The sequence below is a fragment of the Eubacterium sp. genome (assembly GCF_057858645.1).
The window spans coordinates 1-46,074 of record NZ_DBLZZO010000024.1; the positions used below are offsets into that span (position 1 = coordinate 1).

General features: G+C 34.3%; 58 protein-coding genes and 1 pseudogene. 4 read left to right on the plus strand and 55 right to left on the minus strand.

Going from position 1 to position 46,074, the window contains the following annotated elements; genetic code table 11:
- The first annotated feature begins 328 nt into the window (after positions 1 to 328).
- Together ACZM4J_RS09000 and ACZM4J_RS09005 are read left to right on the plus strand one after the other, a co-directional pair.
- Positions 329 to 502, plus strand: a complete 174-nt coding sequence (locus tag ACZM4J_RS09000) for a cyclic lactone autoinducer peptide (protein ID WP_081021323.1) — start codon at positions 329 to 331, stop codon at positions 500 to 502.
- Positions 503 to 504: 2 nt separating this feature from the next.
- Positions 505 to 1,080 (plus strand): accessory gene regulator B family protein, encoded by a 576-nt coding sequence (locus ACZM4J_RS09005; RefSeq protein WP_055172418.1) that lies wholly within the window; start codon positions 505 to 507, stop codon positions 1,078 to 1,080.
- Between the two features lie 485 nt (positions 1,081 to 1,565).
- Here the strand turns inward: ACZM4J_RS09005 and istB (ACZM4J_RS09010) are convergent, their stop codons facing one another.
- From istB (ACZM4J_RS09010) to ACZM4J_RS09265, 52 genes and pseudogenes are all read right to left on the minus strand, one after another.
- On the minus strand, positions 1,566 to 2,342 hold the full coding sequence (istB, locus tag ACZM4J_RS09010) for an IS21-like element helper ATPase IstB (protein ID WP_019161580.1): 777 nt from the start codon (positions 2,340 to 2,342) through the stop codon (positions 1,566 to 1,568).
- 6 nt (positions 2,343 to 2,348) lie between these two features.
- On the minus strand, positions 2,349 to 3,887 hold the full coding sequence (gene istA / locus ACZM4J_RS09015; RefSeq protein ID WP_025579562.1) for an IS21 family transposase: 1,539 nt from the start codon (positions 3,885 to 3,887) through the stop codon (positions 2,349 to 2,351).
- 332 nt (positions 3,888 to 4,219) lie between these two features.
- Positions 4,220 to 4,996: an IS21-like element helper ATPase IstB gene (istB, locus tag ACZM4J_RS09020; RefSeq protein ID WP_055172415.1), complete on the minus strand. Its 777-nt coding sequence runs from the start codon at positions 4,994 to 4,996 to the stop codon at positions 4,220 to 4,222.
- A gap of 6 nt (positions 4,997 to 5,002) precedes the next feature.
- Positions 5,003 to 5,350 (minus strand): annotated as a pseudogene (locus ACZM4J_RS09025) (IS21 family transposase); the annotation flags it as partial.
- The gene (locus tag ACZM4J_RS09030; protein ID WP_243000379.1) at positions 5,284 to 5,538 is read right to left on the minus strand and encodes a transposase; all 255 of its coding nucleotides are present in this window, start codon (positions 5,536 to 5,538) and stop codon (positions 5,284 to 5,286) included. The pseudogene ACZM4J_RS09025 and the gene ACZM4J_RS09030, both read right to left, overlap by 67 nt.
- Before the next feature lie 550 nt (positions 5,539 to 6,088).
- Positions 6,089 to 7,705, minus strand: a complete 1,617-nt coding sequence (locus ACZM4J_RS09035) for an ATP-binding cassette domain-containing protein (RefSeq protein WP_117844175.1) — start codon at positions 7,703 to 7,705, stop codon at positions 6,089 to 6,091.
- A gap of 102 nt (positions 7,706 to 7,807) precedes the next feature.
- A complete protein-coding gene (locus ACZM4J_RS09040; RefSeq protein ID WP_178105380.1) occupies positions 7,808 to 7,984 on the minus strand; it encodes a hypothetical protein in 177 nt (58 codons plus the stop codon).
- A 60-nt stretch (positions 7,985 to 8,044) separates the two neighbouring features.
- Positions 8,045 to 9,412, minus strand: a complete 1,368-nt coding sequence (locus ACZM4J_RS09045; RefSeq protein ID WP_117844176.1) for a methyltransferase — start codon at positions 9,410 to 9,412, stop codon at positions 8,045 to 8,047.
- A 14-nt stretch (positions 9,413 to 9,426) separates the two neighbouring features.
- Complete coding sequence (locus ACZM4J_RS09050) at positions 9,427 to 9,930, minus strand: hypothetical protein (RefSeq protein ID WP_055172401.1); 504 nt, start codon at positions 9,928 to 9,930, stop codon at positions 9,427 to 9,429.
- A 1-nt stretch (position 9,931) separates the two neighbouring features.
- A complete protein-coding gene (locus ACZM4J_RS09055; protein ID WP_055172404.1) occupies positions 9,932 to 10,207 on the minus strand; it encodes a PqqD family protein in 276 nt (91 codons plus the stop codon).
- A gap of 5 nt (positions 10,208 to 10,212) precedes the next feature.
- Positions 10,213 to 11,235 carry a radical SAM protein gene (locus ACZM4J_RS09060; protein WP_055172407.1) on the minus strand — a complete coding sequence of 341 codons (1,023 nt, stop codon included), beginning with the start codon at positions 11,233 to 11,235 and terminating at the stop codon, positions 10,213 to 10,215.
- A gap of 36 nt (positions 11,236 to 11,271) precedes the next feature.
- The gene (locus ACZM4J_RS09065; RefSeq protein WP_207661334.1) at positions 11,272 to 12,570 is read right to left on the minus strand and encodes a B12-binding domain-containing radical SAM protein; all 1,299 of its coding nucleotides are present in this window, start codon (positions 12,568 to 12,570) and stop codon (positions 11,272 to 11,274) included.
- 226 nt (positions 12,571 to 12,796) lie between these two features.
- The gene (locus ACZM4J_RS09070; RefSeq protein ID WP_117854543.1) at positions 12,797 to 13,618 is read right to left on the minus strand and encodes a hypothetical protein; all 822 of its coding nucleotides are present in this window, start codon (positions 13,616 to 13,618) and stop codon (positions 12,797 to 12,799) included.
- Positions 13,619 to 13,821: 203 nt separating this feature from the next.
- Positions 13,822 to 14,169: a GntR family transcriptional regulator gene (locus ACZM4J_RS09075; RefSeq protein ID WP_117844181.1), complete on the minus strand. Its 348-nt coding sequence runs from the start codon at positions 14,167 to 14,169 to the stop codon at positions 13,822 to 13,824.
- Between the two features lie 22 nt (positions 14,170 to 14,191).
- Positions 14,192 to 14,461: a metalloregulator ArsR/SmtB family transcription factor gene (locus ACZM4J_RS09080; RefSeq protein WP_117854540.1), complete on the minus strand. Its 270-nt coding sequence runs from the start codon at positions 14,459 to 14,461 to the stop codon at positions 14,192 to 14,194.
- Positions 14,462 to 14,490: 29 nt separating this feature from the next.
- Positions 14,491 to 16,065, minus strand: coding sequence for an ABC transporter permease (locus ACZM4J_RS09085; RefSeq protein WP_117844183.1), 1,575 nt, complete (start codon positions 16,063 to 16,065; stop codon positions 14,491 to 14,493).
- Positions 16,062 to 16,772 (minus strand): ABC transporter ATP-binding protein, encoded by a 711-nt coding sequence (locus tag ACZM4J_RS09090; RefSeq protein WP_055172394.1) that lies wholly within the window; start codon positions 16,770 to 16,772, stop codon positions 16,062 to 16,064. The genes ACZM4J_RS09085 and ACZM4J_RS09090 overlap by 4 nt, the downstream gene beginning before the upstream one ends.
- A 106-nt stretch (positions 16,773 to 16,878) precedes the next feature.
- The gene (locus ACZM4J_RS09095; protein ID WP_055172391.1) at positions 16,879 to 17,175 is read right to left on the minus strand and encodes a DUF1648 domain-containing protein; all 297 of its coding nucleotides are present in this window, start codon (positions 17,173 to 17,175) and stop codon (positions 16,879 to 16,881) included.
- Positions 17,176 to 17,180: 5 nt separating this feature from the next.
- Complete coding sequence (locus ACZM4J_RS09100) at positions 17,181 to 17,789, minus strand: SdpI family protein (protein WP_064773969.1); 609 nt, start codon at positions 17,787 to 17,789, stop codon at positions 17,181 to 17,183.
- The gene (locus ACZM4J_RS09105) at positions 17,773 to 18,063 is read right to left on the minus strand and encodes an autorepressor SdpR family transcription factor (protein WP_055172388.1); all 291 of its coding nucleotides are present in this window, start codon (positions 18,061 to 18,063) and stop codon (positions 17,773 to 17,775) included. Before ACZM4J_RS09105 ends, ACZM4J_RS09100 begins: the two co-directional genes overlap by 17 nt.
- A gap of 138 nt (positions 18,064 to 18,201) precedes the next feature.
- The gene (locus ACZM4J_RS09110; protein ID WP_243009850.1) at positions 18,202 to 19,191 is read right to left on the minus strand and encodes an alpha/beta hydrolase; all 990 of its coding nucleotides are present in this window, start codon (positions 19,189 to 19,191) and stop codon (positions 18,202 to 18,204) included.
- Positions 19,175 to 19,618 carry a hypothetical protein gene (locus ACZM4J_RS09115; protein ID WP_055173349.1) on the minus strand — a complete coding sequence of 148 codons (444 nt, stop codon included), beginning with the start codon at positions 19,616 to 19,618 and terminating at the stop codon, positions 19,175 to 19,177. Before ACZM4J_RS09115 ends, ACZM4J_RS09110 begins: the two co-directional genes overlap by 17 nt.
- A gap of 3 nt (positions 19,619 to 19,621) precedes the next feature.
- A complete protein-coding gene (locus ACZM4J_RS09120) occupies positions 19,622 to 20,362 on the minus strand; it encodes a hypothetical protein (RefSeq protein WP_055173348.1) in 741 nt (246 codons plus the stop codon).
- The gene (locus ACZM4J_RS09125; protein ID WP_055173361.1) at positions 20,346 to 20,906 is read right to left on the minus strand and encodes an RNA polymerase sigma factor; all 561 of its coding nucleotides are present in this window, start codon (positions 20,904 to 20,906) and stop codon (positions 20,346 to 20,348) included. Before ACZM4J_RS09125 ends, ACZM4J_RS09120 begins: the two co-directional genes overlap by 17 nt.
- A 258-nt stretch (positions 20,907 to 21,164) precedes the next feature.
- A complete protein-coding gene (locus tag ACZM4J_RS09130; RefSeq protein WP_489485999.1) occupies positions 21,165 to 21,455 on the minus strand; it encodes a winged helix-turn-helix domain-containing protein in 291 nt (96 codons plus the stop codon).
- A 135-nt stretch (positions 21,456 to 21,590) separates the two neighbouring features.
- Positions 21,591 to 21,959: a hypothetical protein gene (locus ACZM4J_RS09135; protein WP_195380339.1), complete on the minus strand. Its 369-nt coding sequence runs from the start codon at positions 21,957 to 21,959 to the stop codon at positions 21,591 to 21,593.
- A gap of 14 nt (positions 21,960 to 21,973) precedes the next feature.
- Positions 21,974 to 22,630, minus strand: a complete 657-nt coding sequence (locus ACZM4J_RS09140) for a P-loop NTPase family protein (protein WP_195380340.1) — start codon at positions 22,628 to 22,630, stop codon at positions 21,974 to 21,976.
- Positions 22,631 to 22,724: 94 nt separating this feature from the next.
- Entirely contained in the window at positions 22,725 to 22,862 is a 138-nt protein-coding gene (locus ACZM4J_RS09145; protein ID WP_158555573.1) for a hypothetical protein, read from the minus strand.
- 8 nt (positions 22,863 to 22,870) lie between these two features.
- Positions 22,871 to 23,008 carry a hypothetical protein gene (locus tag ACZM4J_RS09150; RefSeq protein WP_158555574.1) on the minus strand — a complete coding sequence of 46 codons (138 nt, stop codon included), beginning with the start codon at positions 23,006 to 23,008 and terminating at the stop codon, positions 22,871 to 22,873.
- A 12-nt stretch (positions 23,009 to 23,020) separates the two neighbouring features.
- Positions 23,021 to 23,158 carry a hypothetical protein gene (locus tag ACZM4J_RS09155; protein ID WP_158555575.1) on the minus strand — a complete coding sequence of 46 codons (138 nt, stop codon included), beginning with the start codon at positions 23,156 to 23,158 and terminating at the stop codon, positions 23,021 to 23,023.
- 12 nt (positions 23,159 to 23,170) lie between these two features.
- Positions 23,171 to 23,308, minus strand: a complete 138-nt coding sequence (locus ACZM4J_RS09160) for a hypothetical protein (protein ID WP_158555576.1) — start codon at positions 23,306 to 23,308, stop codon at positions 23,171 to 23,173.
- A gap of 12 nt (positions 23,309 to 23,320) precedes the next feature.
- Positions 23,321 to 23,458 (minus strand): hypothetical protein, encoded by a 138-nt coding sequence (locus ACZM4J_RS09165; RefSeq protein WP_489486001.1) that lies wholly within the window; start codon positions 23,456 to 23,458, stop codon positions 23,321 to 23,323.
- Positions 23,459 to 23,659: 201 nt separating this feature from the next.
- Entirely contained in the window at positions 23,660 to 26,230 is a 2,571-nt protein-coding gene (locus ACZM4J_RS09170) for an ABC transporter permease (RefSeq protein ID WP_489486002.1), read from the minus strand.
- Between the two features lie 20 nt (positions 26,231 to 26,250).
- Positions 26,251 to 26,919 (minus strand): ABC transporter ATP-binding protein, encoded by a 669-nt coding sequence (locus tag ACZM4J_RS09175; RefSeq protein ID WP_117689869.1) that lies wholly within the window; start codon positions 26,917 to 26,919, stop codon positions 26,251 to 26,253.
- A gap of 85 nt (positions 26,920 to 27,004) precedes the next feature.
- The gene (locus ACZM4J_RS09180; protein ID WP_195380343.1) at positions 27,005 to 27,709 is read right to left on the minus strand and encodes a hypothetical protein; all 705 of its coding nucleotides are present in this window, start codon (positions 27,707 to 27,709) and stop codon (positions 27,005 to 27,007) included.
- 2 nt (positions 27,710 to 27,711) lie between these two features.
- On the minus strand, positions 27,712 to 28,917 hold the full coding sequence (locus tag ACZM4J_RS09185; RefSeq protein WP_055173333.1) for a radical SAM/SPASM domain-containing protein: 1,206 nt from the start codon (positions 28,915 to 28,917) through the stop codon (positions 27,712 to 27,714).
- 15 nt (positions 28,918 to 28,932) lie between these two features.
- A complete protein-coding gene (locus ACZM4J_RS09190) occupies positions 28,933 to 29,559 on the minus strand; it encodes an ABC transporter ATP-binding protein (protein WP_064773981.1) in 627 nt (208 codons plus the stop codon).
- 5 nt (positions 29,560 to 29,564) lie between these two features.
- Complete coding sequence (locus tag ACZM4J_RS09195; protein ID WP_081021356.1) at positions 29,565 to 30,515, minus strand: ABC transporter ATP-binding protein; 951 nt, start codon at positions 30,513 to 30,515, stop codon at positions 29,565 to 29,567.
- Positions 30,463 to 31,506, minus strand: coding sequence for a S8 family serine peptidase (locus tag ACZM4J_RS09200; protein ID WP_055173327.1), 1,044 nt, complete (start codon positions 31,504 to 31,506; stop codon positions 30,463 to 30,465). The genes ACZM4J_RS09195 and ACZM4J_RS09200 overlap by 53 nt, the downstream gene beginning before the upstream one ends.
- Positions 31,499 to 32,533, minus strand: coding sequence for a radical SAM protein (locus ACZM4J_RS09205; protein ID WP_055173325.1), 1,035 nt, complete (start codon positions 32,531 to 32,533; stop codon positions 31,499 to 31,501). The genes ACZM4J_RS09200 and ACZM4J_RS09205 overlap by 8 nt, the downstream gene beginning before the upstream one ends.
- 138 nt (positions 32,534 to 32,671) lie before the next feature.
- Positions 32,672 to 32,809, minus strand: coding sequence for a hypothetical protein (locus ACZM4J_RS09210; protein ID WP_155512149.1), 138 nt, complete (start codon positions 32,807 to 32,809; stop codon positions 32,672 to 32,674).
- Between the two features lie 13 nt (positions 32,810 to 32,822).
- Positions 32,823 to 32,957 carry a hypothetical protein gene (locus ACZM4J_RS09215; protein ID WP_278279458.1) on the minus strand — a complete coding sequence of 45 codons (135 nt, stop codon included), beginning with the start codon at positions 32,955 to 32,957 and terminating at the stop codon, positions 32,823 to 32,825.
- A 65-nt stretch (positions 32,958 to 33,022) separates the two neighbouring features.
- The gene (locus tag ACZM4J_RS09220) at positions 33,023 to 35,620 is read right to left on the minus strand and encodes an ABC transporter permease (protein WP_055173322.1); all 2,598 of its coding nucleotides are present in this window, start codon (positions 35,618 to 35,620) and stop codon (positions 33,023 to 33,025) included.
- A complete protein-coding gene (locus ACZM4J_RS09225) occupies positions 35,617 to 36,279 on the minus strand; it encodes an ABC transporter ATP-binding protein (RefSeq protein ID WP_055173318.1) in 663 nt (220 codons plus the stop codon). The genes ACZM4J_RS09220 and ACZM4J_RS09225 overlap by 4 nt, the downstream gene beginning before the upstream one ends.
- Positions 36,280 to 36,416: 137 nt before the next feature.
- Positions 36,417 to 36,554, minus strand: coding sequence for a hypothetical protein (locus ACZM4J_RS09230; RefSeq protein ID WP_155512148.1), 138 nt, complete (start codon positions 36,552 to 36,554; stop codon positions 36,417 to 36,419).
- A gap of 17 nt (positions 36,555 to 36,571) precedes the next feature.
- Complete coding sequence (locus ACZM4J_RS09235) at positions 36,572 to 36,709, minus strand: hypothetical protein (RefSeq protein WP_155512147.1); 138 nt, start codon at positions 36,707 to 36,709, stop codon at positions 36,572 to 36,574.
- A gap of 14 nt (positions 36,710 to 36,723) precedes the next feature.
- Entirely contained in the window at positions 36,724 to 36,858 is a 135-nt protein-coding gene (locus tag ACZM4J_RS09240; RefSeq protein ID WP_256280328.1) for a hypothetical protein, read from the minus strand.
- Between the two features lie 65 nt (positions 36,859 to 36,923).
- Positions 36,924 to 39,515 carry an ABC transporter permease gene (locus ACZM4J_RS09245; RefSeq protein WP_378957358.1) on the minus strand — a complete coding sequence of 864 codons (2,592 nt, stop codon included), beginning with the start codon at positions 39,513 to 39,515 and terminating at the stop codon, positions 36,924 to 36,926.
- A complete protein-coding gene (locus ACZM4J_RS09250) occupies positions 39,512 to 40,174 on the minus strand; it encodes an ABC transporter ATP-binding protein (protein ID WP_055173318.1) in 663 nt (220 codons plus the stop codon). The genes ACZM4J_RS09245 and ACZM4J_RS09250 overlap by 4 nt, the downstream gene beginning before the upstream one ends.
- 156 nt (positions 40,175 to 40,330) lie before the next feature.
- Positions 40,331 to 40,465, minus strand: coding sequence for a hypothetical protein (locus tag ACZM4J_RS09255; protein ID WP_256280327.1), 135 nt, complete (start codon positions 40,463 to 40,465; stop codon positions 40,331 to 40,333).
- A gap of 42 nt (positions 40,466 to 40,507) precedes the next feature.
- Complete coding sequence (locus tag ACZM4J_RS09260; protein ID WP_278279457.1) at positions 40,508 to 40,642, minus strand: hypothetical protein; 135 nt, start codon at positions 40,640 to 40,642, stop codon at positions 40,508 to 40,510.
- Between the two features lie 65 nt (positions 40,643 to 40,707).
- Positions 40,708 to 41,550 carry a zinc dependent phospholipase C family protein gene (locus tag ACZM4J_RS09265; protein ID WP_055173316.1) on the minus strand — a complete coding sequence of 281 codons (843 nt, stop codon included), beginning with the start codon at positions 41,548 to 41,550 and terminating at the stop codon, positions 40,708 to 40,710.
- Between the two features lie 206 nt (positions 41,551 to 41,756).
- On the opposite strand from ACZM4J_RS09265, the gene ACZM4J_RS09270 reads away from it, so the two are divergent.
- On the plus strand, positions 41,757 to 42,431 hold the full coding sequence (locus ACZM4J_RS09270) for a response regulator transcription factor (protein ID WP_055173314.1): 675 nt from the start codon (positions 41,757 to 41,759) through the stop codon (positions 42,429 to 42,431).
- Position 42,432: 1 nt separating this feature from the next.
- Positions 42,433 to 43,473 (plus strand): sensor histidine kinase, encoded by a 1,041-nt coding sequence (locus ACZM4J_RS09275; protein ID WP_055173312.1) that lies wholly within the window; start codon positions 42,433 to 42,435, stop codon positions 43,471 to 43,473.
- Positions 43,474 to 43,526: 53 nt separating this feature from the next.
- On the opposite strand, the gene ACZM4J_RS09280 is transcribed toward ACZM4J_RS09275, so the two are convergent.
- The 3 genes from ACZM4J_RS09280 to ACZM4J_RS09290 all read right to left on the minus strand — a co-directional run.
- The gene (locus tag ACZM4J_RS09280; RefSeq protein WP_055056124.1) at positions 43,527 to 43,766 is read right to left on the minus strand and encodes a hypothetical protein; all 240 of its coding nucleotides are present in this window, start codon (positions 43,764 to 43,766) and stop codon (positions 43,527 to 43,529) included.
- Between the two features lie 78 nt (positions 43,767 to 43,844).
- Positions 43,845 to 44,453: a septation protein SpoVG family protein gene (locus ACZM4J_RS09285; protein WP_055173311.1), complete on the minus strand. Its 609-nt coding sequence runs from the start codon at positions 44,451 to 44,453 to the stop codon at positions 43,845 to 43,847.
- 31 nt (positions 44,454 to 44,484) lie between these two features.
- Positions 44,485 to 46,074, minus strand: a 1,590-nt coding sequence (locus ACZM4J_RS09290) for a helicase-related protein (RefSeq protein ID WP_489486008.1), incomplete at its 5' end; no start/stop codon positions are given.

Here is a 46,074-nt window from a genome sequence, read left to right on the forward strand (position 1 = left end):
TACATAGTGTTACAAGGGTAGTGGAAAAATATAATGGTACAATAGAATTTTTGGATCTAGGTGACTCCTTTGAAGTAAGTGCTGTTCTTTATGGTATTTTATCTACTGAGAACACTCGTTCATAGAATATTATTGTTCCCTTTCCCTCTAATTTAATTCATTCTTAATTTCTTCTTGATATATCCATATCCTGTTAGATTAGATAGTCTCTTTTATTTTACTCCTAAGTGCCATTTATTACATATAACATACCTTTTATTACAGTTTCATAGGTAATTGCCATTCCTATGCTATAATCATCCAAAATAAAAAAGGAAGGTTACAAAATATGTTAAAAAAAATCAAACTTATCAAAAAAAATACAAATGTCAAATTACTATCTTCAGTAGCCAGTTTTGCACTGCTAATCACAACAATCGCTTCTAATCAGCGTTGTTGGTATGTAATGTATGAAGATACGCTACCTGAAGGGCACGAAAAATTAAAAAAATCCCATTTTTAACCATGTGCTCTATTAATAAGTATTTGACTGAAAAAATGATTGATTATCATATTATTGAACCTGAGGATATCGAAATATATACTTATGGACTAACAAATGGGTTTATAATAATTGCAAATATATTGACCACCTTATTATTTGCTTGCCTCATTGAAAAAATAGATATTGCCATAATAATGTTATTATCTTTTATTCCACTGAGATCATTTAGCGGTGGTATGCATTGCAAAAGTAAAACAGCTTGTTATATGATTTCTAACATAATAATTCTTATTTTACTTATAGCCCAAAACTATTTTTTGAAATTTCCTCTATTTCTTTTATGTATCACATTAATAAGTGGCATATACATTTTTTTCAATAAAATATCCAATAGTGATAATCGCACTCTTGATAATCAAGAGATCCTATATTACAGCAAAGTCAAAAAAAATATTCTTATTATTCTATTTTTCATAATTGCTGTATTGTTGTTATTACATAAAATTAATTATGCAATAGTAATAATGTGTTCAATAATTCTAGTAGCGTTTCTTCTTATTTTAAACGAGATGAAAAAATTTTTTTCATTTTCATAAGAAATCACATAGGATATAGATATTTCAGTTTTGGAATAGACTATATCCTTTTTTTATTTCTAGACTATACACATCTTAAACCGTATACATTACCCCATAAACTTTTCTAAAAAACATAGCATTCAAAAGGTAATAATCACTCTACCTTTACTAAACACAAAATCGTCCGTTATCATACAGTTTCTCAATACAACTCTTGAAAACAAACAATACATTATGCCTTTTACGTATATATAATCTATATATATGTATGTAAATCTATTAGCGCTCTTTCATGATGCCATGCAACACCGGCAAGAGCTTCCCTTGTCTGCAAGGTATCATCATTTCTAGCCATTCAACTAGGAATGGACCTGGAGCACATTTACCATTTATAATGAAATCTCCAATTGTAGTAAAAATCTGAATATTCTTGTGCGGTAACACCGCAAGTCCGGCAGACGGGAAACCGTCTGTCCGGGCTAGCGGGAACCGCTTATGCGAGTTTACTCACGTAATGTTTTGTCCAAGCCATAAACCTCTCGCATCGAGATATCATGTTCGGCATCAATGCTTGTAATGTTGATACGATAACTGTCATGAGCAATGCGGTCAATGATTGCATCTGCCAGAGGACTATCATCACCACCCAGTTGGTCGTACCATTCCTCGAACTCATACTGGGAGCAAAAAATCGTTGAAGATTTCTTGCGTCTCCGATGGAGTAGTTCGAAGATATCTCTTTGTTCAGATTCCGTTGGTTTCAATAGAAGCCATTCGTCCAAAATCAGGACAACGGGATTGGCATACTTAGCCATCACCTTTTTGTAGTTGCCATCTGTCCGTGCCACCTCCAGATCAATAAGCAGATCAGGCAGACGGATATATTTGGTATTGTAATACTGCTTACAGGCTTCCATGCCAAAGGCACAGGCCATGTAAGTTTTACCGCAGCCTGTAGCACCGGTAATAAAAAGATTCCGATGTTCAGATATATATTCGCAGGTAGCAAGTCTGCGAATCAGTTCCTTGTTTAGCTTGCGTCCGGAAGTATAGTTGATATCCATGATATTCGCTTCCGGCTGATCGAAACCGGCATTCTTGATCAGTCTTTTGAGACGGTTGTTTTTGCGACTGCTGTATTCGATATCCACCAGCATACCGAATTGATCCTCAAAGGGAACCTCCTTGAATTTTGGGTCATTGAGTTGATTGCGGAATGCATCTGCCATTGTGGTAAGGCGCATTTCTATTAACTTATCCATTGTACTCTGATTGGTCATATGTGTTTACCTCCGATAGTAATCGGCACCTCGTGTGATGCCATGTGCTTTATGTGTGGTCTTGGTATCGATTGCTTCCGATGCCAGCTTTTCTGAACCGGTTACAAGTAGGTTTTTAATACTCTTGTAACTGGGTGATGCTGTATAGGATAATGCCTTTTTACAGGCAGCTTCCAGTAACGCATCTGAGTACTTCTCAGCAAGCTTAAGAAGCCCCATACAGCTTCGGTAGGTTTGTTGTTCCACACTTTTGGAGGTCAATATTGCATTGACTGCAGTGTACGTATTTATGCCAATCCGCTCAGCCCATTTACGGAAGCGGTCACCGTTCCATTCCAGATACTTCTGGTGGTCTGCCGGCATATGTTCAGTAATGGTGCTGTACTGCCCAGGGCGTCCTTTTAGACGACGATGGGAAGCAATGCGGTTATGGTTGTAGAAAATTTCAATCGTGGTGTCTGTTACCCTTATATCAACTTTCTTTTTAATGTATTCGTACGGAACGGAGTATAGCATTCCGTCCACAGATATGTGATAATTGAACTGGACAGTGGCTGCTTTCCAGTCACTCAGTTCAAAACGGGTAGCAGGTAATGGTGACAGCAATGGTTTTTCTTCCCCAAGAAATAAGCTTCGCCGACTACCCTCTTTCTTCTGAAAGAGCCTTTGGTTGAACAGTTCCAGCTTATCTCTGATTGCTAGATTCAATTCGGCAAGGGAGAAGAACTGTTCATTCCGAAGAGCTGCTGTGATCCAAGTAGAAATATTTCCTACTGTCCCCTCAGCATTCGGCTTATCTTTTGGAGCCCTGACACGCGCCGGGATAATAGCGGTGCCGTAGTATTCGGCCATTTCCTGATAAGTTTCATTGACCTGCTGGTCTTTAAAGCCACCATTGTGGACAACCGCTGTTTTACAGTTATCCGGTACGAGAATTCTGGCAACACCACCAAAATATTCATACATATGAACATGGGCATTAATCCATGATTTCTGCTTCATATCCAGAAATGCTTCCACATATGCGTACTGACTATAAGTCATCACGCCGACAAATATATAGGCTTTGGTGATCTCACCGGTATCCGGATCAAGGATTGTTGCAGGATCTCCTGCCCAATCGACCTCAACCTGCTCACCAGGTTTCCGGTTGATATGCATGGTAGCACGTCGTTTCTGCTCATCCTGCTGGATGTGATAGCAGAACTGGGAATACATAAGTGGTTCTTCGCCATTTGCATGACAATCCTCCATGTATTCTGTCCACAAGAGTTTCTTACTGACTCCGTTACGGAGTAATTCTTTATGGACATAATCGTAGTTAGGCATCCGTTTATTGGATCTGACTTGCTTTGTAGAAGGAAAAAACATTTCTGCAAGAACAGCATCGGTATCGCTTTTATCAAGCGGCCAGGAAATATTTAATTCCTTTGCACGCTTCAAAACGCGATTAACCGTTTTCTTGGAGACATTGCAGCTGTCGGCAATGCTCTGCTGACTGAGTCCCAGACTTTTTAGCCTGAGAATCTCTCGATACTTGGTCATGGTCATGACCTCCTTTGAATGAATTTACACCAGCTGGTGCATGATTACATTCTAAAGGATTTATGATAAAGGTTTCCACTACCGGAAGGATGGTTTCCTAAAAAACGGATTTGCGGTTTCCTGTCACCGGACAGCAGGGACACGGGCACCGGATTATTCAAAATCTACTTTCTCTCAAAATGATGGAGTAAAAAACTATTTGCTATCATTATGAATGAAAAAGATAAATTTGTAATTACCATAAAACTAAACTGAATATTCTTGTGCGATGAAATCGCACTTCCGGAAATTTGGAAATCAGATGTCCGAAAGTGGAAATCATCTATGCGAGTTTACTCGCGCAGTGTTTTATCTAGGCCATACACCTCCCGCATGGACTTGTCATGCTCAGCATCAATACTTGTGATGTTGATCTGATAGCTGTCATGGGCAATACGGTCAATGATTGCATCAGCCAGAGGACTTGCTTCTCCTCCAAGCTGATCGTACCATTCTTCGAATACATACTGAGAGCAGAAGATGGTTGATGATTTCTTGCGTCTCCGATGAAGAAGTTCGAAGATATCTTTCTGCTCTGTATCAGTTGGTTTGAGAAGCATCCATTCATCCAGAATGAGAAGCACTGGATTGGAATATTTTGCCATAACTTTGCGGTAGTTCCCTTCAGTTCGTGCAATGTCCAAATCCATGAGTAAGTCTGGCATACGGACATACCTGGTATTGTAATACTGCTTGCAGGCTTCCATACCAAAGGCACATGCCATGTATGTTTTACCACAGCCTGTTGCACCGGTAATAAATAGATTCCGGTGTTCAGATATATATTCGCAGGTGGCGAGTCTGTTTATCAGCTCCTTGTTCAGCTTGCGTCCGGAAGTATAGTTGATATCCATGATACTTGCTTCCGGCTGGTCGAATCCGGCATTGTGGATAAGACGCTTCTGGCGGTTATTCTTGCGATTGCTGTATTCGATGTCTACCAGCATTCCAAAGCGGTCTTCAAAAGGAACTTCCTTGAATTTAGAATCGTTAAGCTGGTTACGGAATGCATCTGCCATTGTGGTTAGGCGCATTTCAATAAGTTTATCTATTATACTCTGATTTGTCATATGTGATTACCTCCGATAGTAGTCGGCACCCCTTGTGATGCCGTGTGCTTTATGTGTGGTCTTGGATCCAGATGATTCTAGTTCCGTTTTTACAGAACCCGTTACGAGGATGTTTTTGATACTCTTGTAACTGGGCGAAGCTGTATAGGATAATGCCTTTTTACAGGCGGCTTCAAGCAAAACTTCTGAATATTTATCAGTAAGCTTTAGAAGTCCCATGCAGCTTCTATAAGTCTGTTGTTCCACACGCTTGGAGGTCAGTATTGCATTGACCACAGTGTACGTATTTATGCCAATCCGCTCAGCCCATTTGCGAAAACGGTCACCATTCCATTCCAGATATTTCTGGTGGTCTTAGCAAACATAAGTCTTTGAAGTTCAGTATCCGTCATAGATTCATCAAGAGGCCAAGAAAGATTTAATTCTCTGGCACGTTTTTGAACCTTGACTACAGTTTTCTGAGCAACACCACAACTTGCCATGATGTTACGTTGAGAGAAGCCCAATCCAGTAAGACGGATGATTTCTCGATATTTGGTCATAATCGTGACCTCCTTGTAATGAATTTACACCATAGGGTGCATATCTTCATTATAAGGATTTAGTAATAAAATGATTTCCTTTTTGACGGAATCGTGATTTCCTGCAAAACGTAATGATGATTTCCAAGCATCGGACAGGTGATGGATTTCACCCCGGATTATTCAACTAAACATTTACAGATTAACGCTTTACTCTGGGAAGATAATAAATTTATCCTATGCCATAAGGTTCTAGACAATGGCAGCTTCCATTGTCCTCAGCGTGTAAATATTCCGGTCTTAGATTTCATGCTGTTCGGTACTCTAGAAGTGGGTGACAATTACATAGGATATAAGAAATACTACCAAATATAAATCCAGCTTCCCTTTTCATGGCAACCTGTTATGCCCGGCTCATAGAAAGTTAGGAATCAAACAAATACCTATAATAACGGAATATAGCAATAAAATAAAAATGGCTCCATTCCTTTATAGTTTGGAACCATTTTTTTATTCGTATTTTAACTTTTAAAATTTTCACGTGACTATTTTATTCTGTTATCTTCTGCTGTTAATGCTGAATGTTTCCAAGTCTAATAATAATATCGCTTGCTTGTATTATTTCTGAATCATGTGACACTATTAATAGTATTTTCTTTTCCATTTTCAATCGTTCAATTAATCTTAATAAAGCATTTATTCTTTTTATATCTAAATTAGAGGTCGGTTCATCAAAAATAATCATATCAGCTTCTTTTACTAAACACTTTAGAATAGAGACTATCTGTTTTTCTCCTCCTGATAAAGTATTTATATTCTTATTCCAGTTTTCTTGATATAAAGGTATTAATTGTTCCTCATTCAGATCATGTTCCTTAATCTTTCTAATAACATCTTCCAACCGAATATTAGAATTGTACTCCTGATATATTTCTTTTATAGTCCTATTTGGATAGTTTAATGCTTGAGAAATATAAAGAATACTATTTTTTCTCAGTTCCTCCATATTTAAACAATCAATATTAATTCCATTGACTAATATTGATTTTGCATGTAGAATCCCAATTAATATTTTGGTAAGTGTTGATTTTCCCTCTCCATTCTTTCCCACTACGCAATAGATTTTTCCTCTACACAACTCTAATGGTAACTCCTTTAGAATAAAGTTATTTGAATCATATCCAAATGTAATTGATGCTGAAATATTCTCTATTTTTTCCAACAGAATATTTCCTTCTTTTTCTACTTCAATATGAAAAATAGCTTCTAGTCTGTGTAGTGATGTTTTTACATTTTGAAATGAATTTCCAAGTTCAAAATAATATTTTATCAATTGAAGCATCATAGAAAAATATGTACACATAACAGTCAATTGTCCTACGGACATGTTATGATTTAAAACTTGCCAACCACCATATAAAAATGTAGCCACTTGAAATAAGGCTGATATAATTCCTTCTATTGAAATTGACTTTCCACTTATTTTTACAAACTCTAAATAATTTCTATAGTATTTTCTATAGTATTTATCAATATATAGATTATTGTATTCATAGTTTGCATTAGTTTTTATTTCCTCCATGAAAGCTAATTGATCATTCAATGTATTAAAATATAAATTATGTGCCTCTTTTGATGCATAACTTTTCGTGTATAATGGTTTTCTAAGAAATACGTACATAACATAATACACCGGAAGAAAAATCAGCATCAGTATAACAACCCCTTTACTAACTCTACTAATTATAATAAATAATCCTATAATCTGAATAGCATTCAATATAATTGCCGGATAATTTGATATAATAAAGGAAACAATATCTCCTATATCTTGTTCGGTTCTCTGATTCAAATAAGACGGGGTGAATTTCTTATATGACAATATTGGAATATCTCTAAGATGTTTAAGAATTTCTAGTTTTAATAAATAGGAGGATTCCAATTTAATTTTTGCATTCAAAATTTGCTTCACATAATATAGAGTAACATTTATCAATCCCAATAACAAAATGAAAATACACATTCTTAATATAAAACTATATCCCACTCCTGTAGCCAAATAATCTATAAATTCACCATTTAAATATGGTAATACAATCCCAATAGCTGCAAGCAATAGACTAATTACAGTAAGAATTATAAATTTATTCTTACTTTTACCAAATATACTCATAAATATTTTTTTCATGCTTTACCCATCAAAACTTTCTATTTAAAAAGAGCTACATAATGACATACAGTTTACCTCTATGTACCATGCAGCTCTTTTCATTACTTTAGTCCCTTACATTTACACATTTGCATTTACATTCGCATTTGCATTTGCATTCGCATTTGCATTCGCATTTGCGTTTGCGTTTGCATTTACCAAGACATTAACGTTTACTAAAACTAATGCTCTTGGCTGAATGCTTCCATCATCAGATACGATTTCAGGGCTATCATAACCATTAGTTAATAACTCCATAATATATTCCTCCTTTCCCATTATTTTATATATCGTAATAAATATACAATATATCAAATTTTACTTAGGAATGATAATCCCTTTGGCCTCTAAACCGTTCACTGTATTCAACAAACTCTTAATCTTCGAAATATTAATTCTGGGATTATCCTCCGTATCCAGATATTCTCGTAATTTCTTCCCTGGCATATCTTCTATTAAGTGTTTAACTTCCTCATCAAACGCAGCTCTACCTACTCCATTAACTGTAACTTCATAAAAATCCTTTTCTTTTTTTACTATTGCCACATCTGGTGCTAATTCAAATTTAGAATCTAAAGCCCATTTATTATAATTTCTGATAATATTTATTTCTAAAGGTTTTCCATTATTGATATATTCCACAACAACAGGATAAATATAAGTAGCTCCTGTTCTATTGAACATATCCATCCATGCATTATAGTAATTGTTATAATTTTCTGGATCTTTATATATCTCAATTGCAATTTTGGCAGATGCGTCTGCCTGAAATTCTATCTGCTGTCTATTGATTAATGATACATTGATACTTCCACTTTTCAAAATTTCCTTCATGCATTTTACTACATAAGGACCTTCTTCATCTCCTATACATTCCAAAACCATATATGCTTTTCCAAAAGGTTTTAAATGTTGTGTATAGCCGCTAATAATCTTTCTTACCAAATCGAGTCCGTCCTCGCCTCCATCTCCACACAATGGAAAAACAATATTTTCTGGAACTGGAACAAATGGTGGATTGCTAATAATACAGTCAAATTGTTCAGGTACCATTTGATACAGATTACTTTTCCTCACTTCGTATTTCTTTGGAGATATTCCATTGATTTTTCCATTTAATATGGCAGCATTATATGCCACATCATTCAACTCTACTTCAACCACTTTTTCAGCGTTTTCTATAATGTTTAATCCTTGAACTCCAGAACCTGCACATAAATCCAAAACACTATCATAAGAATCTCTCTTGATATATTTCATTAATTTTGTAGAATCCGATCCTATATAAATATCCGACATTCGTTTTTTGGCATTACTATAGCAGCTAGGTAAACTTACGATCAAAAACAAATCATCAACGGGTAAAATTACAAATCCTTGAGGTTCAATTAGCCCCTCCACGTCTGATGCAAATCCTGTTTCACATAAAAATTCCAGGTTCCTATCTCCTAATATTTTTTTCAACAGTTTTTTATCTTTTGCATATCCCAATAAGAAAAACTCTGTTATATGCCTATCAATTTCTGTTACATCTTTCAGCATTTCATTTATAATTTTTTCATCAATCCATGGCTCTACCGTATTGAATATTCCAGCCATAGTTTTGTAAATGAAAGCATAATTACTTTCTCTTAACCATTCTCCAAATCCTTGAGCGCTTTCATTACTGATATTCGAATTTAACATTTTTTCTCCTCACTTTACAGTTTTTTTGAATATATCCAAAAATCGCTTTTCTTGATTCCTTCTGCGCGAATAACGCATTCTCTTTCAAATCCATTCTCCTGCCATGTATGTGCAATATTTTCACTTTGATCTGTAAATTTAACTTTTACGTACTCAACAGATTGTGCTTTTAATTGTGCATTTAACTGAGCAAGTGCCACTTCCAAATATCCTTTATTCTGTAATACCATTGTAGTTATATATACTACGTAATTGTTGGGGCAAATATAAATTCCCACTACACCAATTCTTTCTTTTGTCACTTTATCAATTACATTCAGGTATACTTCTGCTTCATGGAAATGATTTGTTCTCATATTTATTGCCCGATAATACTCCGGAAAATTTTTTCCTTCGTATTGTTCTGGAAAAAATAAGTATCCATCATGACAGTGTTCTTTTTCTTCGATAATAAATTTTGATGCTTCTAAAAAATCTTTTTCTTCAAACAAAGATACAAAGCAATTCTTTTTTCCCATTTTACTTTACCTCCCTAATCATTTCTAAATTTAATAAATAAGCTATTGTATGATTTACATCATTTAATAATCTCTGTTCTGATACACCAGGATATTTATGTTTCAATATGTTTACAATCTCTTGTGCAGAACGATTATCAATAAGATCCCAAATTTCATACACAGTCTTATTCATAAAATGAGGTTTTGAATGTGCTCTGGGATAAAATAAACGTGTACCATCTGTTTCCTCACGTAACAGACCGATATAACTATTTTCAACCTTGTTAAAAATCATTTTTTTCACTTCCTTTCACTATATAATTGTATATCCTGGTTATTCCAAGGTCTATTTTTCTGTTGCTCAATATCATCTAATGAAACAATTCTTTTTGCTGCATTATTAACCTCAGGTATCTTCCATACATCTTTTAGCCCATCTTCCCACAGTTGATTTAATGTATTACTTACAGCATTGCCATATAAGAACGGTAAATATGGACTTACTACAATATCTCCATTACATCTAATTTCGTATGTAATAGTTTTTGCATCTGGATTCTGCGAAAACAAATAAATATGCTCTAAAGGATCACCATTATTAAAGGAAAAATCTGGGTATTCATAAAGTTTTTTCCGAACAAGCCATTCAAATTCCCATTTTTCTGCTACTGACATCTTTAACTGCTCTTTATTATCATATCCTCTTCCTATTGGTATAAAAGGCATGGAATTAAGAGATTTAATTCCCATTTCAATCAAAATATCAATAACCTTCCCTATCCCTTGATAAGTCTGCTTTGTTGGAATAAATGTAACCTCAGGAACGATCCCCGAATTGAGAATTATTTTTATTGCTTCCAAGGCTTTGTCATAAGCTCCATCTTTCCCTCTAAATTTGTCATGTATAGCCGGTGAATATGAGTCAAGGCTAATCTGAATACCATTTACACCACTTTCTCGTAGCATTTTTACTTTCTCTGTCGTCAGTAATAATCCATTTGTCACCATATTTACCACTATTCCTCTGCTCGACAAAACTTTTGCTGCCTTCAGAAGTAATGGATATCTCAATAATGGCTCTCCACCGCAAAAACACACTATCGGTATGCCTGCTTCTGCAATATGATGAGCAATTTTCATCATATCTTCATCATCTAAATCCTTGTAATGTGCATCTTTTCCGCTTTTGTTATAACAATGCATACAACACAAATTACATTTATTTGTCATATCCCACATAATGTTAAGAGGTCCGCTTAATTTTCCATATTCTGTTTGAATTGTTTTTTTATCAATTTTTCCTATCGTTTTTGTTTTGTTCATATACTTCCGCCTATTGGCATCCTCCCTTCTTGTAATTCATAATCTCCAGCAAATCCCAAGATTTTTGTAAATTGAATCACACCTATCAATATCCATAACATCATTAACTCCAATTTTCGGGTGTGCTTGATAAAAAATTTCTTTATTTGTTGCAAAATTATCCTGCGTAAATATACTTGTATCTTTAAAATATTTTGAAAACAAGTTTGAAGGTAGCGGCATCCACCACGCTACATTCACAGTGATTGAATAGCAATCATTTAAAAAAGCTGCAAATTCTATTGTTTTCATACATTCTTCTTTAGACTCCCATGGAAATCCAATAATAAACGATGTAAATACTCTTTTGCATAAGTCGTACTTTTCTAGTAATGAAACCGTTTTTAATACATCTTCTACTCTTATTTCCTTGTTAATCTTTTTCAATCCCTCGTCATAGCCACTTTCTATACCGATTTGTATATGCAAATTATCATAAGATTTAATCATATCAAGCAATGCCTCATCCCATAAATGTTTTGCCCGAGCTTCAATTAAAATATTATAATCTTTGTATCCTAAGTTTAACATTCCACCTAAAACATTTCTGGCCCATTGCTGATCCGTAGTAAAACAATCATCTGTAAATATAAAATCTTTGTTTTTGCATAGAGAATCCAAATATTTTTTAAATATAGACAAACGATTTAATACCGTATCTTCCGAATATTTTCTCCAACATCTTTTATAAAATATAGAGCAGAACCTACAGTTTCCTTGACATCCTCTCGATGCTTCAAATGTAAATCTGTCAAAAAAATTTTTTTCTGCCAAATCATAACGAGGCATAGGAACTATTTCATGTTCGAAATCTATTAACGGTGCTTTTGCATTCTCTATTAGTTTTTCATGTTGAACATACTTTAAATTTGGCACTTCCTCAATGCGCAATTCACCTTTAAGATATTGAATAAACTTTGGAAAGGCAATTTCTGCTTCTCCTACTAAAGCATAGTCAATTTGGGGAGTTTTCAACATAATTTCCTTATAAAAATATGATATATGAATTCCGCCAATAACAATTTTTATTTGTTTATTATTATCTTTCACTTTTTTAATCAACCGTAAAATTTCTGCCCAAGAAAACGTATTTACTGTAAATGCCAAAAGATCAGCATCTCTTATTTTTTTGAGTATTACAGTTAATATATCTTCCTGTAGATTTGCAATTCTATATTTCATAGGTTCAATAACTTCTACTTGATCAACAAATGGTGAAATAATTCCTGCAATAGTGTACATTGTTAATGGCTGCACTGTAGTATCTACATCATGCATAAAATCTGTATTAATCAAAATAACCTTCAATTTTTCACCCCCAATATACGGTTATACAACAATATATCTAGTGTATCTGCCCGTATCCTTATAGCATTAATATCCATTTCTCCGTTCAGGATTATTTGATTAAGCATAAAATATAACGTTTCTTCAATTGGAATAATTGTATCCAATTTTTTATTTATAAGAAAAAATTTTTTATTTTTCTTATATAATGCAAAAATTTCTGTAAAAAACACTTTCATAGCTGGTCTCCATTTCCATTCCTCTTTTTGAACCAGTATCTCTGTTCTTCAAGGATTTTACATAAGTCACTATCACCATGCTCTATTAAGATATCCCTCCATATTTCCTTAATAGTTTTATCAGTTGTAATTAGTCCGTATTCGTAATCAGGAAGAAAATCATACAATGCAACTGTTCCTGTCTCCGTAATACAAAAATTACCATGTCTATAATAATTTAAAGGAAGTATATCTTTTATTATTTTTTCTTTATCGTATATAGATAATTTAATATTTTTATATACTTTACATAACGATATAATTTCTAATATTGCATTATGTAATTTAGGTACATGAACCAAAAAATTTTCTTTCTTTTTATCCGGATATATATAAAAGGAAATATTGGAATTTTCATTATATATCCATTTTATTAATTCAACACTTTGATAAAAATTTTTATCCGTAATATATACTATTACGTTCAAATCTTCGATTTTTTGTAATAGGAATTTTAGTTTTGAATACATTGAGATTTCAAGATTAAAACTATCAAATTTTAAAAAATATTGAAATGTCTGATCAATATTCAATTTTTCTATTTGTTCTTCAGTTATTTCAAAAAAGTCCATTTCAATCTGAGAACACTGAACAAGTATTTGCTTCTTAATCCTATCAATAGTAGAAAAATCATCTACATCTTTAGGATTTATGTACCTTATTTTAATGGGATCTAATTCACATACTTTTTTTTCGATAATATGCTGTACAATTTTGCCATAAGATCCTGTTTTCATATCCCATTGTAATACAACTGGTTCTTTTAAATACCCTGCCATTACATCTCCCCCTAACTTCTACTTATTCATATACAAATCACTAAAATTCTCTCTCACTTGTTGACTTATTATATCATGACACTTTTTATATTCTGACAACCTGTCATAATCTGGCCTTTATCTGTAATAAATCAGACAAAATTTTTTGTATAAAAAAATCGCATTACCAACAATACAAAATAATATTAGTAATACGATTTCTTTTATCTTTTAAAAACACTTTCTTTTTTCAACTGTTTCGTTAATAAGTTTTGAACCTCTATCTTAGAATATCCCAGCAAACTCATTTTATCAAAGAAATTTTGTATTTCTTGTCTTACACATTTTTGACGAATGCAGGAAATATTATGGCATACATAAAATCTGCTTGTTCTATTTTTGCATATAATTTGCTGTTCTCTTAAAACATGTAAAGCTCGAAGAACTGTTGCAACATTAATCTCATAATTCTGTGCTAATTTTCTTGCACTTGGTAGCTTTTCATCTTCTTTGAATTTTCCATTAAATATATCCTCTTTAAGTTTCTTTGAAATTTCTATATATTTTCCCATAAGAATTCACCTCTAATACTTACTATCCACATTTAAACCAGTTCTTTATATATTCCCATTCTGGTTGATTAAGTGAATAATACACAGTAAGCCCTTGCTTCTTTCGCACCAGTATTTTACTTTTAGTCAATACCTTTAAATGATACGATATAGTAGCTCCCGTTAAATCAAAATGTTTTATTATATCTCCAGCGCACAAGCTCTCCTCTTCCAGTAAAAGAAGTATATTTCTCCTTATTCTATTAGATAATACTTTAAAATAGTAATCTAATTTTTCTTCACTGTTTCCCATCATAACACCTCATAAAATTTGAATAAAATCTAAAAGTTATTACTTATCTTCTTCATAAACTGTATTATTAAAAAGGCAAAAGCAAATAAAATACAAGCCACTATGTACGATGCGCTCCAAATACTATGTCCAAATATTTTTATAATACACCATATCATACCAACTCCAATCAGACAGCTCAAACATATTGTAGAAATAGCCGGTATGCTTTGTTTAACAATATAGATTATATTTTCCCATTCATAGTTAGGAAATAATAGGTTTATAAATAATCCCAATGCTCCGGCAAAGGCGGAGAATGAAAGTGGCAAAATAAAGCACAAAAAATATTCATAGCTATTCATATGGTAAGTAATCCCTAAAATAATCGTTGCTAAACATATCATCGGTACTGTTAAAGAAAGATGAAATAAGTATTTTGCAGTAAGTAACTCTTTTATCGATACAGGAAAGGATTTTAATACTTCTCTATTCTTTCCCTCAATAGATATATTTGCATAACTTACATTAGTTAAAATGATCATAAGGCTCATAGCGTAACTGTATAAAACCATAGGATCTTGAATTTCCAGAAGCTCACTAATTAAATTAAAATATGCAGTTACCTTTTCTGACGCTATAGATGAATATATTACAAACAGTAGAAGCAAAACATTTCCCAACATTGTATTTATCAAATAAATAGGAATTGAAAGATACCTCTTTATTTCACGTTTCCAGAGGGAATATATTTTTCTATTTTTTTTGAATGATAAATTCAGTGAACTTCCTTTCTGTTGATTTATTTGCAAATTTATATATCTTTTCTTATAGTTTTTAGAGATGTAAATAATTAGCACAGTGCCACTTATTAATGCAACCACAGATGCCAATGCAGCACCTACTTTATATGTAAAAAATACTCCTCCAACCAAATAAGTAATATCTACTTTTGTAAGGATATGCCTATAAATGCTATTCAAATCTACCTTTCCAAAGAAAAAAAACATAAAAAACATAAAAGCAAAAAGTATTACCATGTACAAAATACTACGGACAAAAACTTGTGATTTATAAATATTTACAATCTGTTTATATAAAATATATCCTGATATTACCCCTAGTAGCATTGGAATAATTGGAAAAATAAATATTTGAAGGCAATCCAAAATTCCAAATAATATACTATGTAGCAATATCGTATATCGAAGAATCGGAATAATCAAAAAAGCTAAAGATATAATGACTCCCCATAAGTATAGAAAAAAAATTTTTGCTAAAACTATACAAATAGTCTTTACGGGATAAGAAAATAATATATCACTACTTCTATCCGAATATAACATTCCACTGCCCTTCAAAAGTGAAGAAAAAAATATAATAAGAAAAGCAAGTAAACCTAATGGATTAATTAAATATTCTAGAATTTCTTGTGGCTTCTCAAATTCCATACAAACCTGATACATATTTCCAAATAAATATGTACCACATACTCCTATGCACAAAACAACTGCACAAAAAATTAATAAATATCTTTTTTTTTCTTTTTTATCTCCATAAAATAAAGTGTTGAATTTAAATATTTCTTGTGCCTGTTTAAAAATAAGAATTTTAAATATTTTCATATCCTATTCAACTCCATAAATATATCTTCCAAATCACTTGTTCCTAAAATCTCTCTTATTTCGCCACATCTAAGCAGTTGTCCATTTTGAATAATAGCAATTTTATTGCACGTCTTCTCTACAACATCAAGAATATGACTTGAAAATAAAACAGAGCCACCAGAATTGCAGAGTTCTTTCATAAGCAGCTTTAATTCAACAAATGCTTCAGGATCTAGACCTACAAATGGTTCATCTAAAATTAATAAAAGCGGTTCATGAGCCAAAGCGCCTATTAAACTAATTTTCTGTTTCATACCATGTGAATAAGAGCCTATTAAGTCATTTAACTTATCTTTCATACCTAATCGCTCCGATAATTCAATAATTTTATTCTTCCTAGTATGTGTTGATACATCATAAATATCACATACAAAATTTAAATATTGCAGACCTGTTAAGTATGTTTCCAACACAGGCGAGTCAGGAACATAGGCCATTCTTTTTTTACATTCTATCGGATTTGATTTAATTGATATTCCATTTAGAAGAATATCTCCGGAATCAAAGTCGTGAATAGTAAGACAAGCCTTTAATGTAGTTGTTTTTCCTGCACCATTTTTCCCTATAAATCCATACAAATCTCCATCTTCTATAGTTATACTTAAATTTTTCACTGCTTGTTTTCCATTTGGATATGTTTTTGTTAAATTTCTAATTTCAAGCATAAAAACTCTCCTTTAAACTCGCCCATCATTTTGAAAATTTTCAAAATGATGGGCAAAAAAATTATCATTCCATTTTCTACCATTAACATTGCTTTTTGGTACTTTTCTAAATTGCCAGTACGATTACTGCAACTGCCAAAACAACTGCAATTACAGGTATTAAATAAAACATAAATTTGCGTTTTTCCTGCTTATGAAGCAAAGAAAAACTAGCTACTCCATTAATCAATGCACAAATAACGGGAATTCCAAACACAACAATAGGTTTTGGCAATGTAGAATCCACATTACCAGCGGAATCAAAATGAATTGGTACATCCATAGGGAGTTTCCCCCAAAAAAGGCCTAAAATCAACACTGTTGCAAGACAAATTGCACTTCCAATAATCACATGTTTTTTCATTTCATTTACCTCCTTTTCATATATACTAACATTAGAGAATACACTAATGGCAGAATCCCAACCAGTATAATAACTAATGGAATGATCACTATTTTTAACGGACTAATAAAAAGTTGAAAAATACATAAAAAACCTGCTAATATCCATGTATAACCTGCTAACCGATGTGTTTTATCCCAACTTTTCTCATCATGCAATAACCAGGGGAACTTTAAACCTATATACGGATTCATTTGATTTTTAGGAAAATAGTTTCCACTTACTATAAAAACCAAGCCTACAAAAACATAAACAGCACTGTCTGTAAATAAAGAATCAGGAAAAATTCTAGAATGAATGGATATTATCACAAAAAAAAGTGATGTAAACGGCATAATCCATTTTCCTAATCTAACTAAAAATTTTGCTCCCCTTTTTTTACAAACTGTAAAATTTAATCCTATATTCAAAATAATATTAAAAATAATTATAGCTAATAAAAATAATCCAACATAAAAATCCTGAGTTAATATTCTCTCTGCTAAATAAAAATGACAAAATATCCCATAAATAATTACCGTACAGGCACATATTAAAGTAGTTATTAATAGTGTATTTTTATCTTTTTTTCTCATTATCAACATCCCCTTCATTAAATTGCATACACCAGAGCACAATATCTTCGAATACAGACACATTCAGCTTGTAATATATATACTTTTGTTGTCTATTTTCGAATATCAAATCAGCCTTTTTTAACAAAGACAGATGATATGAAATTGTCGCATTGGAAATATCAAATTCTGCTGCAATTTCTCCTGCAGACAGTTCTCCTCTTTTTTTTAACATTATCAATATGTCTCGACGTATTGGATCACTTAATGCTTTAAATACATTGGGTAAGCCCATCTTTATCACCACATTTACATTTCGATTTTTTTCTAAATGTCTTTTTCTTCATTATATGCACCTATTTTATAATTGTCAATACATTTTTAATATAAAATATATCTACCTCCATTCCCGGATTGATAGAATTTTTTTATACTACCTTGCAAATTTACATGTAAGGTCTACTATCATCTCTTTCTGCTCAAAATGCAGATAATGTCCCCCTGTTAACGTTATTAATTCACTCTCTTGATTATCGCCCATCACACTTTTATGTAGCTTTTCCCATTCTGGAAAAATTTCACAATTGTCTTTTGAAACAAAGTTTAGCACTGGCACTTCTTTCGGAAATTTCATGTTCCGCACTATCTTCAGATTATTTTCTACCTGTTTTAATTCATTCATTACAGTCTTGTTATAAGAAGTATCAAGGGAAAGTATCCGAAAAACTTCTAAGTCTTCCTGTGAATAAGAATAATTCTGGTCTGCATAGATAGCCTTTTCCGGATTTCCAATTGAAAATATCCGGCTAATTCCCAACACATTTTTTGTTTTACTTAAATAGGCCATCAGAAGATTTAATTTTGTTGTATCAAAGGGTTCATTCTCATTTTGCTTTGGTACAGAAGAATCTATCCCTATAAAACCACGAACTTCCTCTGGATAAGTATTAGCATAATACAGGGAATACAATCCGCTAATAGAATGAGCCATCAGATAATATCGGCGAACTCCAATCTTCTCTAAACAGGCATGTAATTCCTCTACGATATTCTCTATGCTTCTTTCTGTATCTGCGGGATCAGACAGTCCATAACCAAAAGGCTCCATTGTAATCACTTTACATGTCTTTCCTAATTCCTCAGCTAAAGGTCTAAACTCTAATACCGGAGAAGGAGATCCCAGTCCTGGGAGTAATACAATAACTGGAGTTTCTTCTGCTTGCAAACCAGCAATTTCCACAGTCATCTTTTTCCCATTGACTTTAACTGCCTTGCCATAAGCAGCTTGTATCTTTGGTATTTCTCTCCTTTTACAAAAATAGTTCCATGTGATCCCCATGCAGCATAGAATCAGAATTACAATAACCAACCACTTTATTATTTTAAATATTTTCCTTCTCATAATTTTAGAAACTAATTTCACCTCCCGTTACTTTCACTGTTTTAGATCCACTATTGGTTACATAGAATCTATAATATCCACTAGACGGTATTGTAAATGATGTTTTATGGGAAGTTCCTGAACCGCTATACTTTTGGGTTCTACTTCCATTCTGATTGATATACCCCATCTTTACAGAGGAAGATACATTCAAGTTTACCCGAAAAGTAACAGTAGTACCTCCACTCACATAAAACATAGAGCCATTGGAGTCATAAAAGGATACCGTTTTCCCACTTTCAATACTAATTTGCTGTAGTCCCATTCTATCCTCTATCTGATCTTTATATAAATCTTCTCTACAAATACTATAAGTTGTTATATTTCTTACATTATCGGCTGCTGAAACTGGCATAGCAACCAGGCAAATAAGCCCTAATATTCCCAAAAATATTCTTGTTTTTTTCATCTTTCACTTTCCCCTTTCTACAGTCAATATTCCTTGCGAAATCGTTACTCTGTCACTAGATACATTTTTTAAATATACACCATATTGTCCTGATTTAGGAATATCCAGGATTATCTTATTTTCTGTTTCTGATATAACCTTCTCATCTATCACCTCTCCATTAAAAATATATCCAATCTCCAATGTTCTTGCTTTACCTCTCTCATCACTATCAGACTGTATGAAATCTAATATAAAAGTATCCCCTGTTTTCATATTCCAAGTATCTCCATCAAAATCTGTAAGAACAATCATGGTTCCGTTATCCAAATAACACTCTGGCACTGATCCATTACGCTCTGTTTTGAATTCCATAATATATTTTGCAATAGGAATTCCATCTTTATATAAATTTTCTGGTAAAATCATGTCCGTTTCCACTTCCATTTGTATAGCTCCGCTGTTTTCCTTTTCATATAAAGCAAGTCCATTCTGATTTTCTAAAACCACTTCCTCATTATTTTTGATTTCACCTGCAGATTTTAAAACTTCATGTGCCCCAACAGTGATTCCTCCAATTCCCATTGCCGCTACCAAAACAGCTATATATCTCCTGCGATTTCTTTTGGCTTTGGTGTGACCTATCTCAAGAAAAACAATTTCTTTTATTCGCTTCTCACTTTCAATATTTTTATGTTGCATTTCATTTTCAAATAGTTCACAGGAATTATCAAACATTTCACTTATTTTAAATTTCACTGGCATCATATCCCTCCTCCAGAAGAATCCTTTTCAGAATTTCTCTTCCTCTCCGCAGACGGGTCTTTACTGTTTGAGGATTCATTTTTAATATTTCTGCAATCTCTTCTATTTTTTTATACCGATAATAGTACATAATAAAAATTGCTTTATCTTTCTCTTTCAGCTTTTCCAATGTTCTTCCAATAATCAACTGCTGCTCCTTTTGTAAAATCAATCTTTCTACATCACCATCGATCAAAAGAATATCATCATTAAGCTCCAAAATTCCCCCACGATATGAACGTAACCAATCTTTTGCCTTGTTTCTTGCAATCATAGCCAAATAAGATTTAATACTGCTATACTGTTTATAATTAATGCGCTCTGCTGTTAGCCATAGGGAAATAAAGGTATCAGCAACCACCTCCTCTATATCTTCCTTAGTTCCCTTTTTGTGCAGCAATTCCCAGACAATACATGTAATATAAGCACTATATAAATCAATGATTTTCCCTAATGCCCTCTCATCTTTCTTCTTTAGTTTTCTCATTAAAATAATTTCATCCATTGTCCAAATCCCATCTGCCTGTTTTTTATCAATACGTATAAAAATGGAATTTGGTTTCAAAAAGTCCCTTTAACTTTAATATTTAATTTTGAAATTCTTTTATCTATATCCTACTTGTATAAAAATTTCAAAACGGAAATAGGAGCTTAAATCTGAACTACAGATTTAAAGCTCCTAAACTTTTTATAATTCTATAATTATCATCTACTTTATTACATTTATAGGAAAGTCAAAATTGTATGCATGATATATATATACTTATAACTTCTTCAGTCTATACCCCACATTGACCAACGTTTCGATAATATCATATCCCATCTTTTTTCTTATCTTCCATATCACATATTCTACTGTTCTGTATGGTATCTGATCATCATGATAATGAATCCCCCATACAGAATGATAAATATTTGTCTTTGGCATTACCCAGTTTGGTTTTAAAGCCAGTAGGTACAAAACTTCAAATTCCCTGGGCGTCAGGTCTATCTCCTTTCCTTCGTAGATAACCTGATAGGACATTGGATTTAACTGTAATTTCCCGTTGCCCAACACTACATTCTCTTTATATTCTGGAAAAACATACTTCATGTGTATGCCTCCTCTTGATTTGTAAATTCAACTTTTCTCATTCCAGAAAGAAATACTGGACGAAAACTCCTCGCCCAGCACTTCTTCAATTATCAGTTATTTTAATGCACTCTCTATATCCTCCGCTGCTTTTTCTATAATTTGAAGATACTCCTGGAGCTTTTCAGACTGGATATTTTCCTTTTCTGCAAGTGAATTGATTAGAAAGCAACTTGTTTTTATGCAGCTTAGCGGATTTCGGATATTGCTCTGCAGTTCCGCCCGCATAGTACGATAATCATTTTCTATATTCAGTGTCCTTGTTACTGCCCTCTCACAAATATCCAGCAGTTGATTGATACACTCTGCCAACTCTTGCACCGGATCATTCAAATACCTGCACCTAACTCTTTGTTCCAAACATTGTTCAGAAAGAATACCATTCAAATCATTTAACAGCAGTCTACATTCTCTATCACATTCCATTTCTACAGCTCCATTCATGCACGATAATCAATAATAGAAAATTCCTTTTTCTCAGGTCGGTATTTGTATATAAGATCATAAGCACCATAATTTTCTTCTAAATCTTCACTTATGTAAAGAGCAGATATTCCCAAACTTTTTGCTGCATGATAAGTAAGTATTGCAAGTTCTGCCTTGCTTTGCTCTTGCATTCTTTTGAATAAATCGAATATCACAACAACCTTTCTGCCTCCAGAAAAGGCACGCGCACAGATACATCTCATTTTTTCTCTATGATTAAGATCCGAAGGATATTTTTGTAATAAGTGGCCTATGTCAAAAGCCTTAACCAATTCCTCTATATTGGATTTATCTCCATCTAACAGACTTGGCATAGAAATGTTTTCTTCAACCGTCATAAATTCAATCAGCGGAAACTCTTCTGCCGCTATTCCAAACAAGCGCCTGTTTAAAAGAGAACGACTATTTTCGTCCAAATCAAGCCAGTCTTTATTACATACAAATATCTCTCCTGTTTTCGGTTTTTTATATCCGCAAAAGATTTCAAAAAGTATCCGTCCAAAATTTTCCCCACACATAAAATAGCAAACTTCTTTGGAATTTACCTCAATGTTTAAATTTTGTATATAGGCTTCCTCATCTGCCATATTTTCAACTAGAAATGGATACATAGTTTCTCTCCCTTTGTATTAAAAAGGCACTAGATAACAGAAAATTCTTACCTAGTGCCTTTTTCTAAACTGCCTTTGTCTGTATTTGCAAGTTTTACCACCAGCTAGTTACTACTGCTGTACAGTTATTGTATCCACTCTCCATACAATCGTGTAAACAGTCATCAGGATCACAGTACTGTACTTCAATTTCAAATATTTCTTCCTGTACTGTTCTTTTTAATTTCTCCATAATAACTCCTATCTCCAACCGGTAATAATCGCATCACAGTTATTGACCCCTGAGTGTATGCAATCATGCAGACAATCATCAGGATCACAATACTGTACTTCAATTTCAAATGTTTCTTCCTGTACCATTTTTTCTAATTCCTTCATAATGACTCTCCTTTATCTCCAACCGGTAATAATCGCATCACAGTTATTGACCCCTGAGTGTATGCAATCATGCAGACAATCATTAGGATCACAATACTGTACTTCGATTTCAAATGTTTCTTCCTGTACTACTTTTTCCATTTCCTTCATAATGGCCTCCTTCTATCTCCAACCGGTAATAATCGCATCACAGTTATTAGTTCCTGAGTGTATACAATCGTGCAGACAATCATCAGGATCACAATACTGTACTTCGATTTCAAATGTTTCTTCCTGTACTACTTTTTCCATTTCCTTCATAATGGCCTCCTTCTACCTCCAACCGGTAATAATTGCATCGCAGTTATTAGTTCCTGAGTGTATACAATCATGTAGGCACTCGTCTGGATCGCAATACTGCACTTCGATGTCGAATGTTTCTTCCTGTATTACTTTTTCCATTTCCTTCATAATGGCCTCCTTCTACCTCCAACCGGTAATAATTGCATCGCAGTTATTAGTTCCTGAGTGTATACAATCATGTAGGCACTCGTCTGGATCGCAATACTGCACTTCGATGTCGAATGTTTCTTCCTGTATTACTTGCTCTAAAATCCTCATACTCTTTCGCCTCCTTTCCAAGTAATTTTATATTTAATAAACTTAAATATCCTATCCCTCAATTCTAAGTTTTTCTACAATACTGCCTTTGCTAAATACCTTATATAATAATTTAGGTAAAAATATTGTTAGTATAACAATAATTCCACCTATAAGAATAGCTGGCCATATTACCATATTAAAATGCATAAACCATGTATCTTTACAAATCGGACCAATCAATAAAAATCCCGATACTAACGAACACACTAAGCCTAAAAGAGCTGCATAAACAGAATATAGCAGGCTTTCTCCTGTTATCAAAACTTTAATCTGTTTTTTGCTCATTCCCACACTTTCCATTATGGCAAATTCTCTTCTCCGACTCAAAATATTTGCAATTGTTAAATTCAAAAAATTGATAAGACCTGAAATTCCAATAATACAACTAACAACAATTCCCACTGCATAAATTGTATTTTTCATACTTTCCATATCCTGTTTTATCAACTCAGCAGAATTAAATCCAACTTTTCCTTCAAAATTTTCAACGAATACTTCAATCTCCGATGAAATTTGTTTCATATTTTTTTCATCGACATTGAATGTATAATTCATGATTGTTGGATTTTGATATAAATCTACAAATGATTTTGAGGAAAGGTAGAACATCGGTGCATCTCCTCCAACAATATTTATACCTGTCGTCATATTAGGAGCCTCATATTCTGTCGGGCTAACATACGCATGTGCAATAACCGTATAAAGTTTTTCCTCACCATCAACAAAAGCCTTTATTTTATCACCTAAATTGCATTGAAATTTTCTCGTATCTTTTGAAGTACGTGAAACTGGCAATGCTTCTATCAAGAAATTCTCTTGCTCCATTTTATGAAAAATACTATTCTGCTCTATACCTGCAATAGAGTCTACTAAATTCATTCTCTGGTAAACATTTTCATCTATTCCATAGACATTACAAATTGGAAAATTATTATTTCCCAGTATTACACGCCCATTTTCTGTAGCTACCATCTTCACTCCATTTTCAGATATAATTTCATCTTGTATTGGTGCATTATAATCAAATGTAACGTTTAAATCATCTAATGTATTTTTATATATAATCCCTTCCGCATTAATTTTAAAGTTTGCCTTAATGCTATCTATTACTTGGGGTTCTAAACCATCACTATGTCGTGTATAACCTTTTAAATTATTAAATAGATTACCACTTCCGATTTCAATATCCGCAGCACTTTGTAATTCAACCCCTTTTTCTATACTAATACTATTTGCCAGAATAAAAACTGAATTAAAAAACACACAACATAATGCAATAGATATAACAATAAAAATACTTCTTTTTTTGTTTCTTCTAAAATTATCATTTGCCATTTTAATTATGCTAAATTTATGCGTTTTTTTCTTTTTCTTATTTTTTCTTATTCCCGTTTCCCTTATAGCTACCAATGGGGAAATTTTAGATATAGTACGTAATGGTTTACCAATACTTATTTTAACCGTTACAATCGTAAATATCGTTGCCACAACAAAAATCAACGGATTTGGTGCTATTACTATTTCTGTTTTTAAATATTCACTTGCAATAGTATTCACTGCAAACGGTAAAATAGATTTACCGATAAAATCCCCTGTAACTAAACCAACTGGTATTCCTAGCACAAGTAACCACAATGTCTGGATTTTAACAAGTAATGCAATCTGAGATTTCGTCGTACCAATAGTTTTAAGTAGTCCATAATTTTTTATATCCTGCATAGCTGAAATAGAATAAATATTATTAATAAGCAAGTAGCCTGCCAAAATAAATAAAACTATAAAGATAATCACTGCGCCAATCACAGAAAAGTCCAATTGTGGATTTGTAATTGAATTCACTGCACCAGATACAACATCTTTTCCTTTTTGCTCGTTAAAACCTTCAATGATCTTATTTATTTGTTGCTCCACGTTCTTTTTAGATTCAAAAATCACCTCTGAGAAATACGTTCCAGCATATTCCATGTCCTCATCGTATGTATAGGGAAACAAAGATTCATTTTTATTCATAAACTCCTCTGACACTAGCAATACACTAACTTGTGAATTTCTAGCTTCCCACCATCCGGAAACTGTCATTTCATAAACATAATGCTCTTCTCTTAAATCAAATTCTATCCTGACCTTTTCTCCTACTTTGGGTGTTACTCCTAAACTTTCTAATGCTTTATCTGTAGTAGCAATTTCATTAGCCTTTTTCGGTGCTTTCCCATGCGTTGGCCTATTAAAAGTTAATTCTTGCTCTATTTGATCCATATAATCAATTTCAACATTATGATTCTTTGTATTACTTGCAAATCCTATCGGTCTTCGACAACCACTAACTTTTATGTTGCTATTTTCCTGCAACTGCTCAAACTCATTTTTTGTTAAATATCTTATATCTCCGTCTGCTTTACTTCCCTTTTGCATCTGCATAGTAGTCTGTATTGATTGATATGTTCCCGTACAGATTGTTAACATAGAAGTAAATAGCATAGTGGTTAGTATAATTGCCAAAATAGTAATTATATTTCGTGTTTTACTTTTTCCAAAATTCTTTTTTGCAAGATTAAAGATACACTTTTTATTTCTAGTCAAATACACCGCATTCCCTCCCATTATGCGTCTATAATTTTCCCGTCCTGAATTCTAATAATTCTATCCGCCATTTGAGCCAAATTCATATTATGCGTAATCATAACAATAGTCTGACAAAATCGCTGACTTGTTTGTTTCAATAAGCCCATTACTTCAAGACTTGATTGTGTGTCAAGATTTCCTGTCGGTTCGTCAGCCAAGATGATAGCCGGTTTTGTAATCAAAGCTCTGGCAATTGCAACCCTCTGTTGTTGTCCACCTGAGAGATTTCCAGGAAGATTCTCCAATTTTTTATCAATGCCCAAAATTGTAACAATTTTGTTCAAAAAATCTTTATCTATATCATTTCCGTCTAATTCCACTGGAAAGACAATATTTTCATAAACATTTAATGTTGGAATTAAATTATAATTTTGAAAAACAAAGCCAATGTTCCTTCTGCGAAAAACCGTTAGTTCTTCTTCATTTAATTGTCCTATTTTTTTGCCTTTTACTAAAACACTCCCAGAAGTTGGTATGTCTAATCCACCAATCATATTTAATAATGTAGATTTTCCACTCCCTGAAGCGCCAACAATAGCAACAAATTCACCTTCTTCTATCTCTAAAGAAACCCCATCTAAAGCTTTTGTAATATATTCACCGGAATCATAATATTTTTTCAATTCCTTTGTTTCAAGTATAGTCATGCTATTACTTCCTCCATCCTAGAATTTTTAGTTTTTATAAATCCATAACCATATAGGGTTTAAGATTTCCTTTATATCCATAATCTCACCTTCCTATGCTATTGAAAAACTCCTCTATTTCTACAGAGTCAAAATAAAATTCTGTAATTTTTCCATTTGAAATTCGATATAAAGCCGGAACTCCTGCAATTAACATATCTTCGTATTTTGTAATAGAAGCATAATCAATTTCTGGTGTCTGAATATCCGTATAGATATCCCCTACCTGTGAACCAGGGAATGCCGGAATATCCTCTGGAGTAATGGTTACAAAATTGAAACGCATACGTTTTCCGTAATCATTCTTCATATTTTGATATTTTTCTTCCGATTCGCCTGGTAAAAATACCTTGTTTCCATCACTGTCCACATATCCTATCTTTTTGTTATATTTGGATCGCGTTGCCGCCCAGTTATATTTCTGTAAAGGGCGATTTTCTCTTAAAGCATAATCTACAAAATATACATTATCATTTTCTGCCGCAAAATTCAGCATTTTATCTTTTACCTGATTACAAAACGGACACTGAACCATGTAAAAGTAAACGTAGTAATCCTCCTGATTCTGGTTAAACATATCCTTCAAATTGATTTTTGTAACATTTTCGTATGGATCTTCCTCTGAAGCCACGATAGCAGGCTCTTCCCCTGTTGAATAAGCAAGAACGCTCTCTGTATTGAAAGATACTGTCATCACTGTAGCCGCTGTTAATAACCCTACTGTTTTTAAAAGTCTTTTTCTATTCTTCATAACTAATTCCCCCATAATAATTTTTCTAAATGTCCTTTTTGTTTTTCACAAAACTTCTGGAAGATTTCCTCATCACTCTGCATTCCCAGAGTAAAATTAATACAAGAATGGCAAAACAGGTTCACATCACAGTCCTTACATTTTTCCATTCTCCAAGGTCTTAACTTCTCCAATTCCTCTTTCCATGCCGGGTTCTCAATAATTTCTATAATCGGTGTTTCCAACAGATTTCCCATAAAAAGATTTTCCAAATTGCTAAGTGGAGCACAAGGATATACATCTCCGTTTTCACTGATATTTAACTCCTTTTTACCCGGCTGACATAATGAACATCTTAAATGCTGCTTTTCCAATTTCTCTATGTACTCCATTGGTGGAAGCAATTCTCTTTGGTTCTCTTCTCCTCTTCCTGAAGGAGCAAATCTTCGGATTAATGGTTTTACATCTAACTCTTCACATAATTTATAAAAATCCTGATCATGTCCATAGGTGTATTTTGTTTCCAACATGGAAACAGATACTTTTTCCATTCCAGCTTCTTTTAATTTTTTGATCCCGGCAATCACCCGGTCATAAATCCCTTCTCCTCGCACTTTTGTGCAGCTATAGGAATCAAAACCATCAAGACTGACGGAAACACCATCAACATTCTTTTTAATGATTTCCATAAGCCGGTCATTCAGCAGCAACGCATTTGTAGACAAGGTAATTGCACCTTTATAATTTCCTCTTAAATATTCCAGTATCTCACAAAAGTCAGAACGAATTAACGGTTCTCCTCCTGTTAAGTTGATTTCTTTTGGGTTTAAAATTAATACCTGATTAATTGCCTTTTTCCAGTTTTCCGTATTCATGTGGTCTACTTCTTCTATACAAGCAGACGCCACACAATGTTTACATCTTAGATTACACCTGTTGGTTAAAGAAAGATATACAATCTGATACGGATAGGTTATCTCATTTTTCATCTGTTCTTCCGAAATGTAAAAATGAATCCGGCACAGTTCCTGAAATAACTTATAGGCATTTTTCTTTACCACAGTATCTTCTTCCTTAATGGTAAACTCCCCATTGTTCTCTTCCAGATATTTTTCAAGATACTGAAAATAAGCCTCTGAGGTTTTTACAAATCCTCCGTTTCTAGTGTTACACAAAACGACTCTTTCTTCACGTACTAAAACTTTTGCATTTGGACTTCTCATGTACATACTCGGTTCCCTCCTTTACAACTCAATAATAAAGTCTGCACTTTTTTCTGCATCCGCTTCATGCGAAAATAAAATAATAATACTATTCTGTTTTAAGTGTTCTATCATATCATAAAATTCTTTTTTAGAAACACTATCCAGGTTTGATGTCGGTTCATCAAAAATATATACAGAGCGTTCCCTACATACTGTCCGGATAATACCAATTTTCTGCGCCTGCCCACCTGAAACACTTCCAGTATCAATAAGTTCCGACTCTAATGTACGCCCCATTTCTTCCAAATCTTTATAAAATGATAATAAGGAAATATACTTTTCTACTGAAATAGGATCGTTTAGAGCAATATTATTTCTTATGGTGTCACGAAAAATGGGCGGCTTTTGAAAACAAATCCCTATTGTTTCTGCAAGTGCTTCCCTGGAAAAATTAGTAATGCTTTTCCCATCTAATAGTATAGTTCCTGAAAAGTCATTCCAAATTTTTAACAGGATACCAGCCAGTGTACTTTTTCCTGAACCATTTTTCCCTTTAATCAGATAAATAGAGCCCTTCTCAAGACACATATTCAAATTTTTTTTATACACTTTTACTTCTTTATAACTGAAATTTACATCTTTTATTTCAATTTTTGATATATCCATTTGCTTCACCCTACAATCTCATTAATTCGGTCCATTGATACTTTTGCTTTTTGGAACTGTCCAATTACAAGCATGATTGAGGACAGTGGATTAAACATTCTTTGTGTGTACATAATAATCACTGTCAGCTCTCCAAACTGTACCTGTCCGTTAATCACCATAACACCACTGATCGCCAGTACAATCAAAAAAGTAGCGGTACTAATGAGCTGCGGTACTGAACGATTATAGGCCATTAACATATTTTGCTTTAGGATTTCATTTCGCAAAGAAGTTTCATTCCTGCAAAATTTATCTATATAATAATTTCTTCCATTTAAAGCCAGATACTCGTAAAGATTACTTACAAATTCCTTAATCAAACCATTCCCAATATCCATTTTTCCCATTGCTTTTCTGGACTGCCCCATAATTTTTTTGTTAAAGAAAATCTGAATAGCAATAAGAATCGGATAAATCAAAAGCATAAACCAAAAGATAACCGGATTAATCTGTATTAAAATTACCGCTGTAATAATCACAGTCACAATTTGTATCAGCAGATCAGAAAGCATACGGGAAGATAACATTTCTATGTTATTAACATCTGCATTCATGCTGGTCATAAATAGATTTGATTTCTTCTCTATTTCCTTCCCATCAACCTGAAACATTGCTTGTATCAGCAATAACTTGATTTTAACAATAAAACCATTTGACATTTTGCAAAACAGATAACTCAATGCCAATGCTACTGTAATAGATACAAGCTGGCATATAGCCATATATGCAACATTGGAAATCACAGCCCCTGGATCTTTTGCCGGAACCGCCTTATCCAGAATATTGGTAATTAACTGAGGATAAATATAGGTCACTATAGCGTCCATAGCTACCAATATAATCCCAAACAGATAACCCCATTTATACTTTCGTATCTGCTCCAAAACAACATTCTTTTTCTTCATAACACACATTCCTTCTCAAATGTTCAACCAGATTATACAGGGTACAAACATCACCTACTTTTATGGTATGATAATCCAACTTCGTAATTTTTAATTCCCTATATATCCCACTGATAAAATCGTAAAAATTAAAGAAATTCACTCCTGTAATTTGGGAAAGAAATGGATACCTGCTGATTTCGTCAAGGGAAGATGTGCAGCCAAACTCTAACAATCTCCTATGTACTTTTTCCAAAATCATCTGTCCCACTTCATCAGTCTGGAGCTTTCCTACACACTCTAAATCAATTTCTTCTAAAGGATCATCTGTCTTTTCCAGTATGTTTAATGCCTCCTGTATGCTTTTTATATTCAGTGCTGTTTGCATAGCTCTGGCCAGAAGACCTGCCACATAAGCATTTCCCTTTGAAGTTCCCTTAAAAAAATTATATCGTCCGGATTTTCCTGCAACAAATATCGGGGAAATATCCGCCAGAACCTGAACGCTTGCCGCCCTGTCTACAAGAACTTTTTTCTTTGCATCTGGTAATAATTCTCCAACACCAATCACACTTTTATAAATTGCCGGTATGGTATCCTTTGCATTATTACATTCCGAAGCACAGATAATCTTTCCCTGTTTTTCCAGGTCATTACAAATATCCCTCAATTCCTTTTCCATAGTAGGATTAAGCATTTGTGTTACGGAAAGGCTTAAACAGATAAGATCTACCGGTAGTTCCCTGCACTTTTCCAGCGCAGCAAGCAGTAAAGAACTGGTCGTTTTTCCTAATTCATTTACAATTTTTATAGGATAAAATTGTGCCTGCTCTGCAAATTGTAAGATACAATCAATGCAGTTGGTTCCATGACCAAAAACATCATCAAAATTTTCCTCTTCAATAACTCCATCTTCTTCTGCACTCTTTTGAAAAGAAAATCCCTGAATTACATGCTCCATGATTTCCTGATTTTGTGTATCTACACCGGAGTCTACAACTACCACTTTTGGACTATACATGGAATCCCTCCAATATATATTTGTACTTTTTATAAATCCGATAAACAATATCTCTTTCATTGCACTGGAAAGCAGAAACAGTATAGTAATCTCCGGTATATGCTTTATTAATCAGTTTACATACCTGACTGGAACAATTCTGTTTAAATGTACAATCTCCGCACCCTGTCACTGGAATTTCGTTAATCTTATGGAGAGCCTCCAATTTTTCCGGTTGCAATCCTTTCCAAACATCTCCCAGCCAATAATCCACTTTATCAGCAGCTAATGCACATGGGTAAATTCCACCATCCGCAGATATATGGAATGTATTTGTTCCACCGTCACAGCCAGTACGTCTTCTGAAGGTTGCCTCTTTAATATTAAATAATAAATACTGCGCTGCTTTTTTATCTTTTTCTATCATATAGTCCATGATTTTTTCGTAGTTTTCATAATATATCTGCATATCTTGTTGGTTCCATGCAGCTCCGGCATCTAATGCAAAAGTTACTACTCCCATATCCATCTGATCCAGATAAATATAATTTTCAGCCATAACTGGAAGGGTTTCCTTATTGACAGTCATTCTGACCCGAATGTATTCACCTTGCTCTTTTAAAAACTTTAAGGTTTCCACTACTTTATCAAAGGAAGACTCGCCATTTGGATAAATACGGTTTGTATCATTTGTTTTCCTATTTCCATCAATGCTTACAGAAATCTGTACCTTACCCTTTATAAAATCGTAAATATCCTTTTCAAACACTGTTCCATTTGTTGTCATTGTAAAAATGATATGACCATCATATCGCTCTTTTAAGGTTTCTACAATATACCGAATAACATCAAAATTCAGTAATGGCTCACCACCATGTAAAGCCACATTAATCCGTTTTCCTGCTGCAACAGTTTCATCAAATTTATTAGTAAAATATTTGATTGTCTGTTCTGCGGTTTCCAATGTCATTGTTTTAGGCTGCTTATGTACATAGCAGTATTTACAAGCTAAATTGCATCTTTCGGTTACCCAGAATGTAATATTCATACGGTTTCCCCCTTTCTTATGGAATTAGTATACTTACAAAATCTTACCAAATTATTACACCAGGAAAATATGTATAAAAGCAAAAGTGTCCCTGTAGGAAAATCCTACAGGGACAGCAATTAAATTTTCTTGGTATTTCTACCAATATAATGTTACCACCTCATTACAATAGTTGGGAACATTCAGCTTGCAGTCGTGATAACAGTCATCTGGATCACAATACTGGGTTTCTACATCAAATAATTCTTCCTGCATTCTGATTTCTAATTTCTCCATAAAACTTCCTCCTTTACCACAACGAAGTGACATGTGTGTTGCACCAATCCGGTGATGTTAAACAATCATGTTCACAATCTTCCGGATCACAATACTGAACCTCTACATCAAAAGGCTCTTCCTGCATTCTCTTTTCAAGTTCTAACATATTATCCGCCTCCTTTCGCTTATATTTCTGGTTTATCAGCATTTTTATGCTGTAAATCATCCTATCTACAAATTTCTGAGGCGTTCTGTAATACTTCCTTTTTCCCAAAAATAAATCCCTGCCTCAGAAGCAATAACAGCTATTATGAAATATAATACTATGACAATGGCTGCTGGAAGTAATGTAAATTGAAAAGTAAAAAGCCAAACAGAAGAACAGATCCCCCTAACTGCTGTCATGCCGATTAGTGTTGCAAGTATAAAGCCACCAACTGCAGCATAGAAAACATATCCTATACTCTCCCTTATAATCAGTTCACGCAACTGTTTCTTTGTTGCACCTATGCTTCTAAATGTTGCTAATTCTCGGTTTCGCACAATTAGATTTGTAAAAATAATATTCACAAGATTTACAATTCCAATCACACCTAAAATTCCTCCAATTAAAACACACAGTATTCTGACCAGTGCTTTATAATTTTCGATTTCGGAGTGCCTTTGCTCTGTAGTTTCAAATCCAACATCTGAAAATTCTTGTGAAATCTGGTTCAACATTCTTCGTACAGCAGGCGCATCTTTCTCATCTGCGTCAAAAGAATAATTCACTAAATTGCCTTCTCCATACAATTCTTTAAATAAATCTTCTCCTAAATAAAACCAAGGTCCTAAAATAGTTCCTGATCCTGTAGAACTTCCACCTGATATTTGTTCTGAATCTATCACTAAAATTTGAGAAAGAACTTCCACCTCTTTTAATGGCTTCCCATCTTTATAAATAGTCACAACATCACCGACTTTAGGTGATGTTTCAATACTATCTATACTCGGCTTTCCATTGTCATTTGCACTAAGACCGGATAAAATATAATCTCCACTTTTCAGTTTTTCTTTAATCTCATTAATATTTTTTTCTCCTTCCAAAATTTCCATTTTTCCAAAAAAGTTTTCTGAAATTCCACATACATTACATACTGGTCTCTTGTCCTTACCTAATGTTAATGTACCATAATTGCTTGTTGCACTATTGGTAATTACTCCATCAATTTCTATACTGGGTATTTTGACACCTATTATCTCGACCCCCCAATCAAAACTAATATCAAAATTATATACAGATGCATCTATTGCATTTTTGTATAACTTTGTTCCATTCTTAATCATGGCATTTTTTTCAAGTTCTTGAATGGCTTCTTCATTTAAGGCCGCAGAAGGTTTGACATAACCAATACTAGGGTTTAATGTATCTGTTGATGCAACTAAATAATCCCTTCTCATTTGTGCATTAACATATTTCTCTTCATCAAAACTATTAGAAATAATCCATAAGGAATTGACAAAGACAACACTTAATATAAGCGATGTAAATACTAAAACGGTTCTCTTTCTATTTCTCTGCAGATTGCTTCTTGCTATATTTTTAATAGAGCGAATATCTTTTTCTGCTGTTTTTTTCTTCACCTCTATATATTTTGCTGTTTCAATCGCAGAATACTTGGCAGCCTTTTTAGAAGGTCTTCTCATACTCAAAAATACTGTAAGCAACACAAAGAAAACTGTTAAAATAAAGATAGCTGGGTGTACAGACTGCACAATAGTAAGTTCTTCCTCACTGTATTCCCAATTTTTCAAAATGACGGGTAACAAAAGTGCCCCTAACCCATATCCAACCACTAAGCCAATCGGAATGCCAATAAGAGATAACAGGAACATCTGTCTTCTCATTAATCTCTTAATCTGTTTGCCGGTCATTCCAATCGTTTTCATTATCCCAAATTCTTGAATATCCTGCATAACACCTATATCAAAAATATTATAGATCAAAAGATATCCGCACAGAATAAATAATGCCCCGAAAAAGACTATGGCAAGACAAACTCCTGTATTCCCATCTTCTGAATATAACATGGGATTGACTGCTACATTAACATAGTTGCTTCCATCAGCGTTTTCTGTTTGCGCCCCAAGACTTTCTGCATATTCTTTAAGATTTTGTTCAATATTCCCTGTATTCTTCATACAAACACTTGCATAATAGGTTCCTAAAATCTCTTTATCAAGATCGTATGTATTCTCTGCCACTTCAGGGTTGTGTTCTAAAAATGCTTCAGATACAATCATAAAATCAACTTTAGGACCGCCTGTATACCAGCCTGACAGTCGCATGTCAAAGTTATATTTTTGACCTCTTAATGTAAAAGACACCGGGACATGACTTCCTACTTCTTTTTTTATCCCAAATTCTTCCAATCCTTGCTCTGATAAAAGCACTTCTTTTTCATCTTCCGGCATCTTCCCCTCTTCTAAGGAAAGATAATACGCTTCCATGCCAGCCTGATCCAGATAGTCTATTTCAATCGGACGCTTCGTTTCCTCTTCCATAAGCGCAATGGGAACTCTCCCTCCCACACTTTCAAATAAATCAGAGTTTTGAACCTCCTGAAATTGTTCTTTATCCAAAAATCGAAGTTCTGCGTCCGCTTTCATTCCGGATAATTTTAGCTGTGTTTCCCGAATGGATTGCATACCGCCAAATCCAATTTCCAATACTGAGGTAAACAAAATGGTCGTTAAAGTAATTGCCAATATAAGAAGAAGATTTCTCTTCTTATGTACTTTCAGATTTCCCTGAACCATTTCTTTGATTATTTTCTTTTCATTACTCATACGATTTTACCATCTCTCATTCTTATAATCCTTGATGCTGTTTCTGCAATTTCTCTACTATGGGTAATCATAATAATCGTCTGATTGTAACGCTCCCCTGACTCCCTGAGCAGTCTAAGAACCTCTTCACTGGATTCACTATCCAGGTTTCCTGTCGGCTCATCTGCTAAGACAATATCTGGTTTCGTGATCATTGCCCTGGCAATGGCAACTCTCTGCTGCTGTCCGCCCGATAAGGTGTTAGGTAAATTTTTCAACTTATTTTTAATACCCAGAATTTCTACAATCTCTTCAAAATATGCTTCATCAATTTTACTGTTTCCCAAATAAAGGGGTAACAGTATATTGCTTTTTACATTAAGCGTTTGAAGTAGATTATAATTCTGAAATACAAATCCGATATGCTTTCTTCGATACACTGTTAACTCTTCCGATTTCATTTTTGTTATATCTTTTCCATGTATCAGAACTGTTCCCTCTGTCGGATTGTCCAATCCGCCCAGCATATTTAATAATGTTGTCTTACCGCAGCCTGACGGTCCAACAACAGCAATAAACTCGCCTTCTTCAACCGAAAGATTGACCTGATCCAATGCCTTTACGCAAATCTCTCCGGTGCGATAATACTTTTTTAAATCTGATGTTTTAACCAATTCCATGTTTCTCACCTCATGTTTTATTTAATATAATCTATAATCCTTACTGAATTATTACAAGCATAAAACAAATTTAATTCTAAATTAGAAAGTGGTTCTTGCATTAAAGACAAGAACCACTTTCTGTAATTTGTCAATTTTTACCAGATTGTTGTCATATCGGCATCACAATTATTGACACCTTCATGTTTGCAATCGTGATAACAATCACTTGGATCACAATACTGAATTTCGACATCAAATGCAACTTCCTGGATTTTTTTCTCCATTTTTTCCATATAATATTCCTCCAATCTTACCAAATTTCTGTAAAATGTGCATCACAATTGTTAACACCTTCACCGTAACAGTCATGATAGCAATCACTCGGATCGCAATACTGGGTTTCTACGTCGAATCCTAATTCCTGAATTTTCTTTTCTAATTCTTTCATGGTTACGTTCCTCCTTATAACATTGAAGTAAAATGTGTGTTACAGTGTCCAGGTGCTGTTAAACAATCATGAGCGCAATCATCTGGATCACAATACTGAACCTCTACATCAAAAGGCTCTTCCTGCATTCTCTTTTCAAGTTCTAACATATTATCCGCCTCCTTTCGCTTATATTTCTGGTTTATCAGCATTTTTATGCTGTAAATCATCCTATCTACAAATTTCTGAGGCGTTCTGTAATACTTCCTTTTTCCCAAAAATAAATCCCTGCCTCAGAAGCAATAACAGCTATTATGAAATATAATACTATGACAATGGCTGCTGGAAGTAATGTAAATTGAAAAGTAAAAAGCCAAACAGAAGAACAGATCCCCCTAACTGCTGTCATGCCGATTAGTGTTGCAAGTATAAAGCCACCAACTGCAGCATAGAAAACATATCCTATACTCTCCCTTATAATCAGTTCACGCAACTGTTTCTTTGTTGCACCTATGCTTCTAAATGTTGCTAATTCTCGGTTTCGCACAATTAGATTTGTAAAAATAATATTCACAAGATTTACAATTCCAATCACACCTAAAATTCCTCCAATTAAAACACACAGTATTCTGACCAGTGCTTTATAATTTTCGATTTCGGAGTGCCTTTGCTCTGTAGTTTCAAATCCAACATCTGAAAATTCTTGTGAAATCTGGTTCAACATTCTTCGTACAGCAGGCGCATCTTTCTCATCTGCGTCAAAAGAATAATTCACTAAATTGCCTTCTCCATACAATTCTTTAAATAAATCTTCTCCTAAATAAAACCAAGGTCCTAAAATAGTATTATCACCAGTTAAACTATCTCCTGATATCTGTTCTGAATCCACTACCAAAATTTGTGATAGCACTTCTGCTTTCTTCAGTGGTTTTCCATTCTTATAAATCGTCACTATTTCACCAATATCTGGTAAATTCTCTAATGCCTGACTACTATAACCACCCTTTGTATTTTTAGAAACAGCAGCCAAAATATAGTTCCCACTTTTTAGCTTTTCTTTAATGGTGGCAATATTGCTTTCCCCATCTAAAATTTCCATTTTATCAACAAAATTCTCAGAAATACCACACACATTACATAATGCTTTTTCATCCTTTGACAATGTTACCTGTCCATAATTTGTTATTGCTTCATTTGTAATTACGCCATCAACTTCTACATTGGGCATATATTCTTTTATTTCAATTCCTTCATTGCCCCATTCAAAACTTATGTCAGAATTATCTACTGTATTTTTATATAATCTAGTACCATTTTGGACTATAGAATTTTTCTCTACTTGTTCCATGACCTCCTCGTCCAATGCCGCCGAAGATCTAATATATCCAACACTCGGATTTAAAGTGTCTGTAGATGCAATCAAATAGTCCCTCCGCATTCGTGCATTAATATATTTTTCTTCATCAAAACTATTCGAAATAATCCATAAAGAGTTAACAAAGATAATACTTAGTATAAGTGAAGTAAACACTAAAGTCGTTCTTTTCCTATTCCTTTGCAGATTACTCTTTGCTATGTTTCTAATAGAACGAATATCTTTTTCAGCGATTTTTTTCTTTATCTCTGTATATTTTGCTGTTTCAATTGCAGAATACTTAGCCGCTTTTTGAGAAGGTCTTCTCATGCTTAAGAATACTGTAATTAATACAAAAATAATTGTTAAAGCAAAAATAGCTGGATGCGCTGATTGTACAATGGTAAGTTCTTCCTCACTATATTCCCAGTTTTTAAGAATGACTGGTAGCAAAAGAACACCTAGCCCATATCCCAGAAGCAAGCCAATCGGAATACCGATAAGAGATAAAAAAAGCATCTGTCTTCGCATTAATCTCTTGATTTGTTTACCTGTCATTCCAATTGTTTTCATTATTCCAAATTGCTGAATATCCTGCATAACACCTATATCAAAAATATTATAAATCAATAGGTAGCCACATAAAATAAATAACGCTGCAAAAAAGAATATCGAAAGAATCAATCCCGTATTTCCATCTTCTGAATATAATACATAGTTCACTGCTATGTGAATATATTCTCTTCCATTAGAATCCTCAGTTTGTCCTCCAAGGCTTTTCACATATTCTTTAAGGTTTTGCTCGATATTTTTTGTGTTCTTCATGCAAACGCTTGCATAATATGTTCCGGACACTTCTTTATCATCATCATAAGTATTCTTTGTCACTTCAAGATTGTGTTCTAAAAATGTTTCTGATACAATTAAAAAATCAGCCTTAGGATTTCCTGTATACCAACCTGCCAATCGCATATCAAAATTATATTCTTGACCTCTTAATGTAAAAGACACCGGAACATAACTTCCTACTTCCTTTTTTATTCCCAGTTCTTCCAATGCTTGCTCAGATAAAAGCACTTCTTTCTCATCTTCTGGCATCTTCCCCTCTTTCAAAGAAAGATAATAAGCTTCCATACCACCTTTATCTAGATAGTCTATTTCAATAGGTCGCTTTGTTTCTCCTTCCAAAAATGCGATTGGAATCCTTCCTCCCACGCTTTCAAACAACTCCGAATTTTGAACTTCCTGAAACTGTTCTTTATTTAAGTATCGAAGTTCTGCATCTGCTTTTAATCCCGAAAGTCTTAACTGTGTTTCTTGAATGGATTGCATACCGCCAAATCCAATTTCCAATACTGAGGTAAATAAAATGGTAGTTAACGTAATCGCCAATACAAGAAGAAGATTTCTCTTTCTATTCACCTTCAGATTACCCTGAACCATTTCTTTGATTATTTTCTTTTCATTACTCATACGATTTTACCATCTCTCATTCTTATAATCCTTGATGCTGTTTCTGCGATTTCTCTACTATGGGTAATCATGATAATCGTCTGATTGTAACGTTCCCCTGACTCCCTGAGCAGCCTAAGAACCTCTTCACTGGATTCACTATCCAGGTTTCCTGTCGGCTCATCTGCTAAGACAATATCTGGTTTCGTGATCATTGCCCTGGCAATGGCAACTCTCTGCTGCTGTCCGCCCGATAAGGTGTTCGGTAAATTTTTTAACTTATTTTTAATACCCAGGATTTCTACAATTTCTTCAAAATATGCTTCATCAATTTTACTGTTCCCTAAATAAAGTGGTAACAGTATATTGCTTTTTACATTCAGTGTTTGAAGAAGATTATAATTCTGAAATACAAATCCGATATGTTTTCTTCGATACACCGTTAGTTCTTCTGATTTCATTTTTGTTATATCTTTTCCATGTATCAGAACCGTTCCCTCTGTCGGATTATCCAATCCACCCAGCATATTTAATAATGTTGTCTTTCCGCAGCCTGACGGTCCAACGACAGCAATAAACTCGCCTTCTTCAACCGAAAGATTGACCTGATCTAATGCCTTTACGCAAATCTCTCCGGTGCGATAATACTTTTTTAAATCTGATGTTTTAACCAATTCCATGTTTCTCACCTCTCCTTGTTTTAATTTATCATACCCCCTAATTCTTACCGAATTATTACCTGAACAAAAAAAATAAAAAGGGGACATTTAACTCATAATAGAGAAAATGTCCCCTTCATTTTACTGATAAAATTCAGAAACTACTTTAATTGGATTTTACCAATAAGGTGTAATATGTGTATTACAATGATCTGGTGCAATCAGACAGTCATGAGTACAATCGTCTGGATCACAATACTGTACTTCTACATCAAAATTCTCATTTTGCATTTTCTTTTCTAATTCTTTCATCTCTTGTTCCCCTTCACATATATTTAGGCTTTCAGATTGATTCTACATCAAAGTTGAAATATGCGAATTGCAATGATTTTCTGAAACCATACAATCATAGTTGCAATCATCAGGATCACAATACTGTACTTCTACATCAAAGTTTTCATTCTGCATTTTCTTTTCCAGTTCTTTCATTGCCCCGTCCTCCTTCCTTGATATTTTATGATTTTAAAGTGTGACGTCACCACAAATCATCTTATTTAGTAAATACCTACTTCCTTGCCAAATTTATAAATATATTTACTTACTGTCTTTATTGCATTTTGGACTGACTGATTTCCGGCTGAGTCATAGGTATCCTTATTCTGTGCCATTCCAGCCAGTGTTTTAGCGTCTTTTGCAGCGCTATAAAGCATATCTCCTACTGCTGTATTCTCAGCGCTGCTATAAACATCTGCACCAAAACTGTTCCCTGCTATGGTATATTCGGTACGGTGTTTGTCCACATACTTTTCAAAATCTGAATGATTACTGTTTACTGCTGTCAGATTAGACGCATGATGTGGCTCATTCAAATCTGATACATAATGTGTTCCTTTTCCTATGTATTCCATAGCCTTATCTGTATATCCATCTTTATATGCTGCAACTGCACTTTGATAATAGGTTTCTGCTCTGGTTCGTGCTGTAGGATTTTTCTGTCCCATCCAGTTTTTTCCGGTATCCGGATCATAGAAATGTCCTGCAAACGTTCCATAATCGGTTTCATTTCCTAATACATCTGGCCAATCCGTATATTCACATATCATAGCAGCTTTTGTATTTAAGATACTGGAACCTTTATCATTATTTAAAATCTTCAAGGCATTCGATACGATATACTGATGTGTATGATCTACACCGCCACTGCTAAACCGCTCATCAGGATTTTCTACATGCTCAATCGGTGCGCCTGGTCCGTAAATTTCATCTGAACCGTTGGAAATATCAAGAACCTGTTGCGGTAAATCCTGAGTTTCTGCCGCCGATACCGACCATGCCGGTGCTGCGGAAACACCTACCAAAACCATTGCCAAAAGTACCCCTAGTTTTTTACACCTCATATCTAGTACCTCCTCTTTTTTCTTATCAGTATATCCGCCGATTCTTACCAAATTATTACAATTAGTGCATTTGAAAAAATATTTTATCTGAAAAAAATCATTATTTACTTTTGTATTTTTTACAATTATAATACATCTTGAAAACCGTAAACGCTCTTTATGGTATAGAAAAACTTAGAAATTTAGAACAGAAGGAGTGGGAAACTATGCACCGTATCTTAATTATTGAAGATGATTTCTCCTTAAATAATACCCTGGCTTATAACTTGCGGACAGCGGGCTATACTGTTGACTCTGCATATAATGCAAAAGAAGCCTTTGAATATTTAAAACAGTATCATTACATTCTTCTGATTTTGGATATTAACCTTCCTGACGGAAATGGATTTGAATTATATTCAGAGTTGAAAGAAAAATCAACTGCCAGTATTATCTTTTTAACCGCAAATGATTTAGAAAATGACATAGTGAAAGGATTTGACCTGGGTGCTGATGACTATATTACAAAGCCTTTTTCACCTGTCGTCTTACAAAAGAAAATAGCTGTTTTAACAAAATATATCACAGAAAAACAAAAGGAAACCGTATATGAAGACGGTAATCTCTGCATCAATTTCTCGCAAATGACTGCGACACTGGACAAAGTTCCCCTGGAATTATCCCCTTTGGAGTACCGTATTCTGCAATATTTTATTGTGAATAAAAAGCATATTTTAAAACGGGATCAGCTTCTTGAGCATCTCTGGGATTTCTCCGAAAACTTTGTAGGTGATACTTCCCTAAATACTGCCATCAGCAGACTCCGAAAGAAAATCGAAGCCAGCGGGCATCGTTATATAAAAACAATCTATGGAACCGGATATATGTGGATAGGTGATTAATATGAAAAAAACATTTTCTTTAAAAAAAGTATATATTATAGTTTCCCTGCTATTTCTGTTGATATTTTCAGGAACCTGTATCATATTACGTACACTTACGTCAGACCCTAAAGTATTTTTGCTTTTTACCATTTTCACTTTCCTTCTGCTTATCTGTGTATTTATTCTCTTTTGTACGATTTTCCACAAGCTCACCTTGTTTACTCGTGAACTTCATAAAACATTGGACAGTATGATTGAAGGAACCTATTTTTCCCCTGATGAAAAGTATGACGAAACTTTACTATCACAGATCAACCATCATTTAGGAAGACTGTACAGTATATTGGAAAACACTAAAAATTCTGTAAATGCCGAAAAGGTACAGCTCCAGCAGCTAATTTCTGATATTTCTCATCAGTTAAAAACCCCCATGACCACGCTGCGCCTGACAGAGTCCGCTATGGAAAAAGCCATTACAAAACCGCAGGAACTACAGACCTTATTTCACACCAATACTGCACATCTGAACAAACTGGAATTTTTAATCTCTTCCCTTGTAAAAATATCCCGTTTGGAAACAGGTGTGATAAAACTATCCCCAAGTTATCAAACGATTGGTGACACCATTCTCATGGCTCTGGAAAATATCGTTTTAGCGGCTGATCAGAAGAACATTCAAATAACTTTTAATTATTCAGAAGACTTTAAGGCGTATCATGATCCCAAATGGACTTCCGAAGCGCTGTATAATATCCTGGATAATGCTGTAAAATACACGAATGAAAATGGACATATTTCCATAGAACTTTTTACCCTGGAAAACTATACCAAAATAGCAATCACTGATTCCGGTATCGGCATCAAAGAATCGGAAATCCCTAAACTTTTCCAACGCTTCTACCGCTCTCCTTCTGTCAAAAGCTTTCCGGGAGTTGGTGTTGGGCTTCATCTGGCGCAAGACATTATCAGCCGGCAATATGGCTTTATCCACGTGTTTTCTACCCTTCATGTAGGCAGTACCTTTGAAGTTTGGCTTATCAACTCAGACTCTCCTAAATAAGAAAAATGCCGCTACAGGTTTTAATATCACCCGTAACGGCATTTTCCTTTATTTTATTCCGCTTTTTCTTCATTACCGGATTTTAAATATGTCATTACCTCTTCCACCGTTTTTCCGGAAGCAAGTAAGGCGCTAAAGATTTCATCTTTTTGTTTATCTTCAATCTTCTTCCTAAGTTCTTTTGCTTTCAAACGCAGTTCTTTTAATTCTGCCTCTGTTGTTTTAATCTCCTGTTCTGTCTTCATAAGCATTTCTTCAAGAGAAAGATTTTCTACTTTTTTACGTCTTGGCATACTGTTTCCTCCCATGCTGATATTTTCTTCATTCTACCATTATTGTTCCAAAAATACCAGTCTTTTTATGAATAGCTCCTATCTCCCTCTTCGCTGCTGTTTCTGGCTTTTGGCATATTCCATCTTTTTATTGTATTCGTCCATGATTGCACTTTCCAAATCTGCCTTAAATTCTGCATTGACTGCATGGGCAATGTCCTCCCGTTCTCCTTTTGCAGAATTTTTCTGAGGCATACCTACAAAAGTTTTTCCGTTCCATGCCTGGATCACATGAAGCTGCTGGATTGCCAATACGTCCTGCAGACGAATGGCAACATCTGCCTTAAATGTATCGCTTCCCTGTACCGGATTTACACTCAGATTGTAATACAGCTCTTCCTCTCCCCAACTGCCCTTGCAGTCTGTTTTCGTTTCTGTCATATTCTCATAGGCTTCCCTTACGGTATCCAACACTTCCTTTTGAAATTCCTTATCGGTAAACCGGAAAAAAGGAACATACTCCCCTGTTTCATAATCTCTGTAACGGGGCATATCGAGATACAGATTTCCTTTCGAGGACTCTTTAATTGCAAGGCTTTTCACACAGAAGGCCTCATCAAAGGTAATGGTAGCAAATCCTTTCAGGTTATTGATTTTTCCTTCTTCCTGTTTCAATTCCGGTTTATATACTCTGATATTATATTCCATATTGTGATCTCCTTTTCTACTCTATTTTTCGTTACCGAACTGCTGTCTGGCATGGAAGATTTTTAGTTTCCTCCTGCACTTCCATACACTCCTCCTGGTCCTTGATTTCCAGTTCTGCATCAATCTCCATCTGCCGGGTAATATTTTCTTTTAAAAGCTCCTCATACGGGAAAGGCTTTTCATATTCCTGCTTTGCATTTTTTATTTCATTTTCGCAGGTCTTAATCTCTTTTTGAACCTCCTCCACTGCTTTATCAAGGGCATTCAAGCGGTTTTCTATACGGACCATGTTACCGGAGTCACTGCTTTTTAACTCCACACTATACTCCTTCTCTCCCTGAAGAAACAAGATCGGCCCCAGCATATCATTCTGGACAGATACCTGAAACCCCTTATACATACCGACTTCGTGCCTGGTAAAAGCCGTCACCCCTTCTATGATCCCACGCAGAACTTCGCCTGCTTCTTTGTGTTTCTCATAAACTTTTCCCTGCAGCGTGATTGCAAACCCCTGTTGTACTTCCATAGCCTGGTTCCTGCGCTCCAAATCCTTTTGAAGTAATTGCAGTTCTCCCTTCAGGCTTTGTATCCTTTTCGGATACTGGAAAGTGACCGCGTCTTGCAGGGCAAACCGTTTCCCTTCATGTGCAGCTTTTAAAATTCTCAGACGTGCCACTTCATTATCCACTTGTATTTTTTCCATAATCAGGGGATTTTCAGAAGCTACCGCTTTAATCTCTGCAAAATTTAATACGGTTTCATCTATATCCTCACAGATCCTTGCCAGTTCCCGGCTGGTAAATACCTGACTGATAAACCGCTGTTTTGTTTCTACAATGCCCCATAAATAAGCATCAAAAGAACCCTTCGTTACATAGCGGTAAATATTGACTTCCTCATTTTCATTCCCCTGGCGGATAATGCGCCCTTCCCGCTGTTCAATATCAGAAGGTTTCCAGGGGCAGTCGATATGATGAGCCGCCACCATTCTGGTCTGGATATTGGTTCCTACCCCCAGTTTTTCGGTACTTCCTATAATAATCCTTTTTCTGCCGGCTCTGACATCAGAAAACATGCGGTCCCTCTGTTCATCTGTTTTTGCATCATGGATAAAGCAGATTTCTTCCTCTGGAACACCTCTGGTAATCAGTTCCTGTTTTAAATAATCATAGACGGTAAACGCTTTTCCAGGTCCGGGTGTCCCAATATCCGAAAAAACAATCTGGGTTCCTTTCTGTTCCTGGGACTGTACATATTCCTGGTAAATGTTTTCTATTGCTTTATTCAGTTTGGAATCCGAATCTACCGGAGCATAACTGTCCAAAAGCCGGGGATCTGTACCCAAAAGCCTTGCTTCCCCGGTAATGCGGAGCATATTGTCGTCCTTTGGATCTACCACACCTCTATGGATTGCTTCTGCCCTTTCCACCATTTCCTGCATACGTTCTTTGACATAATCAGAGGCTTCCGATACTACAACCTTATATTTTCCGTCCTTTAATTCTGGCCGCTTAATATCCAGCATATCAGGCAGAATGATGTCTGCCACTTCTTTAAACAGGTGTATCAGTTCCGGCAGATTGATAAACTTATTAAACCTGGTCCGCATCCGGTAACCGGT

Excerpts from the sequence above, each read along its gene's own strand:
- ACZM4J_RS09070 (WP_117854543.1), bottom strand. The coding sequence starts at position 13,618 with ATGGCAGGGTATTTAAAAGAACCAGTTGTATTACAATGGGATATGAAA.
- istA (WP_025579562.1), bottom strand. The coding sequence starts at position 3,887 with ATGACCAAGTATCGAGAGATTCTCAGGCTAAAAAGTCTGGGACTCAGT.
- ACZM4J_RS09260 (WP_278279457.1), bottom strand. The coding sequence starts at position 40,642 with ATGAAAGAACTGGAAAAGAAAATGCAGAATGAAAACTTTGATGTAGAA.
- ACZM4J_RS09120 (WP_055173348.1), bottom strand. The coding sequence starts at position 20,362 with ATGCCAGTGAAATTTAAAATAAGTGAAATGTTTGATAATTCCTGTGAA.
- ACZM4J_RS09005 (WP_055172418.1), top strand. The coding sequence starts at position 505 with ATGTGCTCTATTAATAAGTATTTGACTGAAAAAATGATTGATTATCAT.
- ACZM4J_RS09145 (WP_158555573.1), bottom strand. The coding sequence starts at position 22,862 with ATGGAGAAATTAAAAAGAACAGTACAGGAAGAAATATTTGAAATTGAA.
- ACZM4J_RS09090 (WP_055172394.1), bottom strand. The coding sequence starts at position 16,772 with ATGCTTGAAATTAGAAATTTAACAAAAACATATCCAAATGGAAAACAA.
- ACZM4J_RS09225 (WP_055173318.1), bottom strand. The coding sequence starts at position 36,279 with ATGGAATTGGTTAAAACATCAGATTTAAAAAAGTATTATCGCACCGGA.
- ACZM4J_RS09100 (WP_064773969.1), bottom strand. The coding sequence starts at position 17,789 with ATGAGAAAAAAAGATAAAAATACACTATTAATAACTACTTTAATATGT.
- ACZM4J_RS09105 (WP_055172388.1), bottom strand. The coding sequence starts at position 18,063 with ATGGGCTTACCCAATGTATTTAAAGCATTAAGTGATCCAATACGTCGA.
- ACZM4J_RS09285 (WP_055173311.1), bottom strand. The coding sequence starts at position 44,453 with ATGGAATATAATATCAGAGTATATAAACCGGAATTGAAACAGGAAGAA.
- ACZM4J_RS09155 (WP_158555575.1), bottom strand. The coding sequence starts at position 23,158 with ATGAAGGAAATGGAAAAAGTAGTACAGGAAGAAACATTTGAAATCGAA.
- ACZM4J_RS09140 (WP_195380340.1), bottom strand. The coding sequence starts at position 22,630 with ATGTATCCATTTCTAGTTGAAAATATGGCAGATGAGGAAGCCTATATA.
- ACZM4J_RS09235 (WP_155512147.1), bottom strand. The coding sequence starts at position 36,709 with ATGAAAGAATTAGAAAAGAAAATTCAGGAATTAGGATTCGACGTAGAA.
- ACZM4J_RS09085 (WP_117844183.1), bottom strand. The coding sequence starts at position 16,065 with ATGAAAATATTTAAAATTCTTATTTTTAAACAGGCACAAGAAATATTT.
- ACZM4J_RS09035 (WP_117844175.1), bottom strand. The coding sequence starts at position 7,705 with ATGAAAAAAATATTTATGAGTATATTTGGTAAAAGTAAGAATAAATTT.
- ACZM4J_RS09210 (WP_155512149.1), bottom strand. The coding sequence starts at position 32,809 with ATGGAGAAATTAGAAATCAGAATGCAGGAAGAATTATTTGATGTAGAA.
- ACZM4J_RS09050 (WP_055172401.1), bottom strand. The coding sequence starts at position 9,930 with ATGGGAAAAAAGAATTGCTTTGTATCTTTGTTTGAAGAAAAAGATTTT.
- ACZM4J_RS09180 (WP_195380343.1), bottom strand. The coding sequence starts at position 27,709 with ATGAAGAATAGAAAAAGACTTTTAAAAACAGTAGGGTTATTAACAGCG.
- ACZM4J_RS09075 (WP_117844181.1), bottom strand. The coding sequence starts at position 14,169 with ATGGGAAAATATATAGAAATTTCAAAGAAACTTAAAGAGGATATATTT.
- ACZM4J_RS09040 (WP_178105380.1), bottom strand. The coding sequence starts at position 7,984 with ATGGAGTTATTAACTAATGGTTATGATAGCCCTGAAATCGTATCTGAT.
- ACZM4J_RS09215 (WP_278279458.1), bottom strand. The coding sequence starts at position 32,957 with ATGTTAGAACTTGAAAAGAGAATGCAGGAAGAGCCTTTTGATGTAGAG.
- ACZM4J_RS09280 (WP_055056124.1), bottom strand. The coding sequence starts at position 43,766 with ATGCCAAGACGTAAAAAAGTAGAAAATCTTTCTCTTGAAGAAATGCTT.
- ACZM4J_RS09080 (WP_117854540.1), bottom strand. The coding sequence starts at position 14,461 with ATGGGAAACAGTGAAGAAAAATTAGATTACTATTTTAAAGTATTATCT.
- ACZM4J_RS09250 (WP_055173318.1), bottom strand. The coding sequence starts at position 40,174 with ATGGAATTGGTTAAAACATCAGATTTAAAAAAGTATTATCGCACCGGA.
- ACZM4J_RS09045 (WP_117844176.1), bottom strand. The coding sequence starts at position 9,412 with ATGTTAAATTCGAATATCAGTAATGAAAGCGCTCAAGGATTTGGAGAA.
- ACZM4J_RS09190 (WP_064773981.1), bottom strand. The coding sequence starts at position 29,559 with ATGGATATATCAAAAATTGAAATAAAAGATGTAAATTTCAGTTATAAA.
- ACZM4J_RS09275 (WP_055173312.1), top strand. The coding sequence starts at position 42,433 with ATGAAAAAAACATTTTCTTTAAAAAAAGTATATATTATAGTTTCCCTG.
- ACZM4J_RS09185 (WP_055173333.1), bottom strand. The coding sequence starts at position 28,917 with ATGTACATGAGAAGTCCAAATGCAAAAGTTTTAGTACGTGAAGAAAGA.
- ACZM4J_RS09195 (WP_081021356.1), bottom strand. The coding sequence starts at position 30,515 with ATGTGTGTTATGAAGAAAAAGAATGTTGTTTTGGAGCAGATACGAAAG.
- ACZM4J_RS09255 (WP_256280327.1), bottom strand. The coding sequence starts at position 40,465 with ATGAAAGAATTAGAAAAGAAAATGCAAAATGAGAATTTTGATGTAGAA.
- ACZM4J_RS09125 (WP_055173361.1), bottom strand. The coding sequence starts at position 20,906 with ATGGATGAAATTATTTTAATGAGAAAACTAAAGAAGAAAGATGAGAGG.
- ACZM4J_RS09160 (WP_158555576.1), bottom strand. The coding sequence starts at position 23,308 with ATGAAGGAAATGGAAAAAGTAGTACAGGAAGAAACATTTGAAATCGAA.
- ACZM4J_RS09060 (WP_055172407.1), bottom strand. The coding sequence starts at position 11,235 with ATGAACAAAACAAAAACGATAGGAAAAATTGATAAAAAAACAATTCAA.
- istB (WP_019161580.1), bottom strand. The coding sequence starts at position 2,342 with ATGACCAATCAGAGTACAATGGATAAGTTAATAGAAATGCGCCTTACC.
- ACZM4J_RS09030 (WP_243000379.1), bottom strand. The coding sequence starts at position 5,538 with ATGACCAAATATCGAGAAATCATCCGTCTTACTGGATTGGGCTTCTCT.
- ACZM4J_RS09205 (WP_055173325.1), bottom strand. The coding sequence starts at position 32,533 with ATGAATATTACATTCTGGGTAACCGAAAGATGCAATTTAGCTTGTAAA.
- ACZM4J_RS09000 (WP_081021323.1), top strand. The coding sequence starts at position 329 with ATGTTAAAAAAAATCAAACTTATCAAAAAAAATACAAATGTCAAATTA.
- istB (WP_055172415.1), bottom strand. The coding sequence starts at position 4,996 with ATGACAAATCAGAGTATAATAGATAAACTTATTGAAATGCGCCTAACC.
- ACZM4J_RS09175 (WP_117689869.1), bottom strand. The coding sequence starts at position 26,919 with ATGACTATACTTGAAACAAAGGAATTGAAAAAATATTATGATTCCGGT.
- ACZM4J_RS09245 (WP_378957358.1), bottom strand. The coding sequence starts at position 39,515 with ATGAGTAATGAAAAGAAAATAATCAAAGAAATGGTTCAGGGTAATCTG.
- ACZM4J_RS09055 (WP_055172404.1), bottom strand. The coding sequence starts at position 10,207 with ATGATTTTTAACAAGGTTGAAAATAGTTATATCGGTCTGTTACGTGAG.
- ACZM4J_RS09265 (WP_055173316.1), bottom strand. The coding sequence starts at position 41,550 with ATGAGGTGTAAAAAACTAGGGGTACTTTTGGCAATGGTTTTGGTAGGT.
- ACZM4J_RS09135 (WP_195380339.1), bottom strand. The coding sequence starts at position 21,959 with ATGGAATGTGATAGAGAATGTAGACTGCTGTTAAATGATTTGAATGGT.
- ACZM4J_RS09200 (WP_055173327.1), bottom strand. The coding sequence starts at position 31,506 with ATGTATAGTCCAAAAGTGGTAGTTGTAGACTCCGGTGTAGATACACAA.
- ACZM4J_RS09220 (WP_055173322.1), bottom strand. The coding sequence starts at position 35,620 with ATGAGTAATGAAAAGAAAATAATCAAAGAAATGGTTCAGGGAAATCTG.
- ACZM4J_RS09150 (WP_158555574.1), bottom strand. The coding sequence starts at position 23,008 with ATGAAGGAATTAGAAAAAATGGTACAGGAAGAAACATTTGAAATTGAA.
- ACZM4J_RS09115 (WP_055173349.1), bottom strand. The coding sequence starts at position 19,618 with ATGAAAAAAACAAGAATATTTTTGGGAATATTAGGGCTTATTTGCCTG.
- ACZM4J_RS09270 (WP_055173314.1), top strand. The coding sequence starts at position 41,757 with ATGCACCGTATCTTAATTATTGAAGATGATTTCTCCTTAAATAATACC.
- ACZM4J_RS09165 (WP_489486001.1), bottom strand. The coding sequence starts at position 23,458 with ATGAAGGAAATGGAAAAAGTAATACAGGAAGAAACATTCGACATCGAA.
- ACZM4J_RS09240 (WP_256280328.1), bottom strand. The coding sequence starts at position 36,858 with ATGTTAGAACTTGAAAAGAGAATGCAGGAAGAGCCTTTTGATGTAGAG.
- ACZM4J_RS09230 (WP_155512148.1), bottom strand. The coding sequence starts at position 36,554 with ATGGAAAAAATGGAGAAAAAAATCCAGGAAGTTGCATTTGATGTCGAA.
- ACZM4J_RS09095 (WP_055172391.1), bottom strand. The coding sequence starts at position 17,175 with ATGAAAAAACATGTGATTATTGGAAGTGCAATTTGTCTTGCAACAGTG.